Origin of the sequence: Phenylobacterium sp. (assembly GCF_046463815.1) — a bacterium.
Classification (GTDB): Bacteria; Pseudomonadota; Alphaproteobacteria; order Caulobacterales; family Caulobacteraceae; genus Phenylobacterium.
The window spans coordinates 1-51,855 of the sequence record NZ_JBKBRO010000027.1; the positions used below are offsets into that span (position 1 = coordinate 1).

Sequence of the window (51,855 nt, forward strand, 5' to 3'; positions counted from 1 at the left end):
ACTGGCCGGCGTCGTGCGGGCATTCCTATGCAGGTTCATCCGGTCCCCTGAGATCAGCTGAGTCTTCGCAACACCAGCCTTCCCGGTCCGGACCGGATGGACAACCTATTGGCACCTCACAGCTAGGTAGTGGCCGGCTTCGTCGGTCATAAGGCGGGCCTCCCGATGCAGGTTGTCCAGCACGATGGGGGCGATGGTGGCAGGGCGAATGTTGTCCACGACCATGCTCCGGGCGCGACCGCTGTTGCGGTCCACCAGGGTCAGCACCTTCATCTTGTGGTGGAAGGCGCGCTTCACCGGCTTGCCGGGCTCGCGGCCGATATAGGTCTCGTCTACTTCGACGGCGCCGCCGCCCACGCCAAAGGGCGCGAGGTCCCCGGAACGCATCGCCTCGCGGATGCGATGGGCCATGAACCACGCCGTCTTGAGCGTCACGCCTAGGGTCCGGTGAAGCTGGTTCGCGCTGATGCCCTTCTTGCTGGAGCACAGCAGGAACATCGCCTGAAGCCACAGGTGCATCTTGACGTTGCTGGCCTCGAAGATCGTTCCCACCTTCACCGTGAACGGCTTGCGGCAGTCGTAGCACTTGCGAACGCCGAGGCGGGTGCTCTTGCCCTTCAGTTCGCCGATCCGCTCGAAGCCGCCGCAGTGCGGGCACACGGGACCGTCCGGCCACACGTGCGCTTCCACGAACCGGTAGGCGGCTCGCTCGTCGTGGAAGTGCTTTGCGGACAGGACGGACACGGGGTTGCTCCTTCTGATGGGCAGAATCCCATAAGAGTCAGCGCCTTGTCAAGCTTTTGGGTACGGATTGTATAATAACGCCAAAATAAACGGGCCCCCCCCGGGGGCGCCCCTCCGCTTTACGCGAAATCGCGTGGAGAAGCTTAGTGCTTCTCGGCCGGGGCAGCGGCCGGAGCGGCCGGAGCAGCGGCGTCGGCGGCCGGAGCAGCGGCGGCGCCTTCGGCGGCGGCGGCGGCGTCGGTGGCGGCGGCGTCGGTCGCGGCGGCGGCGTCGGCGGCCGGGGCGGCCGGAGCTTCAGCAGCGGCTTCCGGAGCGGCTTCGGTCTTCTCTTCCGGCTTCGAGCAGGCGGCGACGCTCATGGCGGCGACGGCGGCGCCGGCGACGAGCAGCTTGCGGAGCATTTCGTTGGTCATGTCCCTAGTCCTCTTTGGAGTGTCACACCGGCAGCGACTGCCAAGGCAGCCCGCGGCGCAGCCGAGGAATACGCCCGCCCGGGCACGCTCGGCAAGGCGAAAAATCACGGACTCGTGATCCGTTTATTCACTTTTGAGGGGGCTCGCCCGAGAGGCCGATCAGGCCTCGGCGGGAATGTTCTGAAGGGCCTCTTCCAGCTCGAGGAAGCTGGGCTGAGCGCCCGAGGGCACGTTGCCGCGGCCGATCTCCACCGAGATCTGGGCGGCGTTGCCATGGAGGTGCGCGACCAGGACCGACTGGATGATCCGGTAGAAGGCGCCTTCCTCGTCGACGATCTCCTTCAGGCGCGTGGCCATGGGACCGACCAGGCCATAGGCCAGGAACACGCCCAGGAAGGTGCCGACGAGGGCCGAACCGATCATCTCGCCCAGCACTTCGGGCGGCTCGGTGATCGAGCCCATGGTCTTGATCACCCCCAGCACGGCGGCCACGATGCCGAGCGCCGGGAGCGCGTCGGCCAGGCTCTGCAGGGCGTGGCTGGGCGCCAGCGCCTCGTGATGGTGCTTTTCGAGCTGCTTCTCCATCGCGTCCTCGACCTGGTGAGGGTCCTCCAGGTTCATGGTCATCATCCGCAGGGTGTCGCAGATGAAGTCGGTGGCGAAGTGATCCTTCATGATCTTCGGGAAGCGGTTGAAGATCGTGCTCTCGTGCGGGTTCTCGATGTGGCTTTCCAGGGCGATGACGCCCTTGGACTTCATCGTCTTGGTCAGCAGGAAGAGCAGGGCGAGCAGGTCGCGGTAGTCGGCGGCCTTCCACTTCGGACCCGCGAACACCTTGGCGAGACCCCCGCCGGTGCCCTTGATGACCGGCATGGAGTTGGCGATCAGGAAGCTGGCCACGCCCGCGCCGCCGATGGCCATCATCTCGTGGGGCAGGGCGTGCAGGATGACGCCCATGTTCCCGCCCGAGATGATGAAGCTGCCGAACACGAGGCCGAACAGCAGCACGATACCGACGATCTGAAACATGGAGTCCCCCGAACGCGCCGGAGAGGATGGCCGTTAATGTTTAATGGGCCGTGAGCGGCTTTCGGTTTGCGCTGTCGCGGCGGCACGGCTTAAGCGAAGGCTGTCATGCCCAGCACCGCGCCCGCAGAGGGGGGCCTGTCCCGGCGTCCCTTCGTCATCATCTTCTGCGTCTCGCTGGCGACGGCGCTCGGCAACACCGGCCTGATCTCGGTCCTGCCGGCCATCGGCCGCTCGATCGGCATCCCCGATCCCATGGTGGCGGCGATCTTCTCGCTGTCGGCCGTGCTCTGGGCGGTGTCCTCGCCCTGGTGGGCCCGGGCCTCGGACCGTTACGGGCGCAAGCCGCTGATGATGGTGGGCCTCTCGGGCTTCATGATCTCGATGATCATGTGCGGCCTGGTGGTCAGCGCGGGCCTGCGCCAGATGGCCCCGCCGCTGATGATCTTCGCCTTCTTCCTGCTGGCCCGGGCGCTGTTCGGCCTGTTCGGAGCGGCCTCGAACCCGGCGACCCAGGCCTATGTGGCCGAGCGCACCTCGCCCGAGAACCGCACCCAGGCCATGGCCAGCCTGGCCGGAGCCTTCGGCCTGGGCACCGTGATCGGCCCGTTCCTGGCGCCGCTGTTCATCTATCCCGTGCTGGGACTGGCCGGGCCGCTGTTCACCTTCGCCCTGATTGCGGCGGCCATGCTGTTCGTCGTCTGGCGCTACCTGCCCGAGACGCCCTTGCCGGAGGAGGCCCGCCGCCCGCGCAGGCCGGTCGTGGCCGGCGCGCCGAAGGCGCGGCCCATGTGGCGCGATCCGCGGATCACGCCCTTCCTGCTCTACGGTTTCGTCGTCGCGAGTTGCCAGACGGCCCAGGCCCAGACCCTGGGCTTCCTGATCATCGACAAGCTCGCCATGTCGCCGGCCCAGGCCCAGTACTTCATCGCCATCGCCATGATGTTCGGCGCGGTGGCGGGCCTGCTCGCCCAGTGGGGCATCATCCGCATGTTCGAGATGACCCCGCGCCAGCTCCTGCGCTGGGGCGTGGCGGTGGCGGCGCTGGGCAATCTGATCGTGGCCCTGGCGCCCGACTATTATGTGGTGGTGGCGGGCTATGCGATCTCCAGCCTGGGCTTCGGCTTCGCCCGGCCGGGGTTCACCGCCGGCTCCTCGATCGCCGTGGGCATGGACGAGCAGGCCCGGGTGGCCGGCGCGATCGCGGCGGTGAACGGCATCAACGTGGTCCTCGCGCCGCTCTTCGTCTGGCTCTACGAGCACTTCGGGCCCGCGCCCTTCCTGCTGAACGCCAGCCTGATGGCGGGGCTGCTCGTCTACGCGTTCCGCAACGCCCAGCTCCGCAACGCCGACCCCGAGCCCGCCACTCGCGAGGCCGCGACGGCGGCCACGCTGGAGAAGAGCGACGAGGGCGGCGGCCCTTAAGAAACCACGGAAAACACTGAAAACACTGAAGTCCGGAACGTTTGTTCCCGACTTGTTCTGGATGTGCGTTCGGCGTAGGCTGATCGCATGGATGATGGCGACGCCTATCTTTACAGCGGCGAGACCTTCCGCATCCGCGGGGCGGCGTTCGACGTCTATCGAACGATGGGTCCGGGATTTCTCGAGGGCGTCTATCAGGAATGCTTGGCGATTGAGTTCGAACGGCGCGGCATTGCCTTTGAGGCGTTCAAGCCCCTTCGGTTGAGCTATGCGGGCCGACCCCTGCGAGACACCTACGTCGCCGACTTCGTCTGCTTCGGAAGCATCATCCTTGAGCTGAAGGCGGCCCGCGGCCTTGCGCCCGAGCATCGGGCCCAAACCATCAACTATCTCCGCGCATCCGGCATGAAGCCCGGCCTGCTGCTTAATTTCGGCGCGACGCCGCGCATGGAGATCGAGCGCTTCGCGCTCTGAGCTTCTGTGTTTTCAGTGACTTCAGTGGTTCTCTAACTCGCGCCTGCCTCGGCTTTCAGGCGCCGGACCATGTCGGGCGAGAGGTAGCCGTCGGCGGTGAGGCCGCGGGCCTTCTGCCAGGCGCGCAGCGCGGTGCGCGTGTTCATGCCCACCACCCCGTCCGGGGCGCCCGGATCGAAGCCCAGGGCCGCCAGCGCGCGCTGGGCGGTCATGCGGTCGACCAGGGACAGCGGCTGCTCCTGCGGCCAGGGCCGCGTCAGCCCGCCGGCGCCCGAGAAGCTGTCAGCCAGCAGGCCCACGCCCAGCGCATAGGCCAGGCTGTTGTTGTACTTGCGGATCGCGAAGTGGTTCGGGAACAGCAGGAAGAGCGGCCCGGCCGCGCCGGCGGGGGCCGAGAGCTGAGCCTGGGCCGTGCGGTCGGCTTCGGTCCAGGGCAGGCCGTCGGCGCGCACGACGCCCATCTGCGCCCATTGGTCGGGCGTCAGCTTCGGCCCCTCGGTGAGGCTGAAGTCGAAGCCGGCGGGGACGGTGACCTCGCGGGCCCAGCTCTGGCCCCGCACCCAGCCGCCCTTGGCCAGCAGGTTGGCGGCCGAGGCGAGCGCATCGGCCCGGTTGCGCCAGATGTCGCGGCGGCCGTCGCCGTCGTGGTCCACGGCGGTCGAGAGGAAGGTGGACGGGATGAACTGGGTCTGGCCCATGGCCCCGGCCCATGAGCCGCGAAGCTGCGCGCGCGGATGCTCGCCGGACTGGATGATCTTGAGCGCGGCGATCAGCTCGCCCTCGGCCCAGTCCCGGCGCCGCCCCTGGGCGGACAGCGTCGCCAGCGAGCGGATCACGTCATAGTCGCCCTGGATGGCGCCGAAGCCGCTCTCCAGCGCCCAGACCCCCATCAGGATCTCGCGCGGCACGCCGTAGCGGGCCTCGATGGCGTCGAACTCGGCCATGTCGCGGCGGCTCGTGGCCAGGGCGGCGCGGTCGGGGGTCACCACGCCCTTGATGTAGGCGCTGACGGGCCTGGAGAATTCCGGCTGGCGGCTGTCCAGCGCGGCGATCTTGGAATCGGGCGTCAGGCCCGCCATCTCGCGCTCCAGCACGTCGGGCCGGATGCCCGCGGCGAGCGCCCGGCCCTGGAACTCGGCGGCCCAGGCGTCGAAGATCATGTCGCCCGAGGCCGTGGGCGGTTTCACCGACACGACCGGCGGCGGCGCCGGCGCGGTGGCGGCGGGCGGCGGGACGTGGCTCACGGGCGGCGCGGGCCTGGGCGGGCTGGCGCAACCGGCCAGGACATAGAGGAGAAGAAGGTGGCGACGGCGCATCATGGGATATCTAGTCCGCGTCGTGGTCGGCCCCAATCACAACGCCGTCAGGTTGACGAAAGGCGCCTGTCCCCGTATATGCGCCCGCTCTTGTTGAAACCCCGGCCGCACCCCGGCCCTCAGATGTTACGGTCATGAAGGTCAGAAGCTCGCTCAAGTCGCTCAAGACGCGTCACCGCGACTGCAAGCTCGTGCGCCGCAAGGGCCGGGTCTACATCATCAACAAGACCGACCCGCGCTTTAAGGCCAAGCAGGGCTAAGAGCCCGCCCGCGCGATGCCGAAGGCTCTCCTCTGGGACTTCGGCAACGTCATCGTGCGCTGGGACCCGCGCACGCTCTACGCCAAGATCTTTCCCGATCCGGTCGAACGGGACCGGTTCCTGTCCGAGGTGTGCACCATGGCGTGGCACCTCGAGACGGACCGCGGCCTCTCCTTCGCCGAGAACTGCGCCCGGCTGGCCGCCGTCCATCCCCACCATCACGACGCGATCCACGCCTGGCGTGAGCGCTGGGACGAGATGTTCTCGGGCCCCATCGCCGAGACAGAGGCCGTCATCGAGGACCTGCACGCGCGCGACGTGCCCCAGTACGGCCTCTCGAACATCTCCCACGAGACCCTCGACTCGACGCTCGCCATGAGCCCGGCGTTCGGCCGCCTGGCCGGCGTCGTCGCCTCGGGCCTCGAGGGCGTGATCAAGCCGCAGCCCGAGATCTTCCATCTGGTCTGCGACCGGTTCGGCCTGGCGCCAGGGGACTTCCTGTTCGTGGACGACAGCGCCAGGAACATCGAGGCGGCGCAGGGCCTGGGCTTCGACGTCCACCACTTCACCGATCCGGCGGCGCTCAGGCCCGCCCTGGAGGCGCGGGGGCTGCTCTGACGGTCACCCGCCGTTACGCACCAGCTCGAAGAACTCGGTCCGCGTGCGCGGGTCGTCGCGGACTTCGCCCAGAAGGTGGCTGGTGGTGAGCCGGGAGCCTGGCGTGTTCACGCCGCGCATGGTCATGCACGAGTGCTCGGAGACGATCACCACGCCCACGCCCTTGGGCTGGAGGATGTCCTGTATGGCCTCGGCGATCTCGGCCGTCAGCTTCTCCTGGATCTGCAGGCGCCGGGCGAAGCCGTGCACCACCCGGGCCAGCTTGGAGATGCCCACCACCCGGTTCGACGGCAGGTAGCCCACGTGCGCCTTGCCCAGGAAGGGCAGCATGTGGTGCTCGCAGAAGCTGACCACCCGGATGTCCTTCAGGATGACCAGCTCGTCGTAGCCGCCGACCTCCTCGAAGGTCCGCTTCAGGTACTCGCGCGGGTCGCTTTCGTAGCCGGCGAAGAGCTCGCGGTAGGCCTTGATGACCCGGCGGGGCGTGTCCAGCAGGCCCTCGCGGTCGGGGTCGTCCCCGGCCCATTCGATCAGGGTCCGGACCGCCGCCAGGGCTTCGGCCTCGGTGGGGCGCTGCTTCTCGTCCGACATCCGGGACCCTCCGCGTCGTTGCGTCTCAACGTCGGGTTCTAGTCGAGGTTCATGGTCCGATGACAGCCCCGTCGCGGGCGGCTAAGACGCACGGCTTCACGATCATCCCCGAACCCGGTAGAGCTTTTCCCATGGCCGACGACGCTTCCGCCCACTCCGACGTGCTGAACGCCACCGCCCAGGGGCAGCTCAAGAGCATCATCGAGCGCGTCGAACGCCTCGAGCAGGAGAAGGCCGAGATCGCCGAGCAGATCAAGGAGGTCTTCGCCGAGGCCAAGGGCAACGGCTTCGACGTGAAGGTGCTTCGCAAGGTCATCCGCATCCGCAAGCAGGACCGCGCCAAGCGGCAGGAGGAAGAGGCCATCCTCGACCTCTACCTCTCGGCGATCGGAGAGATTTGAGGCGCAAGCCGCCCGTCTCGCCCTTCGAGGCCCGCAAGGCGGCAGCCAAGCGCGCCGCCCTCAACGCCCTGAAACGCGCCCGCCGCGCCGCCGACAAGGCCGGCGTGCCCCTCTCCGAGTGGGAGGGCGAGTTCCTGGGCAGCGTCGCCGACCGCGTGAAGACCTACGGCCGCGCCTTCGGCGACCCCGAGAAGGGCGCGCCGGGCGAGGCGCTGTCGGTCATGCAGACCGTCAAGCTCAAGGAGATCGCCGCCAAGGCGGCCAAGGGGACTGACGGCGGGAAGAAGGATCTGAAGCGGAAGCCGTTCAGGCGCCGCGGAAAACCCTCTCCCCCAGGCGAAGCCTAGAGGGGAGAGGAGATCTAAGCCGCCGCCTCTTCGGCCTCGCCGCCCTTCACCAGGCCTTCCAGCCCGTTCTCGCGGACCTTGCGGTAGAGGGTCGAGCGGCCGATGCCCAGCCGGCGGGCCACCTCGCTCATGTGACCGGAATAGACCTCGATGGCGTGCTGGATGAGGTCGCGCTCGATCTCCTCCAGCGGCCGGATGTGACCCTTGTGGTCGAGGATGCGCACGGGGCTCTCCGGCATGGGCAGGGCGGCGGCGAGTTCCGCGGCCGACGGCACCGGCATCGGCGTGCTCAGCGCCTCGGGGGGCGGGGCGGCGACGCCCGAGATGGCCGGGAAGTCGTGCGGCTGCAGGTAGGGGGCGTCGGCGAGCACGATGGCGCGGTAGACCGCGTTTTCGAGCTGTCGGACGTTGCCGGGCCAGTCGAAGGCGGTCAGGCAGGCCAGGGTCTCGGGGGCGGCGCCCACCACGGCCTTGCCCTCCTCGACATTGAAGCGCCGGATGAAGGCGTCGACCAGGGCCGGGATGTCCTCCTTGCGCTCGCGCAGGGCGGGGGCCTCGATCGGGAAGACGTTCAGCCGGTAGTAGAGGTCCTCGCGGAAGCGGCCCTCGGCCACGGCGTTCGACAGGTCGCGGTTGGTGGCCGAGACGATGCGCACGTCGACCTTGATCGAGCGCTTGGAGCCGATCGGGTCGATCTCGCTCTCCTGCAGGGCGCGCAGCAGCTTGACCTGCATGTCGAGGGGAAGCTCGCCCACCTCGTCCAGGAACAGGGTGCCGCCGTTGGCTTCCTGGAACTTGCCCAGATGCTTGTCGGTGGCGCCGGTGAAGCTGCCCTTCTCGTGGCCGAACAGGATCGACTCCACGAGGTTCTCGGGGATGGCGCCGCAGTTGACGGCCACGAACGGCTTGCCGGCGCGGTCGGACGAGCCGTGGACGGCGCGCGCGATCACCTCCTTGCCGACCCCGCTCTCGCCGGTGATCAGGATGGGGATGCCCGACTTGGCGGCGCGCTCGCCCAGGCGCTTGACCATGACCATGGCCGGCGAGGCGCCGATCAGGTCGTCGAAGGTGGTCCGGCCGCTGGCGTGCTTCTTGAGCCGGTCCACCTCGCCCTTCAGGGCGCCCATGGAGAGCGCGTTGCGGATCGAGACGATGATCCGCTCGGGCGCCGCCGGCTTGACGAAGAAGTCCATGGCGCCGGCCTGCATGGCCTGGACCACGGTGTCGATGCCGCCGGTGGCGGTGACCACGATGACCGGTTGGTTGAAGCCGCGCGCGCGCATCTCGACCAGGGTGTCCTGACCCGAGATCCCGGGCATCACGAGGTCGAGAAGCACCACGTCGACGGCGGCGCCGGACGACAGGCGCTTGATCGCCTCGTCGCCGGATTCGGCATGGACGACGGCGAAGCCCTCGCGCTCCAGGACCGCCTGGCTCAACCTGCGTTGCGTCGGGTCGTCGTCGACGACCAGGACCGTTTTGGCCATGTGAATACACCCACCGATATCGGGCGCCCGCCCGCTCGACGGAGCCTCTTGTTTGTCCCCCTTTGGTACAGGGGCCGGGTAAAGGCGGGGTTTCGGAGACCTGAGTCGGAGGTTAACGCGGGCCGGGGGCGGCCAGGCCTATTCCGCCGGGACGGCGACCGCCTCGCCGGCGGGTTCGCGGATCGTGAACAGCGGCAGGAAGACCTGCACCAGCGGCCCGATGGCCAGCGCATAGGCCACGGTGCCCAGGCCCACCGTGCCGCCCAGCAGCCATCCAGAGGCCAGCACGACCAGCTCGATGCCGGTGCGCACCCGGCGGATGGGCCAGCCGGTGCGCCGGACGAGCCCGGTCATCAGGCCGTCGCGCGGGCCGGGGCCGAGCCCTGCGCCGATGTAGAGGCCGCCCGCGATCCCGTTCAGGACGATGCTGGCGGCCAGCATGACGCCCCGGAGCGGCAGGCCCTGGAAATCGGGCAGGAGGGCGAGGCTGGCGTCCGCCGCCAGGCCGATGACCACGACATTGGCCACCGTGCCGATCCCGGGCCGCTGGCGCAGCGGGACCCAGAGCAGCAGCACCGCGGCGCCCACGGCGCAGACGATCAGGCCGAACGACAGCGGCGTGCGGTGCGACAGGCCCTGGTGGAACACGTCCCAGGGATCGAGGCCCAGGTCGGCGCGGATCATCAGGGCCATGGAGAAGCCGTAAAGGCCGAGGCCGACGAAGAGCTGGGTGAGGCGGCGGATCATCATGCCCGAAAGGGTGCGTGCAACTGGCCTTGAAAAAAATGGCCAGTCTTCGTAGCGTGGCCGCATGACGCCGCGCCGCATAAGGGCCGCTTCCCTGACACGCCTCCTGGGCGCGTGGCGGGGCGAGCAGGCCGGTCCCGCCTACCGCCAGCTCGCCGACGGCCTGCGGCTGCTGATCCTGGACGGCCGCCTGCCGCTGGACGTGGTGCTGCCGGGCGAGCGCGAACTGGCCCACGCCCTGGAGGTCAGCCGCACGACGGTTACCGCCGCCTTCGGGCGGCTTCGCGAACAGGGCTTCCTGCACAGCCGCCAGGGCGCCGGCGCGCGCACGCGCCTGCCGGCCGGGCCGGGCCAGCGGGGCTTCTCGCCGCTGCTGCCCGCCGACCAGCCCGGCCTGATCGACCTGATCGCCGCGGCCATGCCGGCCGGCGAGTTCGTGCACCAGGCCTACGCCGCGGCCCTCTCGGCGCTGCCGGCGCACCTGCCGCACCACGGCTACGAGCCTGTGGGCCTCACGGTCCTGCGCGAGGCGATCGCCGCCCGCTACACGCGCCGGGGCCTGCCCACCACGCCCGACCAGGTGATGGTGACCCACGGCGCCCAGCACGCCTGGGCCCTGATGCTGCGGCTCTGCGCGGGGCCGGGCGACCGGGTGGTGATCGACCATCCGACCTATCCGAACGCCATCGACGCGATCCTTCGGGCCTCGTGTCGGCCGGTGCCGGTCAGCCTGCCGGCCGAAGGCTGGGACGTGGAGGGCTACTGCGCCGCCTTCCAGCAGAGCGGCCCGAAGCTCGCCCACATCATCGCCGACTACCACAACCCCACGGGCCGCTGGATGGATTTCGCCGCCCGCGAGGCGATCGCCGCCGCCGGCGCGCGCACCCGCACCCTGGTGGTCTTCGACGAGACGATGCTGGACCTGTGGCTGGACGAGCCGCGCGCCTCCTACGGCTTCGAGGAGCCGCCGGGCGCCGTCGTGCGCCTGGGCTCGGCCGGCAAGAGCTTCTGGGGGGGCTTGAGGATCGGCTGGATCCGCGCCGAGGCGGACCTGATCTCGGCGCTCGGGACCATGCGCGCCTCCATCGACCTGGGGACGCCGGTCCTGGAACAGCTCGCGGCCGCCGCCCTGCTGTCGGACGACGAAGCGGCGCTGGAGGCCCGCCGCGCGGTCCTGCGCGAACGGCGCGCCCGGCTCCTGGCCCTCGCCGCCGAGCGCCTGCCCGACTGGCGGCTGGAGGCCCCGCCCGGCGGCCTGTCGGTCTGGGCCGAGTTGCCCGCGCCGGTGTCCAGCGCGCTCGCCGCCACCAGCGAGCGGTTTGGCGTCCGGGTCGCCGCGGGGCCGCGCTTCGGCCTGGATGGAGCCTTCGACCGTTTCCTGCGCCTGCCCTTCACCCTGCCGCCCGAACAGATGGGCGAGGCCATGGACCGCCTGGCCATGGCCTATGCCCGCCTCCGCCCCACCGCCGCGGCGGGGGCGCGGGCGTCCGCCGGCGCGGTGGTGTGACCAGCCGCCAGGGTGACGCCGGGGCACGCTTGCCCGGGGCGCGATCGCGCGCATAGTGCCGCCCAAGGCCGCGCGTCCAGAAGCGGCCATCGGGAGGGCGACGATGAAGATCATCCGGTTGGGCATGGCCCTGGCGCTGGTCCTGGGCGTGGCGGCTTGCCAGAAGCCCGGCGCGGGCCAGGTGGACGGCAAGCGCATCGCCGCCGCCGACTCCAACGCCGAGTGGCTCTCCTACGGCAAGGGCTATTCCGAGCAGCGCTTCTCGCCCCTCGACAAGATCAACGCCGGCAATGTGGGCCAGCTCGGCCTCGCCTGGTTCGCCGAGTTCGACACCGACCGGGGCCAGGAGGCGACGCCGCTCGTGGTGGACGGCGTGCTCTACACCTCGACCGCCTGGTCCAAGGTCTTCGCCTTCGACGCCAGGACTGGCAAGCAGCTCTGGAAGTTCGATCCGAGGGTCGAGGGCTCCAAGGGCTTCAACGCCTGCTGCGACGTGGTCAACCGGGGGGTGGCCGTCTGGAAGGGCCGCGTCTACGTCGGGACCATCGACGGGCGGCTGATCGCGCTCGACGCCAAGACCGGCCAGCCGGTCTGGTCGGTGCAGACCACCGACCCCTCCAAGCCCTACACCATCACCGGCGCGCCCCGCGTGGTGAAGGACAAGGTGCTGATCGGCAACGGCGGCGCCGAATACGGCGTGCGCGGCTACATCACCGCCTACGACGCGGCCACCGGCAAGCAGGCCTGGCGCTTCTACACGGTGCCCAACCCGACCGGCGCGCCCGACGGCGCCGCCTCCGACAAGGTGATGGCCGAGAAGGCGGGCGCCACCTGGTCCGACGGCGAATGGAAGAAGACCGGCGGCGGCGGCACCGCCTGGGATTCCATCGCCTACGACCCCAAGCTCGACCTCGTCTATTTCGGCATCGGCAACGGCACGCCCTGGAACCACAAGCTCCGCTCGGGCGGAAAGGGCGACAACCTCTTCCTCTCGTCGATCCTCGCGCTGAGGCCCGATACCGGCGAGTACGTCTGGCACTATCAGACCACGCCTGCCGAGAGCTGGGACTATACCGCCACCCAGCACATCATGCTGGCCGACCTGACCATCGGGGGGCAGCCCCGCAAGGTGCTGATGCAGGCGCCGAAGAACGGCTTCTTCTACGTGATCGACCGCGCCAACGGTCAGCTCATCTCGGCCAGGAACTACACCAACATCACCTGGGCCACGGGCGTCGACCCCAAGACCGGCCGGCCGATCGAGAACCCGCAGGCCCGTTACAAGGACGCCGCCTTCCTGCAGATCCCCGGACCGCTCGGGGCGCATAACTGGCAGCCCATGGCCTTCAACCCGAAGACCGGCCTCGTCTACATCCCGACCAACGTGACCCCCTTCGCCTACACCGACGACAAGGGCTTCTCGTACAAGGCCGGCGCCTGGAACGTCGGCGTGGACTTCCTGGTCAATGCACTGCCCACCGACGCCGCGACGCTGAAGGCCATCACCGCCATGGTGAAGGGCCAGCTCGTGGCCTGGGATCCGGTGCGGCAGAAGGCGGTCTGGACCGTCGACCATCCCTACTTCTGGAACGCGGGCGTGCTGTCGACCGGCGGCGGCCTGGTTTTCCAGGGCGCGGCCCAGGGGGAGTTCGCGGCCTATGACGCGGCGGCCGGCAGGAAGCTGTGGTCCTACGACACCGGCAACGGCGTGATCGCCGCGCCGATGACCTACGAACTGGACGGCGAGCAGTACCTGGCGGTGATGGTCGGCGTCGGCGGCGGCGGCCAGATCTCGGCGCCGGGCTCGATGCCCCAGCGGCCCCGGCTGCCCGGCCGGCTGCTGGTCTTCAAGGTCGGCGGCAAGGCCCAGGCGCCGGCCTTCCCCAAGCCGGCCCAGCCCGCCATCGACCTGGCGGCGATCCAGCCCTCGAAGGGCGACGCCCAGCACGGCTTCGCGGTCTTTCACCAGAACTGCCAGGTCTGCCACGGGCCGAACGCCTCGGGCGCCTGGCTGCCCGACCTGAAGGCTTCGCCCATGCTGCAGACGGCGGATAACTGGAAGGGCGTGGTGATCGACGGCGCCAGCGCCCCGCGCGGCATGGCGAGCTTCGCCCGCTTCCTCACGCCGAAGGACGCCGAGGACGCGCGGGCCTATGTGATCGAGGAGGCGAAGAAGGCCGCCGGCGGCCAGGCCGCCGCCCCCATGCCGATCGGCTAGGTCGGCAACACCGCCGCGAACTGCTCGGCGATCCAGTCGGACTGGGCCTCGGTCAGGATCAGCGGCGGGGCGATGCGGATGGTGTGCTCGTGGGTCTCCTTGGCCAGGAGGCCGCGCGCCTGAAGGGCCTCGCAGACCCTCCGCGCGCCGCCGGCCTCGGGATGGAGCTCGACGGCGATCATCAGGCCGCGGCCCCGGACTTCCTTCACCCCGCCGGCCCTGATCCCGGCGAGGTCGCCCTTGAGCCGTTCGCCCACCCGGGCGGCGTTCTCGACCATGCCTTCGTCGACCAGCACCTTCAGCGCCGCGCGGGCGACGGCGCAGGCCAGCGGGTTGCCGCCGAAGGTGGAGCCGTGCTCGCCGGGATGCAGCACGCCCATGACCTCGGAGTTCGAGAGCACCGCCGAGACCGGATAGAAGCCGCCGGACAGCGCCTTGCCGATCAGGGTGAGGTCGGCCTCGATCCCCTCGTGCTCCTCGGCCAGCAGCTTGCCGGTGCGGCCGAGGCCGGTCTGGATCTCGTCCAGGATCAGGATGACGTTCTTGCGCGTGCAGAGCTCGCGGGCGGTCTTCAGGTAGCCGGCCGGCGGGATGATGACGCCCGCCTCGCCCTGGATGGGCTCCAGCAGCACGGCCACGGTGTTCGGCCCGACGGCGGCCTCCAGGGCCTTGGCGTCGCCGTAGGGAACCACCTTGAAGCCCGGCGCGAAGGGACCGAAGCCGCCACGCGACTGCGGGTCGGTGGAGAAGCCCACGATGCTGATCGTCCGGCCATGGAAGTTGTCGGCGGCGACGACGATCTCGGCCTGGCCATCGGGCACGCCCTTGACCTCGTAGCCCCACTTGCGGGCGACCTTGAGGGCGCTCTCCACCGCCTCGGCGCCCGAGTTCATCGGCAGCACCTTGTGGGAGTTGGTCAGCGCGCAGAGCTCCTCATAGAAGGGCGCGAGCTGGTCGTTGCGGAAGGCCCGCGAAGTCAGCGTCAGGCGCTTCGCCTGCTCGACCATGGCCTCCAGGATCTTCGGGTGGCAGTGGCCCTGGTTCACCGCCGAATAGGCCGAGAGGCAGTCGAGGTAGCGGCGGCCCTCCACATCCCAGACGTGGACGCCCTCGCCGCGGGTGAGCACCACGTCCAGGGGCTTGTAGTTCTTGGCCCCGTAGAGGGCTTCGACGGCGATGTAGCTCTGGGTGAGCGAGGTCTGCAGGGCGATGTCGTTCATCGCGGGTCCCCTATTCGGCGGCAAGGATGGCGGGCGCCGGCGCGCTGGTCCGGTCGAGCCTGAGCGTCATGCAGTAGGCGGCTCCGCCCGAGCGGATGAACGGATCGAGGGCCACCTCGACGAGCTCGTAGCCGCGCTCGCCGAGCTTGCGGCGCAGGCTGTCGGGCGCGCGGGCCATGATCACCTTGGAGCCGATGTTGACGGCGTTCACGCACAGGGCGTCGGCCTCCTCGGCGTCGGCCTCGATCCGCTGGGCTTCTGGAACCCGCTCGCGGATGGCGGTGAGGGCCTGGGGCGTGAAGGCGTCGGGGTAGTAGAGCACCTGACCGCCGGCCAGCGGGCAGAAGCAGGTGTCCAGATGGTAGAACGCCTCGGTGGCGAGCTCGAGCGGCACGACCTCGTGGCCGAAGGTTCGGCGGATGACCGAAAGCGCGCCGCGGCTCGAACGCGGCCCGAAGCCGCCCCAGAATAAGCCGCGCTCCACGTCCCAGATCGCGTCGCCCGCGCCCTCATGGAACAGGCCGTCCGAGAGGTCGACGATCTCCCGGACGAGGCCCCGGGCCTTCAGTCTCTGGAACACCGACCGGAACACGGCCTCCTCGCCCTGGCGTTCGGGATGACGGAAGCGGGCCAGCAGCACCTTGCCGTCGAGCACCACCGCGGCGTTGGCCGGAAACACGAGGTCGGGCAGCCCCTTCACGGCGCCGATCACCTCGACGTGGGCGCCGGCCGCCTCCAGCGCCTGGCGCAGGGCCGCCGAGCCGGCGCAGGCGCGGGCCGCCTGTTCCGGCGTCCAGGCGTCCGGGTCCATCCACGGATTGATGCGGTAGCTGACCTCGAAGCAGCCCGGGTCGGTCATCACGAAGAACGGCCGGCCATCCATGCGGGACCTCCTTGGCGTTGCACGATGAGCCAAGGGTGGCGTGTGGTCGCGCTAGCGAAAAGCGGGCAAGGTGCTACACTTAGCGATATAAAGTGGCGTTTCGTCAGAACGGGCTGGCGCTTCGATGGACGATCTCGACCGACGGCTTGTCGCCCTGTTGCGGGCCGATTCGCGGACGCCGGCGGCGGCGCTCGCCAAGACGCTCAGGGTCTCGCGCGGGACGGTTCAAAACCGCATCGACCGCCTCCTGGCCCGGGGCGTGATCCAGGGCTTCACCATCCGCACCAAACCCGAGATCGAGGCCAGCCGCGTGCGGGCCATCATGTGCATCGCCGTCGAGGGCGAGCGCGCGGGCGCGGTGGTGAAGGCGCTGCGCGGCTTCCCCGAGGTGGACAAGGTCTTCACCACCAATGGGCGCTGGGACCTGGTGGCCGAACTGGACGTCGAGAATCTCTCGGAGTTCAGCCGCACCCTGGACGAGGTTCGCCAGATCGAGGGGATCGCCTCGACCGAGACCTCGATCCTGCTGGCCACCCAGAAGATCTAGTTCAGAATCGTTTCAGGCGGCGACCGCCGCGTGGGCCTTGAAGGTCAGGGTCCGATGATGGGGTTCGTCGGCGAGGCCAAGGATGCGCTTCACCGCCCGCACCAGCATGGGGTCGCCGTGCAGGCTGACGGCGCTGGCCTGGCTCGCCTCCGCGAGGCCGGCATAGCCCATCCACACCCGGATCAAGGCTTCCAGATCCGCCGCGATGACCACGTCCACCTCGCAGTCAGGCGCCTTGAAGCAGACCTCCACGTCGTTGGGCCGCAGGATGATCCACCAGTACCGCCGGGCCGCATGGGCCTTGGGCAGCCCCCGGAACTCCAGCCGAAGCACGATATCCCGGTCGGGAAGCTGGCAGGGGTCGATCTGCCGCTTCATGCTCCACACCAGCATGGTGGGGTCCATGTCGGCCGGGCCCAGCCGGCCCTGGCCGTAGCGCTGCCCCCAGGAGGACATCAGCACGATGATGTCGCGCAGGGACTCGCCCGCCGGGGTGAGCCGGTAGAGTTTGCCCTGGCCCATGGGTTCGGTGGCGATCACGCCGGCCTCCTCCAGTTCGGCGAGACGCTGGACCAGCAGGGCCCGCGACATCGAGGGCACGCCCGAGTGCAACTCGGTGAAGCGCAGGGGGCCGAAGCACAGCTCGCGCACGAGCAGGGGCGTCCAGCGCTGGGCGAAGACCTCGGCGGTCTTCGCCACGGGGCAGAATTGTCCATAGCCTTTCATGTCGTAAATCGTTGCTGTGCGAACGGCGTTCGACAAGTTCATTCTTCGAACTGGAGCGGATCGGGCCGTCCGGGCGATGACGCCGCCCGACGCCCGGCGGGGAAACACCCACCCCTCCGGCGCAAGGCTGAGGACCGACGACATGACCATCATCACCAAGACGCCCGCCAAGACTCCGGTGGCCGCCACACGGCTCGACTGGGAGCGGCTCGCTCACGAGGTCGGCCCCGAACTCGCCGCCCGGGCGGCCCAGGCGGACGAAACCGACGCCTTCGTGGCCGAGAACCTGGCGATGCTGAAGGACCGGGGCTTCCACATGGCCGGCGTTCCGGCCGCGCTGGGCGGGGCGGGCGCGACCTACGCCGAGCTCTCGGCCATGCTGCGCACCCTGGCCCGCTACTGCGGATCGACGGCGCTGGCGCTCTCGATGCACACCCACCAGGTCGCCCTGCCGGCCTGGCGCTGGCGCCGCACGCCCGAGGCCGTCGAGGGCCTGCTCAAGCGGGTGCTGGAGCAGAAGCTCACCCTGGTCTCCAGCGGCGGGTCGGACTGGCTGGACGGCTCGTGCAAGGCCGTGCCCGTCGAAGGCGGCTTCAAGGTCAGCGGCCGCAAGGTCTTCGCCAGCGGCTCGCCGGCCGGCGACCTCTTGATGACCATGGCGGTGATGGACGCGCCCGAGGGGCCCACGGTCCTGCACATGGCGATCCCCATGCGCTCGGAAGGCCTGCGGGTGCTCGACACCTGGCGGACGCTGGGCATGCGGGGCACGGGGTCGCAGGACCTGGAGCTGGACGGCGTGTTCGTGCCCGAGGCCGCGGTGACCGTCCGCCGGCCGGCGGGGAAGTGGCATCCGATCATGCACATGGTCACGCTGATCGCCTTCCCGCTGATCTACAGCGTCTACGTCGGCCTGGCCGAGGCCGCCTGCGACCGAGCCCTGGACCTGGCGTCGGCGCGCAAGCCCTCGCCGGACGTGGAGCTGGTCATCGGCGAGATGGAGACCGAACTGGCGCTCGCCCGCCTGGCGCTGGCCGACATGCTGGCGGCGGTGGAGACCGACGAGCCTGGGCCTGCGGCCACCAACCGGATCATGACCGGCCGCACCCTCGTGGGCCGCGCGGCGATCCGCACGGTCGAGAAGGCCATGGAGGCGGCTGGCGGCGCGGGCTTCTACCGCAAGACCGGGCTGGAGCGGATGTTCCGCGACGTCCAGGCCGCCCGCTACCACCCGCTGCAGGAGAAGGCGCAAGGCCGGCTCGCCGCGCGCGTGGCCCTGGGCCTGCCCATCGACGGCTGAGGGGTGAACGCTTCGGCGGCGGTGGGGACGCCGTCGCCGTGGCCCGCGGGACCGGCGCCCCGATCCGGTCCCGCGGGCGTACCGCGGCTTCGAGGGCGCTTGCCATTTTTCAAACGGCCGTTAGACCCGGGTGGGCATGGCCAACGACTCCTCCGAGACGCCCCAGGCGGGCGAAACCTACGACGACCGGCCGGTCCATTCCGAGGGCCTGCCGCCCGAGGTGCAGGCCCCCCTGGCGGCCTTCAAGGGCGCCGAGCCGCCCGCGCCGCAATGGTTCAGGGACGCCATCGCCCGGGCGCCCGAGCGGAGCTTCGTGGAGTCGCTCGGCACGAAGATCGAGCTCCTGACCTGGGGCGAGGTCGGCAAGCCGGGCCTGCTGCTGGTCCACGGCAACAGCGCCCACGCCGACTGGTGGAGCTTCATCGCGCCCTTCCTGGCCGAAGAGCACCGGGTGGCCTCCATGTCGCTGGCCGGCATGGGCGCCTCGGAATGGCGCGAGCGGTACAAGTTCTCGGACTTCGCCCACGACGCCGAGGCCTGCGCCCGGGCGGCGGGGCTCTACGCGGGCGGGCGCAAGCCCATCTACATCGGCCACTCGTTCGGCGGCGCCCAGGTGTTCTACGCCGCCGCCCGCCATCCCGAGCACATGGCCGCCGCGGTGCTGGTGGACACCGGCTTCGGCGGCCCGCCGCCCGAGGTGGAGGCCGAGCGCGCCAGGCGCCGCGAGCAGATCCGCAACATCCCCACCGCCGATCGGCCCAGCCGGGTCTATGCGAGCCTGGAGCAGGCGCTGGCGCGCTTCCGGCTCATGCCGCCACAGCCGGCCGGCAACGCCTTCGTCGCCGACTTCATCGCCCGCCGCTCGCTGAAGCGCGCGCCGTTGCCGGACGGTTCGGGCGAGGGCTGGACCTGGAAGTTCGACCCGAACATGTGGGACCGCCTGGACCGCTCCAGCATGGCGTCCATGGCCGGGGCCCAGGCCCCCAAGGTCGCCGTGCCCATGGTCCACATCTACGGCGAGAACAGCAGCATCATGCGAAGGCGCCGGGCCGCCGAGGCGCGCTTCCTGGGCCCCGACGTCCGCGAGATCGAGATCCCCGATTCCGAGCATCACGTTATGATCGACCAGCCGCTCGCATTGGTCGCAGCCCTTCGGACCCTGCTGGCCGTCTGGCCGGCTTGAGCCCGGCGGGCGCTTCGTGTAGCACCCCACCCGACATTTCCCTGGAGAGCGTCTTCGCTATGGCCGGACCGGCTTCCGACTACCACCGCGGCGAGATGGACATCGCCGAGCAGCAGTCCACCTTCCAGCTCATGATGTTCATGACCAAGTGGGGTTCGCTCTACACGGCCGCGCTGGTCCTGCTGCTGACCATGTGGTTCTGCACGTCCGCCGGCTTCCTGGGCGGCGCGTTCGCGGCCATCGCGATGGTCGTGATCGGCACGCTGGTCCTGCGCGAGAAGAAGACCGCCGCGGCGCACTGAGGCCCGCGGGCGCCTTCGGCGCCAGCCTCTCATCGGCCTTCCGGCCCGTCGGGACCGCCCGTCCCGGCGGGCTTTCGGCCGTCCGCTTGCCCGTCCGTCCGTTCGCGGCCTGCGGCCGAATAGCTCAGCTTAAAACGACCGTTTGAAAACTGCGGGTCTCCTGCTGGACAAGCCGGGGAGCGCGCCCCTATGGTCGCGCGCAATCAACAAGGGGGGACATCGCGGCATGGCCGTCATAGCCGTCACCAAGGAACGCCGCGCTGGCGAGACCCGTGTCGCCGCGACGCCCGAGACGGTGAAGAAGCTGGCCGCAGCCGGGTTCTCGGTGACCGTCGAGGCTGGCGCCGGCCTTTCTGCCTCGTTCCCCGACGCCGACTACGCGGCCGCGGGCGCCACGGTGGCCAAGACCGCCAAGGACGCGCTCGCCAAGGCCGACATCGTCTTCAAGGTCCGCGCCCCCGAGGCCGACGAGATCAAGGCGCTGAAGAAGGGCGCCCTGGTCGTGGCCCTGCTCAATCCCTTCCAGGAAAAGGCGACGGTCGAGGCGCTCGCCAAGCAGGGCGCGACGGCCTTCGCCATGGAATTCGTGCCGCGGATCACCCGGGCCCAGGTGATGGACGCCCTGTCGTCCCAGGCGAACCTCGCCGGCTACCGCGCCGTGATCGAGGCGGCCGAGGCCTACGGCCGCGCCATGCCGATGATGATGACCGCCGCCGGCACCGTCGCGCCGGCCAAGGTGTTCGTGATGGGCGTGGGCGTCGCCGGGCTGCAAGCCATTGCGACGGCGCGGCGCCTGGGCGCGGTGGTCACCGCCACCGACGTGCGCCCCGCCACCAAGGAACAGGTCGAGAGCCTGGGCGGCAAGTTCATCGCCGTCGAGGACGAGGAATTCCAGAACGCCCAGACGGCCGGCGGCTACGCCAAGGAGATGAGCAAGGAGTACCAGGCCAAGCAGGCCGCGCTCACCTCCAGCCACATCGCCAAGCAGGACATCGTCATCACCACGGCCCTGATCCCGGGCCGCCCGGCGCCCAGGCTGGTCAGCGCCGAACAGGTGGCCTCGATGCGCCCCGGCTCGGTGATCGTCGACCTGGCCGTGGAGCAGGGCGGCAACGTCGAGGGCTCCAAGGCCGGCGAGGTCGTCGAGACCAAGAACGGCGTGAAGATCGTCGGCTTCGCCAACCTGCCGGGCCGCATCGCGGCGGACGCCTCCGCCCTCTACGCCCGCAACCTCGTCGCCTTCTCGGAGCTGCTCCGGGACAAGGAAGGCCAGCTCGCGCCTGACTACGAGGACGAGATCCTCAAGGCCGCCCTGGTCGCCAAGGATGGCGCCGTCGTCCACCCCTCGCTCAAGGGCTGATCCATGGAAGCCGTCGATCCGACCGTCTTTCGCCTGGCGATCTTCGTGCTCGCCATCTTCGTGGGCTATTATGTGGTCTGGAGCGTCACGCCGGCGCTGCACACCCCGCTGATGGCCGTGACCAACGCCATCTCCTCGGTGATCATCGTGGGCGCCCTCCTGGCGGCCGCGGCCTCGGGGCACGGCGGAGAGCTCACCACCAACGTCATGATCTCGAAGGGCGCCGGCGCCGTCGCCGCGGCCTTCGCCGCCGTGAACATCTTCGGCGGCTTCCTCGTCACCCAGCGCATGCTGGCCATGTACAAGAAGAAGCAGAAGTAGGGGCGACCGGGGCAACATGAACGCAGCGTCTCTCGCCGCCCTGGCCTATCTGGCCTCCGGCGTCCTCTTCATCCTGGCCCTGAGGGGCCTGTCGTCGCCGACCACCAGCCAGGCGGGCAACCGCAACGGCATGATCGGCATGGCCATCGCCGTCGGCACGACCCTCATCACCCTGTTCCTGCAGGGCGCGCTCGACGGCCTGACCCTGGCCCTGATCGTGGCCGGCGTGGCGGTCGGCGGCGGGATCGGGGCGGTCATCGCCCGGCGGGTCGCCATGACCTCGATGCCGCAGCTCGTGGCCGCCTTCCACAGCCTGGTCGGCATGGCCGCCTGCCTGGTGGCGGTCGCCGCCATCCACACGCCCGAGGCCTACGGTATCGCCGGCCCCGACGGCATCCACCTCAACTCGCTGATCGAGCTGTCGCTGGGCCTGGCCATCGGCGCCATCACCTTCACCGGCTCGGTGATCGCCTTCGCCAAGCTGAACGGCAACATGAGCGGCGCGCCGATCCTGCTGCCGGCCCGCCACCTGCTGAACATCGTCATCGCGCTCGCCATCATGGCGCTGGTCGTGGTGCTGGTGATGAGCGGGGGCCAGGCGCTCTGGGCCTTCTGGGCGATCTTCGCGCTCTCCCTGCTGATCGGCGTGACCCTGATCATCCCGATCGGCGGGGCCGACATGCCCGTCGTCGTGTCGATGCTGAACAGCTATTCGGGCTGGGCGGCGGCGGCCCTGGGCTTCACGCTCGAGAACACCACCCTGATCATCACCGGCGCCCTGGTGGGCAGCTCGGGCGCCATCCTCAGCTACATCATGTGCAAGGGGATGAACCGCAGCTTCGTCTCGGTGATCCTGGGCGGCTTCGGCGCCGACGACAGCGCGGCCGCGGCCGGCGGCAAGGTCGAGACCCGGCCCGTGAAGCAGGGCTCCGCCGACGACGCCGCCTTCATCATGAAGAACGCGTCCAAGGTCATCATCGTCCCCGGCTACGGCATGGCGGTTTCCCAGGCGCAGCACGCGCTCCGCGAAATGGCCGACAAGCTGAAGGAGGAGGGCGTCGAGGTGAAGTACGCCATCCACCCCGTCGCCGGCCGGATGCCCGGGCACATGAACGTGCTGCTGGCCGAGGCCAATGTGCCCTACGACGAGGTCTTCGAGCTGGAGGACATCAACTCCGAGTTCTCGACCAGCGACGTGGCCTTCGTCATCGGCGCCAACGATGTCACCAACCCGGCCGCCAAGACCGACCCCGCCAGCCCGATCTTCGGCATGCCGATCCTGGACGTGGAGAAGGCCCGCACCGTGCTCTTCGTGAAGCGCGGCATGTCCTCGGGCTACGCGGGCGTCGAGAACGAACTCTTCTTCCGCGACAACACCATGATGCTGTTCGGCGACGCCAAGAAGATGGTCGAGGGTATCCTGAAGGCCCTCTAGGCCTTCAGGGCCTTCAGGGCCTTCAGGTTCAGATCCCGAAGGCGCCGGCCTCGGCCGACGAGCCCTGGCCGGTCACCACGATCGGCTGGTTCTCCCCGGCCTGCGTCGGCCCGCCCAGCAGCACGTAGCCGTCGATCCGGCCGTCGCCGTCGAGATCCAGCTCGACCTTGCGGGCAGGGCCCAGGGTGGTCAGGCCGAACTCGTTACCCCCGCCGCCCGAGGATGGCGGAGAGTTGGGGGCGCCGCCGCCGCCGCCCGAACCAGACGGTTCGCCCGGCTTCTCCGGAAGCTGGATCACCTGGCCGTTCCAGACCAGGGTGTCGCCCTGGGCGAAGCTGAAGTCCGTGACGACGCCCAGCAGGGTGTTCGCATCGCCCATGACGGCCGGAGCCTGGATCACGAAGGCGTCGGCGCCTTCGCCGCCGGTGGCGGTGACCTGGGCGCCCAGGTCGATCCGGTCGTCGCCCGCCCCGCCCAGCAGCACGTCGCGCCCGCCGCCGCCGCCGCTCAACGTATCGTTCCCGTCGCCGCCCTCGACCCGGTCGTCGCCCGCCGTGCCGACGAGCACATCGTCGCCCGCCGTGCCCCGGATGACGTGGGTCGGACCCTCGGCCACGGTCAGGATGAGTTCGGGCGCGGCTTGCGGCGCGGCCTCGGCTTTCGCCAGTTCCACCGGGGCGGCGTCGTTCGTCTCGACCGGCGTCGCGGCGGCGCGGACCGGTTCTGGCGTCTCGGCTTCGGCGGCGGTCGTCGGCTGGGTGCTCGGCGCGGCGTCGGGATGCGCGTCGGCGATGGCCGCGCCCTGAACCGCCAGCTCCCGCTCCTGCGTCGGCGTCTCGATGTCGGGCGGCGGCGGGGGCGGGTCGTAGTGCTCGAGCGTCTCGGGCCGCGACTCGACCACGTCCAGCGGTCCCGCCGTTCCGGCGGTCTCGTAGAAGAACGCCGAGGCGATCACGAGGGCCAGGAAGCTCTGCGCCTGGCGGCCCGCCAGGCTGAACGGCACGACGACGCCGCCCTCCTCGTCGGACCCGTAAGCCATCACCTGCTCGCGGAGCGCCGAGGGCAGGTCGGTGCTCTCGGTCAGCGAGTCGTCGATGGCCGAATGGATCACGAACTTACCGCCGATCCGGGCCACGTGGATCAGGACGTCGCCGTTCTCGTCGGTGACCACGCACCAGGGATCGCCGTCGTCGGTGGCGCCGAACACGGCTTCCACGCGCGCGCCGCCGGCGGAGAGCCGCTGGGCCAGCTCCTCCAGGCGTGCGCGCTCGGCGGCGTTCCAGTCGCCGCTGGAGCGGACCTTGGCGATGAAGGGAACGACGTCACCCATGGGTGGCGACAAATCTCCTGGCGGGCGCCTCAGGCCGTCGCGCGGCCCTGGGCGTCATCGGCTTCAAAGAGGAGCCTGTAGAGCTCGGGTTCATAATAGCGCAGCAGGGTCTTGGCGAACTCGCTGGGGTCCAGCCCCAATGCCATGGCCCATGACGCCTGGGTCTCGATGGGCAGGCGGCCGAGGCCGCTCTCCACCTGTGAGACGAAGGTGTAGTAGCGCAAGCCCACCTGCTCCGCCAGTTCGGCCTGGGTGAGCCCGGCCTTCTCGCGCGCCGACTTCAGCCAGCGTCCCGCCTGCTGACGCAGGAGCTTGATCTGGGCGGCCTTCGCGGGGTCGGTCGCGGGTCTCGGCATCTGGCGTCCCTTCTGGGGCCTCACGCCCCTTGCCCGGGACGTGATAGCGAACTACTACAGTTTTTACGAAACAAGTGGTTATACGATACGTAGCCGCTCGTCACCGGCTATCACAGTGTTCGGAAACGGAAAAGCCATGAAGCGCCTGTTCGTCTCGGCGGCCCTGCTGCCGCTCGCCCACGCGGCCGCCGCGCACGCCGAGACCAAGATCTCCACCGCCACGACCGCGCCGGTGCGCACCTCGACCGTGGCGGGCGGCCAGCCGGACAGCCTGCTGATCGAGGCCAACGGGAGCATCAAGCCCACGGCCGCGGGCGCCGCGGTGACCATGGACTCCGCCCATGACGTGAAGAACTCGGGCTCCATCGCCTTCACGGGCGTGAGCAACGCCACGGGCGCCCTGCTGGTGGGCGGCAAGTCGGGCAATCTGACCAACGCCGGCTCGATCACGCTCGACGAGGATTACACGGGCGAGGACGCGGACAAGGACGGCGACGTCGACGGACCCTTCGCGCAAGGGGCGGGCCGCTATGGCATCCGCGCCACGGGACCGGGGGCCTTCACGGGCAATGTCGTCAACAACGGCGGGATCACCATCGAGGGGAACGACTCGGCGGGCGTCTCGCTCGAGACGCGGCTTCAGGGCTCGCTGACCAGCACGGCGGCGGTGTCCGTGCTGGGCGACCGCTCCACGGGCGTCGCGGCCACGTCCGTCTCGGGCGACGTGCGGATCACGGGTTCGGTCGCCGTGCGGGGCGAGGGGTCGATGGGCGTATCGCTGGGCGACGTCGACGGCGCGGTGGTGCTGCAGAACGCGATCACGGCCACCGGCTACCGCTCGACCACGCGGCTGGCCGACGACGCCCGTGCGAAGCTTGACGCCGACGACCTGAAGCAGGGCGGCGCGGCCGTGCGGATCACCGGCAACGTGGGGAAGGGGGTCCTGCTCGACCGCCCGCCGGCCGACAAGGACACGAACGACAAGGACGAGGACAAGGACGGGGTCGAAGACGCGCTGGAGTCGACCGCCCAGCTCGTGTCGTCGGGCGGAGCTCCGGCTCTCGACATCGGCGGGAGCCAGGCGACCACGCTGGGCGCGGTGGGAACGGGCGGGTTCGCCTATGGCGTCGTGAACCGCGGCCAGATCGGGGCCGACGGCGTCAACGACGGGATCGCGGCGATCGGCGTCCGGATCGGCCAGGCCGGAGGCGGGACCACGACGGTGCAGGGCGGCCTGCACAACGACGGCGGCTCGATCGCCGCCAAGGCCTACGGCGCCCAGGCCACGGCCTTGCTGCTCAACGCCTCGGCGGACGTGCCCAACCTCGTGAACTCCGGAACCATCGAGGCGGCCCAGGCGGGCGGCAAGCAGGATGGCCGCGCGGTGGCGGACCTGTCCGGCCGCCTGACCTTCGTCGACAACTTCGGGACCATCCGGGCCACCGTCGCGCCCAAGACCGGCGAGACGGCCACCGGCCGCGCCGTGGCGCTGGACCTGTCGGCCAACACGACGGGCGTGCTCGTACGCCAGTCCAAGCTCGCCTCGGACAGCAAGCCGCTGATCCAGGGCGACATCCTGTTCGGCTCGGGCGACGACCGGCTGGAACTGCTGGGCGGGATGCTCGCGGGCGACCTCAGCTTCGGCGCCGGCGATGACGTTTTCGTCGTCAACGGCGCGGCCCAGGCCACGGGCCGGATCACCGACGCCGACGGCCGCCTCGCCGTCAACGTGATCGAAGGCCGGCTGCAGGTGACCAACACCGCCCCGGTGGCGCTGAGCGCGCTTTCCGTCGGGGCCAAGGGGGTTCTCGCCGTGACCGTCGACGGCGCCGCCAACACGGCGACCCGCTTCGACGTCTCGGGCGTGGCCGACCTGGCGTCGGGCGCCCAGGTGGATGTGGCGCTGACGTCCCTGGTGCGTGGGACGAAGAGCTTCGAGGTGCTGCGCGCCCAGACCCTGCAGGTCGGCCAGGCCGGCGCCTCGCTGGTCGGCGCGCCCTATCTCTACCAGGCGGCGCTGCGCGCCGATCAGGCCGCGGGCGCGCTGTTCGTGGACATTCGGGCCAAGACAGCGGCCGAGATCGGCCTCAACCGGTCCGGGACCCAGGCCTTTGCGGCGGTGTTCGACACCCTCGACAAGAACGACGCCATCGAACAGGCCTTCCTCGCCCAGACCACGCGCGAGGGCTTCCTGGGCCTCTACGACCAGATGCTGCCCGACCACTCCGGCGGCGCGATCATGTCGGTGGCGGCCATCTCCAGCGCCATCTCCTCGGCGACGGCCCAGCCGATGGCCATCGACGAGACCTCGGGCATGGGCGTGTGGCTCCAGGAGATCCAGTTCGACATTCGCCGCGATCGTGAGAACGCGGCGGGGTTCAAGTCTCAGGGCTTCGGCCTGGCCGGCGGCGTGGACCTGCTGGGCGAGGCCAATGCCTTCGGCCTGACCACGGCCTTCGTCTCCACCGAGTACCGCGACCGCGGCGCGGCGGCGGGCGAAGAGATCGCCATGAATGTCCTGAACGGTGGCGTCTACTGGCGCTTCAACGCCGGCGGCCTGCAGGCCAATGCGCGCGCTGGCCTGGGCTATGCCTGGTTCGACGGCGACCGCCGCCTGACCGGGGCCGGGCTCGACCTGCGGAGCGAAGCGGACTGGAACGGCTGGATCGCCGACGCCCACGCGGCGGTGTCCTACGAGGTGGGCCTGGGCTCCCTCTACGCCCGGCCGGAGCTCGCCATCGACTACCTGCGGCTCAGCGAGGACGGCTACACCGAGACGGGCGGCGGCGCGGGCTTCGACCTCACCGTCGACAACCGCAAGGGCGACCTGCTCACCGGCCAGGCGGCGCTGGCCGTGGACTGGCGATTCGGCGGCGAGTTCTACTGGGCCCCGGAAGTGAAGGTCGGCTGGCGCCAGAGGCTGGCCGGCGACCCCGGCGAGACCACGGCCCGGTTCGGAACGGGCAATCCCTTCGTGCTCGACGCCGAGGACGTGTTCGACGGCGGCCTCGTGGCCCGGGTCGGCATCCGCGGCGGCGGGCCCAAGGTGCTCTACGCCATCGACGGCGGCGGGACCTTCGAGGACGCCTACAAGGAATACGATATCCGGGCCACCGTCCGGTTCCAGTTCTGAACCAGACCGAGCCGGACCTCGACGGCGGATTGACGGTCCGGTTCCAGAGTTCCGAAGATTAAGAGGCGCTCCGCGTAACAACGATCCGTGGAGCGCACATTTTTTGCAGCGCACATTTTTTGCCTAGAAGCCCCGCGAGCTAACCGCCCCCTCTGGGTTGGGTTCTGCCGAAGCTTGGCTGTCCGTGTCGTGGACGGCGCCCGAAAAGCTCGACGATCCCTCCCGACAAGCGGTCGCTGACGAAGGCCAGGCTGGAGCGGCGGGCGCAGGACAGGGCGGGGGCGCTGGCCGACGCCGCCGCCTCCGTCGGCGGCCCGGCCGCGGCGCGCGCATCGACGGGCTGAACGTGCTGGAATTCGGGCCTGAAGGGCGCCCCCGAGCCCAGCTCGGCCTGTAGCTCTCGACGGCGTTACGTCCCGCGTCCATAGAGCGCCGGTGAGAGGTGAACTGATCGATATCGGCGGGCGGAGGCTGCGCGTGGTTCGCGCCGCTCCCCGGACGGACGGCCCCCTGGTGGTGTGCGAGCACGGCGCGTTCGGCTGCGCCGCCGACTGGGCGATCGTCCAGGAGAAGCTCGCGGCCCTGGGCGTGCGCAGCCTGGCCTACGATCGCGCGGGCATGGGCCATTCCGAACCCGGGCCGGGATCGCGCGACGGCCGGGCCGCCAACGCCGACCTCGCCGCCCTGCTCCACGCGGTGGGCGAACACGGCCCGGTGGTGCTGGCCGGACATTCCATGGGCGGCCTTACCACCCGCCTCTTCGCGCTGACTTGGCCCGAACGCGTCCGGGGCCTGGTGCTGGTGGACGCCATGACGCCCGACGTCATCGGCCTGCCGGGCGCGCCCCACGCCATCGGCGGCTTCGGCCAGGTGCTGCGGCTGGCGGCCTTCGGGGCGCGCTTCGGGGCCATGGTCCCGGTCAGCTTCGTGTCGGGCAACCTGATCGGCCTGACCGGCGAGGCCCAGGTCGAGAAGCGGCGAATCCACGCCTCGGCGCGCCACGCCCATTGGGCGGCGGCGGAAGTCCTGGAATGGCCGGTCACATCGCGCCAGGCCGGCGCTGCGGACCTCGACCCGGCCCTGCCGGTGGCCGTGGTCACGGCGGGCGCCATGCCCCAGCGGCGGCGACTGAAGGTGCTGCAGGAAGTCCCGGCCCGGCGCTCGACCTCTGGCTATATCCAGCACGTGGCCGGCGCCACCCACGCCAATCTGCTCGGCCCCCGCCACGCCCATGAGGTCGTGCGCGGCGTTATGCACGTCCTGGGAACCGTCGAAGGTTAGTCCGGCTCGCGGTCGATCAGGCCGGCGGCCGCGCGCAGCCGCTTGCGCACCAGGGTCTTGGCCTTCACGCCGTCGGTCTTGCCGAGCTGGGGACAGCTCACGGCGCCGTCGGCCGTCAGCACAACCGGCAGGGCGCCGCGCACGGCGGCGGGCAGTCCGGCCAGGCGGCGCGCCTCCTTCGGCGGCAGTCGGCGCGCCAGGCCGGCGAGCTTGCGCACTTGGAGCCCCGGTTCCGAGGCCTTCAACTGAAACCGCCCGTCCCAGACCATGGCCTGGCCCGCGGGCAGATCGAGCTCGCGCAGGCCGCCGCGCGCCGCCTCTCCCGGTTCGCGGCAGATCAGCAGGTCGTCGTCCACGAGCTGCACCCGGGCGCCGGCCAGCGTGGCGGCGAAAGGGTCTCCGGCCCGCAGGCGCCGGGCCAGCCGGCGGACCCGTTCGGCGGCCGGCGGGCGGGCGCCGCCGCCCGCGCAGACGCACGCGATGGCCAGGACCCGCTCCGCCTCCGCGGGTTCGGCGGCTCTGAAATCGGCCATCGGCAGGCGGAGCGCGCCCGCCATCTCCTCGATCTTCCCGGCCAGGGCGAGGCGGGCCGCCTGCCGCGGCGCGGGCGCCTCGGCGATCCCGCCGGCCGTCGCCCGGGCGCGGACGCGGGCGAAGCGCGGGTCGAGGTTGGCCGGATCGTCGATCCAGGCGAGGCCCCGGCGGCCGAGCCAGGCGCGGATCGCCGCCCGCCGCTGGCTCAGCAGGGGCCGCAGGAGGAAGAGGCCGCGCCCTTGCGGCCAAGCGGGCGAGGGGGCCCATTCGCAGGGCTCGGGCGCGGAGCTTCCGGCCTCGCGCATCAGCCGCGCCTCCAGGGCGTCGTCGGCGGTGTGGCCCATCAGGATCACCCGGGCTCCGTGCGCGCGGGCGGCGTCGGCCAGCAGCCGGTGGCGGGCGGCCCGGGCGGCGGCCGGCAGGCCGGCCTTCGGCTTCTCGCCGTCCCAGGCCAGGGCCTCGAAGCCGACCCCCAGCCGCCGGGCCGTGGCCTCGCAGGCGGCGGTCCAGTCGCCGCTCTTGGGATTGAGCCGGTGGTCGACGGTGAGCGCCACGAGCGGGCGGCCGGCCCGGTTCGCCCACACCTGGGCGATCAGCAGCAGGGCCAGCGAATCCCCGCCGCCCGAGAACGCCACCGCGACCGGCCGGCGCGCGTCCGGCCGCAGCCGCCGGTCCATGACGTCGCGGGCTTCGTCGGCGAGGTCCCGAAGCCCGGGGATGATCGTGGAAGGCGTCGGCGCTAGGCGCACTTCGCCTGGGTGCGGGTCGCGGTCGCCCGGCTGGTCACGTTGGCCGGCGCCTTGGGATAGCGCTTGGGCAGCTCGGCGAGCGTGCGGCAGGCGTCCTGCGGCTTCTTGAGCGCCACCATCGAGCGGGCGAGCTCGACCACGGCGTCGGGGGCCCAGCTCGTCTGGGGCCAGCCGCGGATGGCGCCCAGGTAGGCGCTGGCGGCCTCGGCATGGGCGCCCCGCACCGACAGGGTCTTGCCCCACCAGTAGCGGGCCTCGGGGCTCTTGGGGCCGTCGGGCCAGGTCTGGACGAAGCCGGCGAAGGCCGCCTCGGCGCCGTCGTAGTCGCCGGCCAGCATGAGCTGGCGGGCCTTGGCGAAGGCCTCGGTCGGGTTGCCCTCGGAGCCGGGCGCCGCCGCCTGCTCCTCGCCAGCCGCCGGCGTTGCCTGGGCCGCGGCCTGTTCGACCGCGGCGAGGCGGTCGGCCAGGCCCTGGATCTGGGTCTTCAGCGCGGCGTTGTCGCGCTTGGCCTGCTCCAGCTCGAAGGTGGCGGTCTCCAGGCTGCCGTTCAGGCGGCGCAGGGTCTGCTCCAGGTCGCCGATGCGGTCGGAGAGCTCCTGCATCCGGGCGTCGGTGTCCGCCGGCTGCACGACCACGGGCTTCCCCGTGTCGCGCAACTGGAAGACGATGGCGCGCAGTTCCCGGACCACCTTCTCCATCCGCTCGACCCTTCGGGCGTCGCGGGCGTCCAGGGGATCCTCCGCCGGCGTGGCGGGAAGGGGCGTCTGGGCCGCCGAGGGGACCGCCGTCGCGAGGACGGCGATCGCCAGGGCGGGCAGGACGAGGCGGCTGCGCGTCATCTTGGGCTCAGGCGCCGACTACCGGGCGCCGCTCACGATGGCCGTGCGGGCGTTCCGGTTCTTCTGGTAGGCCTCCTCGGTCGTGCCCGGATCGATGGGCTGCTCCTTGCCGAACGAGATGGTCGAGATGCGGTCGCTGGTGACCCCGGCGTTGACCAGATAGTCGCGCACCGCGTTGGCGCGGCGGGCGCCGAGCGCCAGGTTGTACTCACGGGTGCCGCGTTCGTCGGCGTTGCCCTCGATGCGCACGCGCACCGACGGATAGCGCCGCAGCCAGGCGGACTGGGCGTCCAGGATCGGACGGGCGTCGGCGCGGACGTCATGGCTGTCGAGGTCGAAATAGACCCGCTCGCCCACGTTGATGATGAAGTCCTGGGCCGAGCCGGGGATCGGCGCGAGCGGGCCGCCGGAGACCGGCGGCGGCGTCTCGGACGGCTGCGTGGCCGGCGGCGGCGTGGTGGGCGGCGCGGTCTCGGGCTGGGGCTTTGGCCGGGAGGCGCAGGCCGCCAGCGACAGGGCGGCGGCGCCCACCAGGGCCAGTCGCAGGGCCGCGCTCGTGTTCACGCTACGAACCATCTGGGTCTCCTCGTGTGTCGAGTTGCAAGTCATTGTCAGGGTCTATCGGGCGGGATTTTGGCGCAAGCCTAGTTCAGCAATGGTGACCAGGCCGGGTCGGAACCTGATCCCGGATAGGGCATCGGCTGGAGAACGCGACCCGTGACGTCCACGCTCCACAGCCGGGGCGCGCCGCCAGCCGTCTCGCGCGAGAACATCAGCACGCGCCCGTTGGGCGCCCAGGTCGGGCCCTCGTCCAGGTAGCTGGAGGTCAGGATCCGCTCGTCCGAGCCGTCGGGACGCATGACGCCGATATGGAACTGGCCGCCTTCCTGTTTGGTGAACGCGATGAACTCCCCCGTCGGACTCCAGACGGGGGTGGTGTAGCGCCCGGATCCGTAGGAAATGCGACGGGGCGCCGAGCCGTCCGCGCCCATGACGTAGATCTGGGGCGTGCCCGAGCGGTCCGAGTTGAACACGATCCGCGAGCCGTCGGGCGAGAACGAGGGCGAGGTGTCGATCGAGGGGTCCGAGGTCAGCCGCGTGCTGGTCCGGCTCGACAGGCTCATCACATAGATGTCGCTGTTGCCGCCGCGCTCGACCGAGAACGCCACCTTGCCGCCGTCGGGCGAGAAGCGGGGCGCGAACACCATGCCCTGGAAATTGCCGAGGCTCTCGCGCCGGCCGGTCTCCAGGTTGAACAGGTAGATCGCCGAGCCCTCGGGCCGCAGCGACATGTAGGTGATCTCCTGGCTGTTCGAGGAGAACCTCGGCGTCATGACGATGTACGAGCCGTCGGTCAGGTAGCTGGGATTGGCGCCGTCCTGGTCCATGATCGCCAGGCGCCTGATGCGCTTGGCCCGCGTTCCGCTCTCGGCCACGAACACCACGCGGGTGTCGAAATAGCCCTTCTCGCCGGTCAACCGCTGATAGACGGCGTCCGAGATCTTGTGCGCCACGCGCCGCCAGTTCTCGGGGCTGGAGGTGAATTGCAGGCCCAGGAGCTGCTGCTCGGCATAGACGTCCCACAGGCGGAAGTCGACGCGCAGCCGGCCGCCCTCGACGGTCACCTGGCCGTTGACCAGGGCCTGGGCGTTGATCTGCTTCCAGTCGCCGAAGCGCGGCTGGACGCCGATGTTGATGTTCCGCTCGATGAAGCTCGCCGGATCCAGCGGCCGGAACAGGCCGGAGCGTTCGAGATTGGCGCTGATCACCTGGGCGATGTCGGCGCCCTGCTGGCCGCCGAAGGCCGGCACGGCGATGGGCAGGGGCTGGACGTCGCCGCGGTTGACGTTGACCTCGATCTCGGCCCGGGCGGGCCGGGCCGCCACGCCGGTCATGACGAGGCAGGCGATCGCGAGCATCAGGGGCTTCAGCCGCATGGCAAGGCTCCGGAAGGTTTGGGTCATCGTGCGCAGGCTTCTCGGGCGTTGAAGTTAACCGCCACCCGCTCGCCGTAGAAATCCCGCGGCAGCGTGCGGAAGGGGGAGGCGGCGTAGACCGCGCGTTCGGCCCGCTCGGCGGCGGCCTGGCCCACGGCGTCGCGGGGCCCCCGGGTGATCTCGGACTTCACGGCGCCCACCACCTGGCCGCCCGCGCCGATGTTGAAGGTCACCCGGACCAGCACGTCGCGACCGCCCTCGACATCGCAGTTGGGGTTCCAGCGGCGCTGCAGCTCGTCGGCCAGGCCGGCCAGCGCCGATCCGGCGGCGAGGCCGGTTCCGGCGGTGTCGCGGGGCGTGGGCGAGGTGGCCGGACGCGAGGGCCCCTTGGGCGCCGGCGAGGGCCGCCCGCCCTTGGGCTGGGTGCTGGAGATCGACTGTTCGAGGCTGGCGAAGAAGTCCTGGCTCGTTTCCTTGGCCTTGGGCGCCGGGGGCGCCGGCTTGGGAGCGGGCGTCGGTTTCGGGGCGGGCGCCGGCGGGACCGGCGCGGGTTTCGGCTGGGGCGGCGCGGGCTTCGGCTGCGGCGTCGGAGGAGCCGGCGGCGCGGGCGTGGGCTGGGGCGCGGGCGACTCGGGCGTGAGCGGCGCCTCGGGCACCGGCGTCTCGGCCAGGGCCTCCTGCTCCTGCGGTCCTTCGACCGCCGGGCGCGTGTCTAGGTCCGGCGCGTTCGAGACGATCGTCACCGGCACGACGGAGCCCACCTTCAGGTCGCGGCTGCCCCACGAGATCATCAGCGCCGCGGCGATCGCCGCGTGCAGCGCGATGGAGCCCAGGGCGGCCGGCGAAACCTCTGCGCGCCTCACGGGCCGGCCGGCTCCTCACCCGTCGACGGGGCGGCGCCCGAGGACGGCCCACCGGTGTCGGTGATCAGGTTGATCGAGGTGAAGCCCGAGGTCGAGAGCGAGGCCATGACCTGGGCCACGGTCTCGAAACGGGCCTGCTTGTCGGCGCGGACATAGACGGGGCGCGGCTCGTCGCCGGCCATGGCCTTCATGCGCGGGGCCAGGTTGGCGAACGGGACGGCGTCCTCGCCCAGATAGATCGAGCCGTTGGCGCGGATCGAGACGGTCAGCGGTTCGGGCTGGTCCTGGATGGCGCCGGCCTCGGTCTTGGGCAGCTCCAGCGGCACGCCGGCGGTCAGCAGGGGGGCCGAGATCATGAAGACGATCAGCAGCACCAGCATCACGTCCACCAGCGGCGTGACGTTGATCTCCGACAGCGCGCCCCGGCGGCCGCGGCCGTAGCGGCGGCGGCTGCGGCGCCCGCCGCCCGCAGCAAAGGCGTCGTTGGCCGAGAGCGCCATGTCAGGCCCGCTCCGCCAGGCGGCGCTGGATGGCCGTGGACAGGTCGTCGGCGAAGCCTTCCAGCCGGGCCGCGTACTTCCCCGCAGCCGTCGAGAAGGCGTTGAAGGCGATGTAGGCCGGGATCGCGGCCACCAGGCCGATGGCCGTGGCGAACAGGGCCTCGGCGATGGCCGGCGCCACGACCGCGAGGGAGGTGTTCTTCTGGATGGCGATGGCCTGGAAGGAGTTCATGATCCCCCAGACCGTGCCGAACAGGCCGATGAACGGCGAGGCGGTGGCGACGATGGCGAGCGCGCCCAGGCCGCTCTCCACCCGCGCGCTCTCGCGGGCGATGGTGGCGTCCAGGTGGCGGTCGATGCGCTGGATCAGGAAGGCGACCTGGCCCTCGCTGGCCTGGCCCTTCTGCCGCGCCTCGCGCCATTCCTTCAGCGCGCCCTGCAGCATCCGCGGCAGGGCGTGGGCGGGGCGTTCGCCGGCTTCGGCGGCCACGTCCTCCAGGCTGCGGCCCGAGGCCACCTTGTCCTCGAAGCGGCTGGCCTCGCGGTTCAGGGCGGCGAAGCGGAACAGCTTGTCGAGGATGATGGTCCACGACCACAGGGAGGCGAGCGCGAGGCCCAGCATCACCAGCTTCACCACCCAGTCGGCCTGGAGGAAGAGGTGGACGACGTTGAAGCTTTCGGGCGTGACGGCGGCCGGGTCCATCTAGATCCTTCTCGTCTTCTTTGCGGCGTGCTTGGCGGGGTTCGGTGGCGATCTTATGGCGTCAGCCGAACAGCGGCTGGATGGCGTCCACCAGCCCTGGCGGGGGCCTGCGCGGGCGGCCGTCCATGCCGATGCAGGCGGCCTCGACCTTGGCCTCGGCGATCAGGTCCTCGCCGCGGAGGATGCGCTGGCTGATGAACAGGCGCGGGCCCTTCATGGCGTCGTAGGTGGTGCGCACCAGCAGCGCGTCGTCGATCCGCGCGGCGCGTTTGAAGTCCACGGCGATGTGGGTGACCGTGAAGGCGGCGGGGTCGGGCAGTTGCAGCAGGCCGTTGTGGCTCACGCCCGCCAGCCGCAGGAAGTCGCTCCGCCCGCGTTCGAAGTAGCGCAGGTAGTTGGCGTGATAGACCACGCCCGTGAAGTCGGTGTCCTCGTAGTAGATGCGGACCGGAAGGACGTGCTCGCGGCCTTCCAGCCAGCCGGCGCTGGGCTCGGTCATTTGTCGAACAGGTCCGATGACGGCGGGGCGACGGTGCGGGGGGCGGAAAGCCCCAGGTGCTCGTAGGCCCGGGCGGTGGCCATGCGGCCGCGCGGCGTGCGCTGGATGAAGCCCTGTTGCAGCAGGAAGGGCTCGATGACGTCCTCGACGGCGTCGCGGGCCTCGGCGATGGCGTAGGCCAGGGTCTCCACCCCGGCCGGGCCGCCGGCGTAGTTCTCGATCAGGGCGCGCAGGTAGCGGCGGTCGAGCGCGTCCAGGCCCTGCTCGTCCACGTCGAGGCGGGCCAGCGCGGCGGCGGCGGCCCTGCGGTCGATCACGGCCGCGCCCTCGGCCCCGGCGAAGTCCCGCACGCGGCGCAGCAGCCGGCCGGCGACGCGCGGCGTGCCCCGGGCCCGGCGGGCGATCTCCTCGGCGCCGGAGGCGTCGAGCGGCGCGCCCATCTTGGCCGCGGCGCCCAGCAGCACCTTCGAAAGCTCGTCGTGGGTGTAGAACTCCAGCCGAAGCGGAATGCCGAAGCGGTCGCGCAGCGGCGTGGCCAGCAGGCCCGCGCGCGTCGTCGCCGCCACCAGGGTGAAGGGCGCGAGGTCGATGCGCACCGACCGCGCCGAGGGCCCCTCGCCGATGACGAGGTCCAGCACGTGGTCCTCCATCGCCGGATAGAGGATTTCCTCCACGTTGGCCGCGAGGCGGTGGATCTCGTCGATGAAGAGGACGTCGCGGGGCTCGAGGTTGGTCAGGATGGCCGCCAGGTCTCCGGCCTTGGCCAGCACCGGCCCGGAGGTGGCGCGGAAGTTCACCCCGAGCTCGCGGGCCACGATCTGGGCCAGTGTCGTCTTGCCCAGCCCCGGCGGGCCGAACAGCAGCACGTGGTCCAGGGCCTCGCCGCGCCCGCGCGCGGCCTCGATGAACACCGACAGATTGGCCTTGGCCTGCTGCTGGCCGACGAACTCGGCGAGCGTCTGGGGCCGGAGCGCGCGGTCGGCGGGTTCGAAGGGCTGGGATTCTCCCGAGACGATCCGGGTCACCGTCCCAGCTCCTGCAGGGCGGCCTTGATGAGGGCGGGCGGCTCGGCCTCCTCGCCCAGCCGCAGGGCGGCGCTCTCGACGACGCGGCGGGCCTGGGGCTCGGCGATGCCCAGGCCCATCAGCGCGGCCACGGCCTCGCCGGACGCCGACGCCTTGATCGGCTGGGGCGTCGTGACCTGGGCGTGGAAGGCGGCGACCGGGCCGTCCGAGATCGGCTTATCCTTCAGCTCCACCACGATCCGCTGGGCGAGCTTGGGGCCGACCCCGTTGGCGCGGGCGACGGCGGCCTTGTCCTCGCGGGCCACGGCGGCGGCGAGTTCGGCGGGCGGCAGCACGTCCAGCACGGCCAGGGCCGCCTTGGGCCCCACGCCCTGGATGGTCCGCAGGATCACGAACGCGCGGCGTTCGTCGCGGCCGCCGAAGCCGTAGAGGGTCACGCCCGTCTGCTCGCCGAACACGCTCTCGACGTGGACGACGGTCTCCTCGCCCACCGGGGGCAGGCGCGACAGGGTGCGCGAGCCACAGCGCACGACATAGCCCACGCCCATGACGTCGATCAGGGCGTCCTCTTCGCCGACCTCGGCGACGATCCCGCGCAGGCGCCCGATCACCGGCTGTTCTCCGGCGCGCGCTCCAGGGGGCTATGGGGGCGAATCACGTTCGGCATGCGTTCCCGCAGAGGTAACGCGGGCGCGCGCGAGGGGGAACCTCGGAAGCGGAAATCCGGAACTGGCGTTCTCAGGCCACCCGCCACGCCCTTTGTGCGGCCGTGCGGGCGTGGGCGTGGGCGATGGCGACGGCCAGCGCGTCGGCGGCGTCGGCGGTGGTCTTGCCGGCGGTCGGCAGCAGGCGGGCGATCATCCAGCCGACCTGGGCCTTGTCGGCGCCGCCGGTGCCCACCACGGCCTTCTTGACCACGGTGGCGGCGTACTCGGCGACCGGCAGGCCCGCGCGGGCCGGCGCCACCAGCGCTATGGCGCGCGCGTGGCCCAGCTTGAGCGCCGAGCGGGCGTTGTCGTTGACGAAGGTCTCCTCGACCGCGGCCTCGTCGGGCGCGTGCTCGGCGATCACCGCCTCGATCCCGGAGAGCAGGACCAGCAGGCGCTCGGCGAACGGCAGCTTGTCGGAGGGTGCGATGACGCCGTGGGCCACGTGAATCAGCCGCGCGCCCTCGCACGCCACCACGCCCCAGCCGGTGCGGCGAAGGCCGGGGTCGAGCCCCAGGATGCGGACGGGTCGAATCGCGTTCATCGTCTGTTCCAGCATGGCCCAGGTAAGCGGAGAAGGCTTGCCGAAAGATGACCGGCGGCTAGCGCCAGAACTGGAAGGCGTCGAAGCCCCGCACGATCGCCTTTCGCGGCACGCCCAGGGCCGTGGCGAGCTCGGCGGCCAGGCCGAACAGCAGGCCCCCGAAACCCGGCAGCAGGAAGAGCGCCGCCAGCAGGATGAGCAGGCCCAGGCCCTCGGCCTTGCGCAGGGCGGGGCCCCAGCGCTTTGGCAGGAACGGCCGGATGGCGTTGAAGCCGTCCAGGCCCGGGATCGGCAGCAGGTTGAGGATCAGGGCGGTCGCCTGGAGGAAGGCCAGCAGGGCGACGGCGTCGAACAGCGGGCCGGGCAGGGCGGCCCGGCTCCACAGCGACAGCGCGAACGCCAGGACGAGCAGGACGACCAGCGTGCTGGCCGGTCCCGCCAGCGAGGCCGCCGCCCGCCACGCGGGCGAGCGCATCAGGTCGTGCCGCAGCCACACCGCTCCGCCGGGGAAGCCGATGCCGCCCAGGGCGAGCGCGATCAGCGGCAGAACGAGGGACGTGCCGAGGTCGCCGTAGCGACGCGGATCGAACGACAGATAGCCCTTCTCGCGCACCGTGTGGTCGCCGGCCAGGTAGGCCACGGCGGCGTGGCCGAACTCGTGCGCCATGACCGCCAGGATCCAGCCCAGGAAGACGAAGCCGAAGGTGAGCGGCCCCACGGTCTGCGTCGTCGCGGCGGTGGCGAGCGCCACGCCCAGGCCCGCGACGGCGGCCAGGATGGCGAGGCCTACCAGGTTGTTCGGCGGGGGCGGGGCGGCGGCCTCGGTCGGGGTCGTCATGGCCGCAGCCTACAGCGCGGCGATCTCGATGTCCTGGGCGGGCGGTTCATGGGCGAAGGAGCCCCGGGCCGGCAGGGCCGCGAGGCAGGCGATCAGCCAGATCGTCCCCAGGCTGAGCGCGAGGGCCTTCACGGCGCGGGACGTGACGGGAGCGAAGGTCATGCGCCCTTTCTGGCACGGCCATGGGAAAGGGCTCGTGAAGGGGCAGGGTTAATCCGCGAGGCTTCGGTTGACGCTGCGCAAGGCGCTCGCCCGTGGCCCATGGCGGGATGGCCGCGCGTTGCCGGAGACCTCCCCATGACCCAATCGCTGCACGACGAGATCGCCGCCATCCTGAAGGACGGCCAGGACATGACCATCGCCACCGTCCGCCCCGACGGCTGGCCCCAGGCCACGACGGTCAGCTACGCCGCCGACGGGACGGACATCCTGTTCGGCTGCGGCCCGGAGTCCCAGAAGGCCAGGAACCTGGCCCACGACGACCGGGTCTCGATCACCGTCAACCTGCCCTACAAGGACTGGAGCCAGATCCGGGGCGTGTCTCTATCGGGCCGGGCGCGGCGGATCACCGATCCGGACGAGCTGTGGCGGGCCGGAGAGCTGTTCCTGGCCAAGTTCCCCGAAGTCGCCCAGTACACGGGCTCGGCCGACCAACCCTGCCTGTTCCGGGTGGTCCCGGAAACGGTGTCGGTGCTGAACTACGCCAAGGGCTTCGGCCACACCGACCTGGTGAAACTGAGCGCGGTGGCCGCCGCCTGACGGCGCCTACTTGGGCTGGAACTGGCCGCTGACCACCCCGCCCAGGATCATGCCGACCAGGCGGCTTTCCTCGTCGCAGCCCGCCGCTATGGCCTCGGCTTCCGCGCGGCTGGCGGCCAGGTCGCGATCCACGAACATCAGCCGCCGGAAGGCGTCGGAGATCAGGTCGGCGGCGTTCCCGCCGGGCTGGATCTGGGAGGCGCCGCTCAACGCGGTGACGGACGTCAGGAACGGAAAGGTCAGGCAGGCCCTCAGGCGCCCGGCGTGGACGAGCTGGCGGAGCGCGATGTCATAGGGAAGGTCCAGGCGTTCGAACGCGTCGAGCGCCTCCAGCACCCGGGCCTTCGAGCGGCCGTTCACCACGTAGGCCGCCGCCGAGGCGAAGCGGGCATGCGCGAGGTCGATGATCCGGACGCGGTCCTGGGCGATCAGCGCCGGACGGCCCTTGGCGAGCCCGATCCACAGGCCGGGGTCGGCGAGCGTCGCGTCTGTGAACAGGAGGTCCCAGTCCTCGCCCGGCGGCAGGCGGTCGGCGGTGAACGCGCGCGCCGAGAGCACGACGTCGTCCTCCAGCACCAGCAGCGGGCTCTCCCCGTCGTGGCAGGTGGCGATGGCCTCCCGGTGGCTGCGGAAACAGGCCTTCTCGGCCGGCCGGATCGCGCCGGGCAGGGCCGCGGCCGCGGCGGCCTCCACGGCCTCGAAGCGCGCGAGGCTCACGCCGGGCGGCGCGACCCTCGCCAAATGGCTCTCCATCTAGGCGCGGCGGTCCCGGGCCCCGGCCAGGTTGATGTAGACGCAGCGCACGGCGCCGCTCAGCGGAAGATCCAGATGCCGCCGGTGATCCCGCTGGGCGCCTCGGCCAGGCCGCGGATCTCGAGCCGGGCGCGGCGGGCGCCGCACAGGCAGCGCAGCCGGTCCTCCAGCTCATCCACATTCTGCCGTCCCAGGCCCTGGGCGAGCCAGGGGCGGGGATCGACCGGGGCTTCCCGGCCGCAGCCGCATCGCGCCCACAGGCTGCGCCGCGCCGCCGTGGCGCGGGCCAGCCGGGGCTCCCCGAAGGCCGCATCCAGGGCCTGCAACATCCCGTCCGCCATGTCCGCCTCCGCCTGCCGAGCGTGAACAAAAGCAGAACTTCTGATCGGGCGCGACTCTCCGGAACGTGTGGTCATGGAACCTCTCAACCGCGCGTGGCGTGGACGCGCGGATCGCGCCATCTGGCCCGCGATTCCGCAGGCCCGGTCAACGCATGCGAGGTTGCGGCCTTAGACCTTCTCGCTGATCTTGATGGCCGCGCGGCAACCGGCGCGGATCACGGCGGAGAGGGCCGCGTAGCCAGGGGCTTCGCGGGCGCCTTCCTCCACGGCGAGGTCGCGGTGGGCGAGCTCCTCGTCGCGGAACTTGGTGAGCTCGGCGGCCAGCTCCGGGTCGCGGTCGGCCAGTTCGGCGATCTGGCCGGCGTAGTGCTCCTCGATGACGCTCTCCACCGCCTCGGTGCAGGCGTGCGCCGCCTTCTCGCCCATCAGCGCCGTCCCGGCCCCCAGCGCGAAGCCCGCCAGCCGCCAGATCGGCGTCATGGCGGTCGGGCGCACTCGGTGCTCGGTAAGCAGCCGGTCGAAGCGGGCGAGGTGCACGGCCTCATGGCCCTCCATCTCGGCGAGCTGGCCGGCGATGCGTTCCTTGCCAGGCGCCTGGCCCAGCACCGCCCGCTGGCCGCGGTAGATGTGGACCGCGCCCAGTTCGCCCGCGTGGTCGACCCGCAGGATTTCGGCGAGGCGCGCGGCCGTGGCGCCGCGACCTGGGCGCGGCGGGATCGGCTTGCCGGTCATCGTTTGGACCTCTCCCGAAGGGCGGCCAGGACGCTGAAGGCCGCAAGCCCGAACGAGATCACTGCGTTCCATCCGGCCATCGACAGGCCGGCGAACACCCACGGCGCCTCGTCGCAGGCCGGCGGGCGGATCTTGGCGCCGGCCAGGAAATCGCTGAGCGCGCCGGCGTCCACGCCGGTCCCGGCCGAGGCGCAGGCGGCGGGGCCCGGCCAGAATTTCCACTCGGCGCCCGCATGATAGACCGCGACCGCGGCGCCCGCGAGGAAGGCCAGGCCCAGGACCCAGCAGGTCGCCTCCCGCCAGCGCGGGCCGCCGGGCAGCCGCACCAGGACCATGAAGGCCGCCCCCAGCGCCAGGATCGTCCAGTAGACCTCGCGCTGGCGCAGGCAGAGGGTGCAGGGCGCATAGCCGCCGAAGGTCTCGAAGGCGTGCGCGGTGGCCAGCATGGCCGCGGAGACCACGACGGCGACGAGGCGCCAGCGGTCCAGGAAAGGGCGGAGAACGGTCATCGGGCGCGGATATGAGCCCAAAAGGGCCGTCACATGAAGACCTTGATCGCCACGAACCCGCCGATGATCAGCGCCAGCAGGATGATGGAGTAGAGGTTCAGGCGCCGCTCGAACTCCTCCAGCATCGCCGGGCCCAGGTACTTCAGCACCGCCGCCACGGCGAAGAAGCGCAAGCCGCGGGTGAGGATCGAGGCCCAGACGAAGGTGAAGAGGTCGAAGCGGGCGAAGCCGGCGGTGATGGTCACCAGCTTGTAGGGGATGGGCGTCGCGCCCTTGATGAGGATGACCCACAGGCCCCACTGCTCGAACCAGCGGTGGAACTCGGCCTGGCCCTCGGGGTGGCCGAAGATTTTGAGGATGAACAGGCCCACTGGCTGGAGGTAGACGCCGATGGCGTAGCCCAGGAGGCCGCCCAGCACCGAGGCCGCCGTGCAGATGGCCGCGTAGACGAACGCCTTGTCGCGCCGGGCCAGCACCATCGGCCCCAGCATCACGTCCGGCGGGATCGGGAAGAACGAGCTCTCGGCGAAGGAGACCGCCGCGAGCGCGGCGGGCGCGCGGCGGGAGCGGGCGAGCGCCATCACCCAGTCGTACAGTTTGCGAAACATGCGTGGTCCGAGGCGGAGGTTCGAGCGTTCTGGCTAGCAGGCGCGCAGGGCGTTGTCGCGGACTTGCTTGGGCCCTCTTGCCAATTCGTTTCATATGATACCATCTCCCGGCCGACAGGAGACTTCAGCCATGAACATCCAGACGCCGTCCCAGAGCCGCGACCTGTTCGAGAACCCCCTCGGCACCGACGGGTTCGAGTTCGTCGAGTTCACCTCGCCCGAGCCCGAGCGGCTGAAGCATCTGTTCGAGCTGATGGGCTTCACGGCGGTCTCGAAGCACCGCTCCAAGAACGTGCTGCGCTTCCGCCAGGGCGACATCAACTTCATCCTGAACATGGAGCCGACCGGCCAGGCCGCCGAGTTCCGGGAGGCGCACGGTCCTTCCGCCAACGCCATGGCCTTCCGCGTGCGCGACGCCGCCAAGGCCTTCCAGATGGCGCTTGAGCGGGGCGCGACGCCGGTGCAGGGGCCGGTCGGCCCGATGGAGCTGAACATCCCGGCCATCGAGGGCATCGGCGGCTCGAACCTCTACCTCGTCGACCGCTACGGCGCGCAGGAGATCTACGACGTCGACTTCGTGCCGATCCCCGGCGCCGAGGAGGCGATGGCCCGGAACAGCGTGGGCCTGACCTACCTCGACCACCTGACCCACAACGTCCACCGCGGCCAGATGGCCAGGTGGGCCGACTTCTACGAGCGCATCTTCAATTTCCGCGAGATCCGCTACTTCGACATCGAGGGCAAGCAGACCGCGCTGGTTTCCAAGGCCATGACCAGCCCCTGCGGCAAGATCCGCATCCCGCTCAACGAGAGCCAGGACGAGCACTCGCAGATCGAGGAGTTCCTGAAGGACTACAAGGGCGAGGGCATCCAGCACGTGGCGCTGGGGACCGACGACATCTACCACGCCGTCGAGACCATGCGGGACCGGGGCGTCCGCTTCCAGGACACCATCGACACCTACTTCGAGGGCATCGACGCGCGCATCCCCGGCCACGGCGAGGACGTCCAGCGCTTGCAGGCCGACAAGATCCTCATCGACGGCGCGCCCACCGAGGGCCAGGGCCTGCTGCTGCAGATCTTCACCGAGAACATGATCGGCCCGATCTTCTTCGAGCTCATCCAGCGCAAGGGCAACGAGGGCTTCGGCGAAGGCAACTTCAAGGCCTTGTTCGAAAGCATCGAACTCGATCAGATCAGGAGAGGAGTCCTCCCGGCTAAGGAAGCGTGATGCGTGTCGTCCTCGGTGTTCTGGCGGTCTTGTTGATGTCTGTAGCGGGTACGGCCGAGGCGCGGCCGAAATGGGCGCTGGTGGTGCACGGGGGCGCCGGCGTCATCGAGCGCGCGGACCTGACGCCGGAGCAGGACAAGGCCTATCGCGAGGCCATGGCCAAGGTGGCGACCGTGGGCGCCGAGGTCCTGAAGCGGGGCGGCTCGGCGCTGGACGCGATCGAGGCGGCCATCCGCATCCTCGAGGATGACCCGCTGTTCAACTCGGGCCGCGGCGCGGTCTTCACCGCCGAGGGGCGCAACGAGCTGGACAGTTCGGTGATGGACGGGGCGACCCTGAAGGCCGGGGCGGTGGCCGGCGTCACCACCACCCGCCACCCGATCTCGCTCGCCCGCGCGGTGATGGAGAAGTCGCCGCACGTCATGCTGATGGGCGCCGGCGCCGATGCGTTCGCCCGGACCCAGGGGCTGGAGCAGGTGGACCCGTCCTATTTCTTCACCCAGCGCCGCTGGGACGCGCTGGAGAAGGCGCTGAAGGAGCAGGGCCTGCCGATCCCCGCCAAGCCGGCGGGCGTTCCCGAGAAGGCCGACCAGCGCGCCGAACTGCAGTTCGACGAGGGCGGCCACCGCGCCAACCTGGCCCAGGTCGAGAAGAAGTACGGCACGGTGGGCGTCGTCGCCCTGGACAGCCAGGGGAACGTGGCGGCCGGGACCTCCACGGGCGGGACCACGGCCAAGCGCTGGGGCCGGGTGGGCGATTCCCCGATCATCGGGGCCGGCACCTACGCGTCGAACAAGTCCTGCGCCGTCTCGGCCACGGGCACCGGCGAGTACTTCATCCGCCTGACGGTGGCGCGCGAGATCTGCGCCCTGGTGGAATACAGGGGCCTCTCCCTCCAGGCCGCCGCGGATCAGGTGATCCAGAAGGAGTTGACGGCCCTGGGCGGCGACGGCGGGATCATCGCCGTGGCGCCCGACGGCCAGATGGCCTGGAGCTTCAACACCTCGGGCATGTACCGGGCCCGAATCGCCGACGGCCAGCCGCTGACGGTCGGCATCTACAAGGACGATCCGTGATGGCGAAGGGCGACTGGATCCCGGTCCGCGCGGCCGAGGGCGTCCACTCGAAGCAGGCGCACGCCGACCTGCCGGAAGGCACCTACGAGCGGGAAATCTCCAAGGAGGGCTTCTTCGGCCCGGCCGCCTTCCTGCATCATCGCCATCCGCCCACCGGCTGGGTGAAGTTCGAGGGGCCCCTGCGGCCCCGCGCCTTCGACCTGGCCCGGCTGAACGCCGCCGAGTCCTCGCCGTGGGCCGCGCGCACCGTTCTCCACAACGCCGCGACCGAGGTCCGCTTCTGGAAGCTGGATCGGGCCATGCCGGCGCTGGCCCGCAACGCCGACGGCGACCAGCTCCTGTTCGTCCACGCGGGCGAGGGCGAGCTGTTCTGCGACTACGGCCGCCTGCGCTACCGGGCCGGCGACTACCTCTACCTGCCGCGCGGGACCATGTGGCGGCTGACGCCCGGCTCGCCGACGGCCATCCTCATGGTCGAGGCGACGAACACCCATTTCCGCCTGCCCGACAAGGGCCTGATGGGCGGCCACGCGCTGTTCGATCCCGCGATCCTCGAGACTCCCGCCATGGACGAGGCCTTCAAGGCCCACCAGGCGGAGACGGGCGAGTTCCGGGTCGAGATCAAGAAGCGCGGCGAGGTCTCGGTGGTGACCTATCCGTGGAACCCGCTGGATGCTGTGGGCTGGCACGGCGACCTCGCCCCCGTTCGCCTGAACGTGCGCGACATCCGGCCGGTGATGAGCCACCGCTACCACCTGCCGCCGTCGGTCCACTCGACCTTCGTGTCGGACCGCTTCGTGGTCTGCACCTTCGCCCCGCGGCCGTTCGAGAGCGACCCGGGGGCGTTGAAGGTCCCCTTCTTCCACAACAACGACGACTACGACGAGGTGTTGTTCTACCACGCCGGCGACTTCTTCAGCCGCGACCATATCGAGGCCGGCATGATGACCTTCCACCCGTCGGGCTTCACCCACGGCCCGCACCCGAAGGCGCTGAAGAACATGCTGGTCCAGCCCAAGCCGGCCACCGACGAGTACGCCGTGATGATCGACACCCGCGACCCGCTGGAGGTCGGCGAGGCCGCCTCTTCGGTCGAGAACCCCGCCTACGTCGACAGTTGGAAGGGCGCATGAGCCTGGACGCCGACCTCGGCGCGGCGGCGCAGGACGAGCTGGAGCGGGCCTGCACGCTCGCCTGGCGCGAACTCGCCGACCACACGCCGTGGGGCGACACCTTCGAGGGTTTCACGCCGGCCGGCCGCGAGGTCTGCATCGAACGCACCTACCTCTGGGACGGCCCGCCGGGCAGCGACATCCGCGTCGAGGTCACCGTCTATGAGCCCGAGGCCTACGAGGCGGGCGTGAAGCTGACCGGCGCGATCCCGCGCGAACCTTCCGACATCCGGAGTCACTGAATGAAGCTCGCCTCGCTGAAGGGCGGCCGCGACGGCCGTCTGGTCGTGGTCTCCAACGACCTGGCCTGGTACTCGCCGGCCGACCGGATCGCCCTGACCCTGCAGGACGCGCTCGACGACTGGGACCGCTGCGAGCCGGACCTGCGCGGCCTGGCCGAGAGCCTGGAGCACGGCTCGGTCCCCAAGGCGCGCTTCCACGAGCACGAGGCCGAAAGCCCCCTGCCGCGGGCCTACCAATGGGCGGACGGCTCGGCCTATGTGAACCACGTCGCCCTGGTCCGTCAGGCCCGCGGCGCCGAGATGCCCGAAAGCTTCTGGACCGATCCGCTCATGTACCAGGGCGGCTCTGACGGCTTCCTGGCGCCCCGCGATCCGATCCCGCTGAAGGACGAGGCCTGGGGCTGCGACCTGGAGGCCGAGGTGGCGGTGATCACCGGCGACGTGCCGATGGGCGCGAGCCGCGAGGAGGCGCTGGCCGCCATCCGCCTCGTCATGCTGTGCAACGACGTGTCGCTGCGCAACCTGATCCCGGGCGAACTCGCCAAGGGTTTCGGCTTCTTCCAGTCCAAGCCCGCTTCGGCCTTTTCGCCGGTGGCGGTGACGCCCGATTCCCTGCCCAACTGGAAGGATGGGAAGCTGCATGGGGCGCTGGAGGTGGAGTTGAACGGCAAGCCGCTGGGCTGCGCCGACGCCGGCGTGGACATGACCTTCGACTTCGGGACGCTGGTGGCGCACGCGGCGAAGACGCGCGCGCTGGGGGCTGGAACGATCATCGGCTCGGGCACCGTCTCCAACCGGGGTGTGGACGGCGGCCCCGGCAAGCCGATCGCCGATGGCGGCGTGGGCTACTCGTGCCTGGCCGAGGTCCGGACCATCGAGACGATCCGGGACGGCAAGCCCTCGACGCCGTTCCTCAAGGCCGGCGACACCGTGCGGATCGAGATGGTCGACGCCCGGCGCCACACCGTCTTCGGCGCCATCGAACAGGAGGTCGTCCGCGCATGAGCCTGGTGCGGCCCGAGCGCGAAGAGGAGGGGCTGAGGCTCGACGCCTACCTGCCCTACCGGCTGTCGGTGGCTTCGAACGCCGTTTCGGGCCTGATCGCGCGCGCCTACCAGGACCGCTTCGGGCTGACGATCCCGCAGTGGCGGCTGATCTGCGTGCTGGCCGAGGACGGCGCCCTTACTCAGGGACAGATCGTGGCGCGCACGGTGATGGACAAGGTGACGGTGAGCCGCGCCACCCAGGGGCTCGTGAAGCGCCATCTGGTGGCCCGCTCGGAACACCATGCCGACGCGCGCAGCCATGTGCTGGCGCTGACCACCGAGGGGCGGCGGCTGTACGCCGAGATCGCGCCGCTGGCGCTGGCCTACGAGGCGGCGCTTATCGCGGGACTGGCGCCCGAGGAGGTGACCCTCCTGAAACGCCTGCTCGCGCGGCTCCAGGCCGCGGCCGGGCAGCTCAACGGGGAAGACCCGCCGAACGTCAGCCTGCGCTGAGCGCCGGGGCGTTCAGTGGAGGTAGGCGGGTTCGACCCGGACGCCCCAGCGGTGCGACCCCTCGCCGAAAGGCAGGTGGAAGCCGAAGGCGGCGCGCTTGCGCTCGTCGCGCCAGTACTCCTCGAAGGAGACGATGAGCGCGCTCTGCAGCTCTTCCGGGATCTGACGGACATCGTGGCCAAGGCTCCTGGCCACTTGCTCGATCACCAGCGTCCGGTGCGCTTCGCCGCCGAACGACAGGAGGACCTCACGGACACGTTTCGCCAGGGAATCCTTCCGGGCGACCGGCTTTTTGCCGGGGAGCGCGTCGTGGGCGATATCAGGCGTCTTCTGCATGACGCCGCCACCTTGCCGCCCACTCGTTTATCGGCCGGTTAAACGGCACGGCGAACGGATGGTTAATTTCGCGCCCTGGTTTAGTTCCGTTCAGCCGCCACCCAGAACGACCGCCAGGTGATAGACGACGAACGAGGCGAGATAGGCCAGCGTGAGCATGTAGGCGAACATCACGCCCATCCAGCCCCACGAGTTGGTCTCGCGCTTCACGACGCCCAGCGTCGCCACGCACTGGGGTGCGAAGACGTACCAGGCGAGGAACGACAGGCCGGTGGCCAGCGACCAGTGCTCGGCCAGCCGCGCGCCCAGGGCGCCGACGTTGGCCTCGGCGTCGCCGACGGCGTAGACCGTGCCCAGCGCCGCCACCGCCACCTCGCGGGCCGCGAAGCCGGGGATCAGGGCCACGACCATCTGCCAGTTGAAGCCGATCGGGGCGAAGAGCGGCTGGATCGCGTGGCCGAGCATGCCGGCGATGCTGTAGTCGATGGCCGGCGCCGTCGCGTCCGGCGGCGGGGCCGGGAAGGTCGAAAGGAACCAGACCACGATCATCAGCGGCAGGATGATCCGGCCGGCCCGCCCGAGGAAGACCTGGGCCCGGAGCAGCAGGTTGCGAGCCACGTTCTCGGCCGAGGGGACCTTGTAGGTGGGCAGCTCCATCAGGAACGGCTCGACGGCGCCCCGCCAGAAGACCCGGCGGATCACGAACGAGACGAGGAGCGCGCTGGCGATCCCCGCGGCGTAGAGGCCGAACATCACGAGGCCCTGAAGATTCAGGCCGAGCCCCACCGTCCGGTTCGGGATGAAGGCGCCGATGATCAGGGTGTAGACGGGAATCCGCGCCGAGCAGGTCATCAAGGGCGCCACCAGGATGGTGGTCATCCGGTCGCGCTTCTGGTCGATCACCCGGGCGGCCATGATGCCGGGGATGGCGCAGGCGAAGCTGGAGAGCAGCGGGATGAAGGCGCGGCCGTGCAGGCCGGCGCCGCCCATGATCCGGTCCATCAGGAAGGCGGCCCGGGCCATGTAGCCGAAGTCCTCCAGCAGGATGATGAACAGGAACAGGATCAGGATCTGGGGCAGGAAGACGATCACGCTGCCCACCCCGGCGATCAGGCCGTCGGCGATGAAGCTGCGCAGCAGGCCCTCGGGCAGGGTCTGGCCGATGGCGGCCCCCAGCCAGGCGAAGCCGCCGTCGATGCCGTCCATCAGCGGCGCGGCCCAGGCGAACACCGCCTGGAACATCAGGAAGAGGATGGCGAGCAGGATGGCCAGGCCCGCCACGGGATGGAGCAGCACCGCGTCGATCCTGCCGGTCAGGGTGTCCGGGTGTTCGGGCGGGCGGACATAGGTCTTGAGGATCCGCTGGGCCTCGCGGTGGGCGGCGCGGATCTCGCCGGCGTCCGGCTCGCGCCAGACGTTGGCGTGCGGAACCGCGCCCTCCTCGATCAGGGCCTCGGCCTGGGCCACCAGGTCGTCGATCCCGCGCTTGCGCGTGGCCACCGTGGTCACGATGGGGCAGCCCAGCTCGCGGCGCAGGCCGTCGAGGTCGATGCGCAGGCCTTGGCGCTGGGCGATGTCGTACATGTTGAGGGCCAGCACCATCGGCCGGCCCACGGCCTTCAGCTCCAGGATCAGGCGCAGCACGAGGCGCAGGTTGGTGGCGTCGGCCACGGCCACCACAACGTCGGGCGGCGTCTCGCCGGCCAGCTTGCCGAGCACGGCGTCGCGGGTGACCGCCTCGTCCGGGCTGCGGGCGCGCAGCGAATAGGTGCCGGGCAGGTCGAGGATCGACAGCGCACGGCCGTGGGCGGTGGTGACGAAGCCCTCCTTCCGCTCGACGGTGACGCCGGCGTAGTTGGCCACCTTCTGGCGGCTGCCGGTCAGGGCGTTGAAGAGGGCGGTCTTGCCGGTGTTGGGGTTGCCGACCAGGGCGATGCGCGCCGGCCGGAGAACGGCGTCGCTCATGCGCGGGACTTGTCCAGCAGCACCCACACATCCTCGGCGTCGCGGCGGCGCAGCGCCACGCGCATGTCGTCGAGCTTCACGGCGATGGGGTCATGGCGGATGGCGCCCTCGTGCAGGACCTCCAGCCTCGCGCCCTCGACGAAGCCGAATTCCAGCAGGCGGCGCTGGAGCTCCTCCACGTCGACGCCGTGGTCGGCGGGATGGCTCTCGGCGCGGACGTCCACGATCACCCCGGCCTCGCCCGGCCGCGCCGTGGAGAGGCGCACCAGGCGTCCGTCGGCCGCGCCCTCCGGGGGCGTGGCGTTCACCGGATCAGCGACCGTGTCGAACATGTACAGACGTCCCGACATCCGCAGAAAATGCGAACGATTATCAATTAGAGCCAACCCGGCCCGACCGCAAGGCTTCGCGTTGACGCAGGCGGTCCGGGACCTGATGGGGCGCAGCGCCTCCTTGGCGAACGCCATCTGGGAGGGTAGTTAGACCAACGCTGCGGGCGTGGCGAAATGGTAGACGCGGCGGACTCAAAAGCCAGGAACGCCTACCTTTCGCTGTAAAATCAGCGGCTTGAGAAGGCTTCCGACTTACACATGTCTTGCACACCTGCTCAGCAGGAGCCCAAGACATGGCGGCGGAACGCTACACCCTCCTCGACGGTCGAGTTCACGTCTATCGGCGCGAGAACAGCCGCTTCTGGCAATGCGCCATCTACCTGAGCGGTCGGAACCACCGCTCGTCCACGCATCAGGACCGGCTCGACGCGGCGCTGACGGTTGCTCGCGAATGGGCGCTCGACCGCATCGCCGAGGACCGGCTGGGCGCCCGAAGCCTATCGCTGAACGAGGCGGTGGCTACGGACACACCGCTCACCCCCACCACGGCGGCAGCCAAAACCTTCAGGCAGGCCGCGGAAGCCTTCATGACCGAGTACCGTGTGCTCACGGCCGGCGAGCGGAACGCGCGCTATGTCGAGAACAAGGAAAGGCACCTGAAGCTCTATCTGCTGCCGTTCTTCGGCACTCGGCCCGTGAGCGAGGTCACGGCTGGGCTGATCCAGCAGTACCGTGTCGCTCGGCTCAACAATGCGAGCGGCAGGCGGCCTGCCCGGAGCACCCTGCACCAGGAGATGGTGACCCTGCGCCAAGTGCTCAAATCGGCGAACCGCCACGGCTGGATCGCTGCCGTTCCAGACATGTCGGCGCCCTACAAGACATCCGGCAAAATTGCCCACCGCGCGTGGTTCTCACCTGAGGAGTACGTGCGGCTGCGCGCCGCGACCGCCGAGCGCGCCCGCAACCCGAAGCGCGACCGTTGGCGCGCCGAGTGCGAGCTCTTCCACGACTTCGTGGAGATCATGGCGAACACAGGCCTTCGCCCCGATGAAGCCCAGCGCCTCGAGATGCGAGACGTAAAGGTCGTGACGGACACCGCCACTCAGCAACGCATCCTGGAGATTGAAGTACGCGGCAAGCGCGGTGTCGGCTTCTGCAAGAGCACCCCTGACGCGGTCGCGCCGTTCGAGCGGCTGCTGAAGCGGCGAGGCGTGTCCCAGCCGACCGATCTCGTGTTCGGAAAGATCCAGCGGCAGCTCTTAAACGCCGTGCTCGACGAGCTTGGCCTCAAGGAGGATCGCGACGGCAATCCGCGCACCGCGTACAGCCTACGTCACACCTACATCTGCCTGCGCCTACTGGAAGGCGCCGACATCTACCAGGTGGCCAAGAACTGCCGCACCAGCGTCGAGATGATCGAGAAGTTCTACGCATCTCACATCAAGACGCGTCTCGATGCAGCGGCCCTCAACGGCCGTGGTCAATCGCGGAAGGAACCTTCCGCGTCAAAGGCGCTGGCGAACGCCTAGCGCCTCCTTGGCGAACGCCTCCTCGCCAGCTAGATAGTTCTCTGCCGCGGGCGTGGCGAAACTGGTAGACGCACGGCACTCAAAA

General features: G+C 70.6%; 57 protein-coding genes and 1 pseudogene. 25 read left to right on the forward strand and 33 right to left on the reverse strand.

The genetic code is table 11. The features are described 5' to 3' along the window. Positions 1 to 123: 123 nt before the first annotated feature. The 3 genes and pseudogenes from ACK4TT_RS16260 to motA all read right to left on the reverse strand — a co-directional run. Positions 124 to 744: pseudogene (locus ACK4TT_RS16260) on the reverse strand (IS1595 family transposase); the annotation flags it as partial. A 143-nt stretch (positions 745 to 887) separates the two neighbouring features. Further along, positions 888 to 1,157 carry a hypothetical protein gene (locus ACK4TT_RS16265; RefSeq protein ID WP_409642245.1) on the reverse strand — a complete coding sequence of 90 codons (270 nt, stop codon included), beginning with the start codon at positions 1,155 to 1,157 and terminating at the stop codon, positions 888 to 890. 159 nt (positions 1,158 to 1,316) lie between these two features. After that, entirely contained in the window at positions 1,317 to 2,186 is an 870-nt protein-coding gene (gene motA, locus ACK4TT_RS16270; protein WP_409642242.1) for a flagellar motor stator protein MotA, read from the reverse strand. A gap of 105 nt (positions 2,187 to 2,291) precedes the next feature. Between motA and ACK4TT_RS16275 the strand changes: the two genes are divergently transcribed. Together ACK4TT_RS16275 and ACK4TT_RS16280 are read left to right on the forward strand one after the other, a co-directional pair. Continuing rightward, on the forward strand, positions 2,292 to 3,608 hold the full coding sequence (locus ACK4TT_RS16275; protein ID WP_409642239.1) for an MFS transporter: 1,317 nt from the start codon (positions 2,292 to 2,294) through the stop codon (positions 3,606 to 3,608). A gap of 87 nt (positions 3,609 to 3,695) precedes the next feature. Further along, positions 3,696 to 4,082 (forward strand): GxxExxY protein, encoded by a 387-nt coding sequence (locus ACK4TT_RS16280; RefSeq protein ID WP_410213420.1) that lies wholly within the window; start codon positions 3,696 to 3,698, stop codon positions 4,080 to 4,082. Positions 4,083 to 4,114: 32 nt separating this feature from the next. Here the strand turns inward: ACK4TT_RS16280 and ACK4TT_RS16285 are convergent, their stop codons facing one another. Further along, complete coding sequence (locus tag ACK4TT_RS16285) at positions 4,115 to 5,401, reverse strand: lytic murein transglycosylase (RefSeq protein ID WP_410213421.1); 1,287 nt, start codon at positions 5,399 to 5,401, stop codon at positions 4,115 to 4,117. Positions 5,402 to 5,532: 131 nt separating this feature from the next. On the opposite strand from ACK4TT_RS16285, the gene ykgO reads away from it, so the two are divergent. Together ykgO and ACK4TT_RS16295 are read left to right on the forward strand one after the other, a co-directional pair. Then, on the forward strand, positions 5,533 to 5,658 hold the full coding sequence (gene ykgO, locus ACK4TT_RS16290; protein ID WP_111513452.1) for a type B 50S ribosomal protein L36: 126 nt from the start codon (positions 5,533 to 5,535) through the stop codon (positions 5,656 to 5,658). 15 nt (positions 5,659 to 5,673) lie between these two features. Next, complete coding sequence (locus ACK4TT_RS16295; protein WP_409642230.1) at positions 5,674 to 6,276, forward strand: HAD family hydrolase; 603 nt, start codon at positions 5,674 to 5,676, stop codon at positions 6,274 to 6,276. A 3-nt stretch (positions 6,277 to 6,279) separates the two neighbouring features. On the opposite strand, the gene folE is transcribed toward ACK4TT_RS16295, so the two are convergent. Further along, positions 6,280 to 6,867, reverse strand: a complete 588-nt coding sequence (gene folE / locus ACK4TT_RS16300) for a GTP cyclohydrolase I FolE (protein WP_409642228.1) — start codon at positions 6,865 to 6,867, stop codon at positions 6,280 to 6,282. A gap of 131 nt (positions 6,868 to 6,998) precedes the next feature. Between folE and ACK4TT_RS16305 the strand changes: the two genes are divergently transcribed. Beyond that, the gene (locus tag ACK4TT_RS16305; protein WP_293480974.1) at positions 6,999 to 7,268 is read left to right on the forward strand and encodes a DUF2312 domain-containing protein; all 270 of its coding nucleotides are present in this window, start codon (positions 6,999 to 7,001) and stop codon (positions 7,266 to 7,268) included. After that, complete coding sequence (locus ACK4TT_RS16310; protein WP_410213422.1) at positions 7,265 to 7,615, forward strand: hypothetical protein; 351 nt, start codon at positions 7,265 to 7,267, stop codon at positions 7,613 to 7,615. The genes ACK4TT_RS16305 and ACK4TT_RS16310 overlap by 4 nt, the downstream gene beginning before the upstream one ends. A 14-nt stretch (positions 7,616 to 7,629) precedes the next feature. Here the strand turns inward: ACK4TT_RS16310 and ACK4TT_RS16315 are convergent, their stop codons facing one another. Continuing rightward, a complete protein-coding gene (locus ACK4TT_RS16315) occupies positions 7,630 to 9,102 on the reverse strand; it encodes a sigma-54-dependent transcriptional regulator (RefSeq protein WP_410213423.1) in 1,473 nt (490 codons plus the stop codon). 138 nt (positions 9,103 to 9,240) lie between these two features. Next, positions 9,241 to 9,849 carry a YczE/YyaS/YitT family protein gene (locus tag ACK4TT_RS16320; protein WP_409642219.1) on the reverse strand — a complete coding sequence of 203 codons (609 nt, stop codon included), beginning with the start codon at positions 9,847 to 9,849 and terminating at the stop codon, positions 9,241 to 9,243. A 64-nt stretch (positions 9,850 to 9,913) separates the two neighbouring features. On the opposite strand from ACK4TT_RS16320, the gene ACK4TT_RS16325 reads away from it, so the two are divergent. Beyond that, positions 9,914 to 11,356: a PLP-dependent aminotransferase family protein gene (locus ACK4TT_RS16325; RefSeq protein ID WP_410213424.1), complete on the forward strand. Its 1,443-nt coding sequence runs from the start codon at positions 9,914 to 9,916 to the stop codon at positions 11,354 to 11,356. A 103-nt stretch (positions 11,357 to 11,459) separates the two neighbouring features. After that, positions 11,460 to 13,574 (forward strand): PQQ-dependent dehydrogenase, methanol/ethanol family, encoded by a 2,115-nt coding sequence (locus ACK4TT_RS16330; RefSeq protein WP_409642213.1) that lies wholly within the window; start codon positions 11,460 to 11,462, stop codon positions 13,572 to 13,574. On the opposite strand, the gene rocD is transcribed toward ACK4TT_RS16330, so the two are convergent. Further along, a complete protein-coding gene (gene rocD / locus ACK4TT_RS16335) occupies positions 13,571 to 14,794 on the reverse strand; it encodes an ornithine--oxo-acid transaminase (RefSeq protein ID WP_410213425.1) in 1,224 nt (407 codons plus the stop codon). The genes ACK4TT_RS16330 and rocD overlap by 4 nt on opposite strands. Positions 14,795 to 14,804: 10 nt before the next feature. Next, the gene (locus tag ACK4TT_RS16340; RefSeq protein ID WP_409642207.1) at positions 14,805 to 15,677 is read right to left on the reverse strand and encodes a dimethylarginine dimethylaminohydrolase family protein; all 873 of its coding nucleotides are present in this window, start codon (positions 15,675 to 15,677) and stop codon (positions 14,805 to 14,807) included. 124 nt (positions 15,678 to 15,801) lie between these two features. Between ACK4TT_RS16340 and ACK4TT_RS16345 the strand changes: the two genes are divergently transcribed. After that, on the forward strand, positions 15,802 to 16,224 hold the full coding sequence (locus ACK4TT_RS16345) for an Lrp/AsnC family transcriptional regulator (RefSeq protein ID WP_409642204.1): 423 nt from the start codon (positions 15,802 to 15,804) through the stop codon (positions 16,222 to 16,224). 12 nt (positions 16,225 to 16,236) lie between these two features. Here the strand turns inward: ACK4TT_RS16345 and ACK4TT_RS16350 are convergent, their stop codons facing one another. Then, positions 16,237 to 16,923: a winged helix-turn-helix transcriptional regulator gene (locus ACK4TT_RS16350; RefSeq protein WP_410213426.1), complete on the reverse strand. Its 687-nt coding sequence runs from the start codon at positions 16,921 to 16,923 to the stop codon at positions 16,237 to 16,239. 169 nt (positions 16,924 to 17,092) lie between these two features. On the opposite strand from ACK4TT_RS16350, the gene ACK4TT_RS16355 reads away from it, so the two are divergent. The 6 genes from ACK4TT_RS16355 (at position 17,093) to ACK4TT_RS16380 (ending at position 22,848) form a co-directional block, all read left to right on the forward strand. After that, complete coding sequence (locus tag ACK4TT_RS16355) at positions 17,093 to 18,247, forward strand: acyl-CoA dehydrogenase family protein (RefSeq protein ID WP_409642198.1); 1,155 nt, start codon at positions 17,093 to 17,095, stop codon at positions 18,245 to 18,247. 136 nt (positions 18,248 to 18,383) lie between these two features. Then, positions 18,384 to 19,430 carry an alpha/beta fold hydrolase gene (locus tag ACK4TT_RS16360; protein ID WP_409642196.1) on the forward strand — a complete coding sequence of 349 codons (1,047 nt, stop codon included), beginning with the start codon at positions 18,384 to 18,386 and terminating at the stop codon, positions 19,428 to 19,430. A 59-nt stretch (positions 19,431 to 19,489) separates the two neighbouring features. Next, positions 19,490 to 19,732, forward strand: a complete 243-nt coding sequence (locus ACK4TT_RS16365) for an aa3-type cytochrome c oxidase subunit IV (protein WP_409642193.1) — start codon at positions 19,490 to 19,492, stop codon at positions 19,730 to 19,732. 226 nt (positions 19,733 to 19,958) lie between these two features. Next, on the forward strand, positions 19,959 to 21,092 hold the full coding sequence (locus ACK4TT_RS16370; protein ID WP_409642190.1) for a Re/Si-specific NAD(P)(+) transhydrogenase subunit alpha: 1,134 nt from the start codon (positions 19,959 to 19,961) through the stop codon (positions 21,090 to 21,092). 3 nt (positions 21,093 to 21,095) lie between these two features. After that, complete coding sequence (locus ACK4TT_RS16375; protein ID WP_409642187.1) at positions 21,096 to 21,413, forward strand: proton-translocating transhydrogenase family protein; 318 nt, start codon at positions 21,096 to 21,098, stop codon at positions 21,411 to 21,413. Positions 21,414 to 21,429: 16 nt separating this feature from the next. After that, complete coding sequence (locus ACK4TT_RS16380; protein ID WP_410213427.1) at positions 21,430 to 22,848, forward strand: NAD(P)(+) transhydrogenase (Re/Si-specific) subunit beta; 1,419 nt, start codon at positions 21,430 to 21,432, stop codon at positions 22,846 to 22,848. 28 nt (positions 22,849 to 22,876) lie between these two features. Here ACK4TT_RS16380 and ACK4TT_RS16385 read toward each other — a convergent pair whose 3' ends face one another. Beyond that, positions 22,877 to 24,178 (reverse strand): calcium-binding protein, encoded by a 1,302-nt coding sequence (locus tag ACK4TT_RS16385; protein WP_410213428.1) that lies wholly within the window; start codon positions 24,176 to 24,178, stop codon positions 22,877 to 22,879. Positions 24,179 to 24,207: 29 nt separating this feature from the next. Further along, positions 24,208 to 24,534 (reverse strand): helix-turn-helix domain-containing protein, encoded by a 327-nt coding sequence (locus ACK4TT_RS16390; protein WP_410213429.1) that lies wholly within the window; start codon positions 24,532 to 24,534, stop codon positions 24,208 to 24,210. A 136-nt stretch (positions 24,535 to 24,670) separates the two neighbouring features. Between ACK4TT_RS16390 and ACK4TT_RS16395 the strand changes: the two genes are divergently transcribed. Together ACK4TT_RS16395 and ACK4TT_RS16400 are read left to right on the forward strand one after the other, a co-directional pair. After that, positions 24,671 to 27,667 (forward strand): autotransporter domain-containing protein, encoded by a 2,997-nt coding sequence (locus tag ACK4TT_RS16395; RefSeq protein ID WP_410213430.1) that lies wholly within the window; start codon positions 24,671 to 24,673, stop codon positions 27,665 to 27,667. Positions 27,668 to 28,144: 477 nt separating this feature from the next. After that, the gene (locus ACK4TT_RS16400) at positions 28,145 to 28,948 is read left to right on the forward strand and encodes an alpha/beta fold hydrolase (RefSeq protein ID WP_409641944.1); all 804 of its coding nucleotides are present in this window, start codon (positions 28,145 to 28,147) and stop codon (positions 28,946 to 28,948) included. Here ACK4TT_RS16400 and tilS read toward each other — a convergent pair. The 13 genes from tilS to ACK4TT_RS16465 all read right to left on the reverse strand — a co-directional run bounded on the left by tilS (position 28,945) and on the right by ACK4TT_RS16465 (position 38,848). Beyond that, entirely contained in the window at positions 28,945 to 30,159 is a 1,215-nt protein-coding gene (gene tilS / locus ACK4TT_RS16405) for a tRNA lysidine(34) synthetase TilS (protein WP_409642031.1), read from the reverse strand. The genes ACK4TT_RS16400 and tilS overlap by 4 nt on opposite strands. 62 nt (positions 30,160 to 30,221) lie before the next feature. Beyond that, positions 30,222 to 31,070: a tol-pal system protein YbgF gene (gene ybgF / locus ACK4TT_RS16410; RefSeq protein WP_409641947.1), complete on the reverse strand. Its 849-nt coding sequence runs from the start codon at positions 31,068 to 31,070 to the stop codon at positions 30,222 to 30,224. Positions 31,071 to 31,088: 18 nt separating this feature from the next. After that, positions 31,089 to 31,646, reverse strand: a complete 558-nt coding sequence (gene pal / locus ACK4TT_RS16415) for a peptidoglycan-associated lipoprotein Pal (RefSeq protein WP_410213431.1) — start codon at positions 31,644 to 31,646, stop codon at positions 31,089 to 31,091. A 68-nt stretch (positions 31,647 to 31,714) separates the two neighbouring features. Continuing rightward, entirely contained in the window at positions 31,715 to 33,007 is a 1,293-nt protein-coding gene (tolB, locus tag ACK4TT_RS16420) for a Tol-Pal system beta propeller repeat protein TolB (RefSeq protein WP_409641953.1), read from the reverse strand. Positions 33,008 to 33,030: 23 nt separating this feature from the next. Beyond that, the gene (locus ACK4TT_RS16425) at positions 33,031 to 33,870 is read right to left on the reverse strand and encodes an energy transducer TonB (protein ID WP_409641956.1); all 840 of its coding nucleotides are present in this window, start codon (positions 33,868 to 33,870) and stop codon (positions 33,031 to 33,033) included. Next, positions 33,867 to 34,370, reverse strand: coding sequence for an ExbD/TolR family protein (locus tag ACK4TT_RS16430; RefSeq protein WP_409641959.1), 504 nt, complete (start codon positions 34,368 to 34,370; stop codon positions 33,867 to 33,869). Before ACK4TT_RS16430 ends, ACK4TT_RS16425 begins: the two co-directional genes overlap by 4 nt. Position 34,371: 1 nt before the next feature. Further along, on the reverse strand, positions 34,372 to 35,073 hold the full coding sequence (gene tolQ / locus ACK4TT_RS16435) for a protein TolQ (RefSeq protein WP_409641962.1): 702 nt from the start codon (positions 35,071 to 35,073) through the stop codon (positions 34,372 to 34,374). A gap of 61 nt (positions 35,074 to 35,134) precedes the next feature. Then, on the reverse strand, positions 35,135 to 35,572 hold the full coding sequence (locus tag ACK4TT_RS16440; protein ID WP_410213432.1) for a YbgC/FadM family acyl-CoA thioesterase: 438 nt from the start codon (positions 35,570 to 35,572) through the stop codon (positions 35,135 to 35,137). After that, positions 35,569 to 36,597 (reverse strand): Holliday junction branch migration DNA helicase RuvB, encoded by a 1,029-nt coding sequence (ruvB, locus tag ACK4TT_RS16445; RefSeq protein ID WP_409641969.1) that lies wholly within the window; start codon positions 36,595 to 36,597, stop codon positions 35,569 to 35,571. The genes ACK4TT_RS16440 and ruvB overlap by 4 nt, the downstream gene beginning before the upstream one ends. Continuing rightward, complete coding sequence (gene ruvA / locus ACK4TT_RS16450) at positions 36,594 to 37,208, reverse strand: Holliday junction branch migration protein RuvA (protein ID WP_409641973.1); 615 nt, start codon at positions 37,206 to 37,208, stop codon at positions 36,594 to 36,596. The genes ruvB and ruvA overlap by 4 nt, the downstream gene beginning before the upstream one ends. Before the next feature lie 127 nt (positions 37,209 to 37,335). Further along, positions 37,336 to 37,848, reverse strand: a complete 513-nt coding sequence (gene ruvC / locus ACK4TT_RS16455; RefSeq protein ID WP_409641976.1) for a crossover junction endodeoxyribonuclease RuvC — start codon at positions 37,846 to 37,848, stop codon at positions 37,336 to 37,338. Positions 37,849 to 37,906: 58 nt separating this feature from the next. Then, positions 37,907 to 38,686: a site-2 protease family protein gene (locus ACK4TT_RS16460; RefSeq protein ID WP_410213433.1), complete on the reverse strand. Its 780-nt coding sequence runs from the start codon at positions 38,684 to 38,686 to the stop codon at positions 37,907 to 37,909. A 9-nt stretch (positions 38,687 to 38,695) separates the two neighbouring features. After that, a complete protein-coding gene (locus ACK4TT_RS16465; protein WP_409641982.1) occupies positions 38,696 to 38,848 on the reverse strand; it encodes a hypothetical protein in 153 nt (50 codons plus the stop codon). A 135-nt stretch (positions 38,849 to 38,983) separates the two neighbouring features. Between ACK4TT_RS16465 and ACK4TT_RS16470 the strand changes: the two genes are divergently transcribed. After that, positions 38,984 to 39,445 carry a pyridoxamine 5'-phosphate oxidase family protein gene (locus tag ACK4TT_RS16470; protein WP_410213434.1) on the forward strand — a complete coding sequence of 154 codons (462 nt, stop codon included), beginning with the start codon at positions 38,984 to 38,986 and terminating at the stop codon, positions 39,443 to 39,445. Between the two features lie 6 nt (positions 39,446 to 39,451). On the opposite strand, the gene ACK4TT_RS16475 is transcribed toward ACK4TT_RS16470, so the two are convergent. From ACK4TT_RS16475 to ACK4TT_RS16495, 5 genes are all read right to left on the reverse strand, one after another. Beyond that, a complete protein-coding gene (locus ACK4TT_RS16475; RefSeq protein ID WP_410213435.1) occupies positions 39,452 to 40,186 on the reverse strand; it encodes a hypothetical protein in 735 nt (244 codons plus the stop codon). Between the two features lie 71 nt (positions 40,187 to 40,257). Continuing rightward, entirely contained in the window at positions 40,258 to 40,539 is a 282-nt protein-coding gene (locus ACK4TT_RS16480) for a hypothetical protein (protein ID WP_409641990.1), read from the reverse strand. Positions 40,540 to 40,707: 168 nt separating this feature from the next. Further along, positions 40,708 to 41,271 (reverse strand): demethoxyubiquinone hydroxylase family protein, encoded by a 564-nt coding sequence (locus ACK4TT_RS16485; RefSeq protein WP_409641993.1) that lies wholly within the window; start codon positions 41,269 to 41,271, stop codon positions 40,708 to 40,710. Then, the gene (locus ACK4TT_RS16490) at positions 41,268 to 41,780 is read right to left on the reverse strand and encodes a disulfide bond formation protein B (RefSeq protein ID WP_409641996.1); all 513 of its coding nucleotides are present in this window, start codon (positions 41,778 to 41,780) and stop codon (positions 41,268 to 41,270) included. The genes ACK4TT_RS16485 and ACK4TT_RS16490 overlap by 4 nt, the downstream gene beginning before the upstream one ends. 29 nt (positions 41,781 to 41,809) lie before the next feature. After that, positions 41,810 to 42,388 (reverse strand): YqaA family protein, encoded by a 579-nt coding sequence (locus tag ACK4TT_RS16495; protein ID WP_409641999.1) that lies wholly within the window; start codon positions 42,386 to 42,388, stop codon positions 41,810 to 41,812. 130 nt (positions 42,389 to 42,518) lie between these two features. On the opposite strand from ACK4TT_RS16495, the gene hppD reads away from it, so the two are divergent. From hppD to ACK4TT_RS16525, 6 genes are read left to right on the forward strand one after another with little or no spacing between them, the layout of a single operon-like run. Then, a complete protein-coding gene (gene hppD / locus ACK4TT_RS16500) occupies positions 42,519 to 43,619 on the forward strand; it encodes a 4-hydroxyphenylpyruvate dioxygenase (RefSeq protein ID WP_409642002.1) in 1,101 nt (366 codons plus the stop codon). A 35-nt stretch (positions 43,620 to 43,654) separates the two neighbouring features. Then, positions 43,655 to 44,695 carry an isoaspartyl peptidase/L-asparaginase family protein gene (locus ACK4TT_RS16505; protein ID WP_409642005.1) on the forward strand — a complete coding sequence of 347 codons (1,041 nt, stop codon included), beginning with the start codon at positions 43,655 to 43,657 and terminating at the stop codon, positions 44,693 to 44,695. Continuing rightward, positions 44,695 to 45,828: a homogentisate 1,2-dioxygenase gene (locus ACK4TT_RS16510; protein WP_409642007.1), complete on the forward strand. Its 1,134-nt coding sequence runs from the start codon at positions 44,695 to 44,697 to the stop codon at positions 45,826 to 45,828. Before ACK4TT_RS16505 ends, ACK4TT_RS16510 begins: the two co-directional genes overlap by 1 nt. Further along, complete coding sequence (locus tag ACK4TT_RS16515; protein ID WP_409642010.1) at positions 45,825 to 46,109, forward strand: hypothetical protein; 285 nt, start codon at positions 45,825 to 45,827, stop codon at positions 46,107 to 46,109. The genes ACK4TT_RS16510 and ACK4TT_RS16515 overlap by 4 nt, the downstream gene beginning before the upstream one ends. Beyond that, positions 46,110 to 47,114: a fumarylacetoacetate hydrolase family protein gene (locus ACK4TT_RS16520; protein WP_409642013.1), complete on the forward strand. Its 1,005-nt coding sequence runs from the start codon at positions 46,110 to 46,112 to the stop codon at positions 47,112 to 47,114. Then, positions 47,111 to 47,608, forward strand: coding sequence for a MarR family winged helix-turn-helix transcriptional regulator (locus tag ACK4TT_RS16525; protein WP_409642016.1), 498 nt, complete (start codon positions 47,111 to 47,113; stop codon positions 47,606 to 47,608). Before ACK4TT_RS16520 ends, ACK4TT_RS16525 begins: the two co-directional genes overlap by 4 nt. A gap of 12 nt (positions 47,609 to 47,620) precedes the next feature. On the opposite strand, the gene ACK4TT_RS16530 is transcribed toward ACK4TT_RS16525, so the two are convergent. The 3 genes from ACK4TT_RS16530 to ACK4TT_RS16540 all read right to left on the reverse strand — a co-directional run bounded on the left by ACK4TT_RS16530 (position 47,621) and on the right by ACK4TT_RS16540 (position 50,241). After that, entirely contained in the window at positions 47,621 to 47,944 is a 324-nt protein-coding gene (locus ACK4TT_RS16530) for a hypothetical protein (protein WP_409642019.1), read from the reverse strand. Between the two features lie 90 nt (positions 47,945 to 48,034). After that, complete coding sequence (locus ACK4TT_RS16535) at positions 48,035 to 49,909, reverse strand: ferrous iron transporter B (RefSeq protein ID WP_409642022.1); 1,875 nt, start codon at positions 49,907 to 49,909, stop codon at positions 48,035 to 48,037. Continuing rightward, positions 49,906 to 50,241, reverse strand: a complete 336-nt coding sequence (locus ACK4TT_RS16540; protein ID WP_409642025.1) for a ferrous iron transport protein A — start codon at positions 50,239 to 50,241, stop codon at positions 49,906 to 49,908. The genes ACK4TT_RS16535 and ACK4TT_RS16540 overlap by 4 nt, the downstream gene beginning before the upstream one ends. A 293-nt stretch (positions 50,242 to 50,534) precedes the next feature. Here ACK4TT_RS16540 and ACK4TT_RS16545 point away from each other — a divergent pair, with 293 nt between their 5' ends. After that, positions 50,535 to 51,770: a tyrosine-type recombinase/integrase gene (locus tag ACK4TT_RS16545; protein ID WP_410213436.1), complete on the forward strand. Its 1,236-nt coding sequence runs from the start codon at positions 50,535 to 50,537 to the stop codon at positions 51,768 to 51,770. Positions 51,771 to 51,855 lie beyond the last annotated feature (85 nt).

Bases quoted from the DNA above. Each gene is read 5' to 3' on its own strand.
- ACK4TT_RS16315 (WP_410213423.1), bottom strand. From the start codon at position 9,102: ATGGCCAAAACGGTCCTGGTCGTCGACGACGACCCGACGCAACGCAGG.
- ACK4TT_RS16495 (WP_409641999.1), bottom strand. From the start codon at position 42,388: ATGTTTCGCAAACTGTACGACTGGGTGATGGCGCTCGCCCGCTCCCGC.
- ACK4TT_RS16355 (WP_409642198.1), top strand. From the start codon at position 17,093: ATGACCATCATCACCAAGACGCCCGCCAAGACTCCGGTGGCCGCCACA.
- ruvC (WP_409641976.1), bottom strand. From the start codon at position 37,848: ATGAACGCGATTCGACCCGTCCGCATCCTGGGGCTCGACCCCGGCCTT.
- ACK4TT_RS16525 (WP_409642016.1), top strand. From the start codon at position 47,111: ATGAGCCTGGTGCGGCCCGAGCGCGAAGAGGAGGGGCTGAGGCTCGAC.
- ACK4TT_RS16490 (WP_409641996.1), bottom strand. From the start codon at position 41,780: ATGACCGTTCTCCGCCCTTTCCTGGACCGCTGGCGCCTCGTCGCCGTC.
- tolQ (WP_409641962.1), bottom strand. From the start codon at position 35,073: ATGGACCCGGCCGCCGTCACGCCCGAAAGCTTCAACGTCGTCCACCTC.
- ACK4TT_RS16540 (WP_409642025.1), bottom strand. From the start codon at position 50,241: ATGTTCGACACGGTCGCTGATCCGGTGAACGCCACGCCCCCGGAGGGC.
- pal (WP_410213431.1), bottom strand. From the start codon at position 31,646: ATGGTTCGTAGCGTGAACACGAGCGCGGCCCTGCGACTGGCCCTGGTG.
- ACK4TT_RS16360 (WP_409642196.1), top strand. From the start codon at position 18,384: ATGGCCAACGACTCCTCCGAGACGCCCCAGGCGGGCGAAACCTACGAC.
- ACK4TT_RS16325 (WP_410213424.1), top strand. From the start codon at position 9,914: ATGACGCCGCGCCGCATAAGGGCCGCTTCCCTGACACGCCTCCTGGGC.
- ACK4TT_RS16375 (WP_409642187.1), top strand. From the start codon at position 21,096: ATGGAAGCCGTCGATCCGACCGTCTTTCGCCTGGCGATCTTCGTGCTC.
- ACK4TT_RS16285 (WP_410213421.1), bottom strand. From the start codon at position 5,401: ATGATGCGCCGTCGCCACCTTCTTCTCCTCTATGTCCTGGCCGGTTGC.
- ACK4TT_RS16390 (WP_410213429.1), bottom strand. From the start codon at position 24,534: ATGCCGAGACCCGCGACCGACCCCGCGAAGGCCGCCCAGATCAAGCTC.
- ACK4TT_RS16320 (WP_409642219.1), bottom strand. From the start codon at position 9,849: ATGATCCGCCGCCTCACCCAGCTCTTCGTCGGCCTCGGCCTTTACGGC.
- ACK4TT_RS16520 (WP_409642013.1), top strand. From the start codon at position 46,110: ATGAAGCTCGCCTCGCTGAAGGGCGGCCGCGACGGCCGTCTGGTCGTG.
- tilS (WP_409642031.1), bottom strand. From the start codon at position 30,159: ATGGACCGGCGGCTGCGGCCGGACGCGCGCCGGCCGGTCGCGGTGGCG.
- rocD (WP_410213425.1), bottom strand. From the start codon at position 14,794: ATGAACGACATCGCCCTGCAGACCTCGCTCACCCAGAGCTACATCGCC.
- ACK4TT_RS16265 (WP_409642245.1), bottom strand. From the start codon at position 1,157: ATGACCAACGAAATGCTCCGCAAGCTGCTCGTCGCCGGCGCCGCCGTC.
- ykgO (WP_111513452.1), top strand. From the start codon at position 5,533: ATGAAGGTCAGAAGCTCGCTCAAGTCGCTCAAGACGCGTCACCGCGAC.
- ACK4TT_RS16430 (WP_409641959.1), bottom strand. From the start codon at position 34,370: ATGGCGCTCTCGGCCAACGACGCCTTTGCTGCGGGCGGCGGGCGCCGC.
- ACK4TT_RS16510 (WP_409642007.1), top strand. From the start codon at position 44,695: ATGGCGAAGGGCGACTGGATCCCGGTCCGCGCGGCCGAGGGCGTCCAC.
- ACK4TT_RS16470 (WP_410213434.1), top strand. From the start codon at position 38,984: ATGACCCAATCGCTGCACGACGAGATCGCCGCCATCCTGAAGGACGGC.
- ACK4TT_RS16395 (WP_410213430.1), top strand. From the start codon at position 24,671: ATGAAGCGCCTGTTCGTCTCGGCGGCCCTGCTGCCGCTCGCCCACGCG.
- ACK4TT_RS16485 (WP_409641993.1), bottom strand. From the start codon at position 41,271: ATGACCGGCAAGCCGATCCCGCCGCGCCCAGGTCGCGGCGCCACGGCC.
- folE (WP_409642228.1), bottom strand. From the start codon at position 6,867: ATGTCGGACGAGAAGCAGCGCCCCACCGAGGCCGAAGCCCTGGCGGCG.
- ACK4TT_RS16460 (WP_410213433.1), bottom strand. From the start codon at position 38,686: ATGACGACCCCGACCGAGGCCGCCGCCCCGCCCCCGCCGAACAACCTG.
- ACK4TT_RS16465 (WP_409641982.1), bottom strand. From the start codon at position 38,848: ATGACCTTCGCTCCCGTCACGTCCCGCGCCGTGAAGGCCCTCGCGCTC.
- ACK4TT_RS16505 (WP_409642005.1), top strand. From the start codon at position 43,655: ATGTCTGTAGCGGGTACGGCCGAGGCGCGGCCGAAATGGGCGCTGGTG.
- ACK4TT_RS16385 (WP_410213428.1), bottom strand. From the start codon at position 24,178: ATGGGTGACGTCGTTCCCTTCATCGCCAAGGTCCGCTCCAGCGGCGAC.
- ACK4TT_RS16330 (WP_409642213.1), top strand. From the start codon at position 11,460: ATGAAGATCATCCGGTTGGGCATGGCCCTGGCGCTGGTCCTGGGCGTG.
- ACK4TT_RS16365 (WP_409642193.1), top strand. From the start codon at position 19,490: ATGGCCGGACCGGCTTCCGACTACCACCGCGGCGAGATGGACATCGCC.
- ACK4TT_RS16515 (WP_409642010.1), top strand. From the start codon at position 45,825: ATGAGCCTGGACGCCGACCTCGGCGCGGCGGCGCAGGACGAGCTGGAG.
- ACK4TT_RS16295 (WP_409642230.1), top strand. From the start codon at position 5,674: ATGCCGAAGGCTCTCCTCTGGGACTTCGGCAACGTCATCGTGCGCTGG.
- ACK4TT_RS16370 (WP_409642190.1), top strand. From the start codon at position 19,959: ATGGCCGTCATAGCCGTCACCAAGGAACGCCGCGCTGGCGAGACCCGT.
- motA (WP_409642242.1), bottom strand. From the start codon at position 2,186: ATGTTTCAGATCGTCGGTATCGTGCTGCTGTTCGGCCTCGTGTTCGGC.
- ACK4TT_RS16275 (WP_409642239.1), top strand. From the start codon at position 2,292: ATGCCCAGCACCGCGCCCGCAGAGGGGGGCCTGTCCCGGCGTCCCTTC.
- ACK4TT_RS16480 (WP_409641990.1), bottom strand. From the start codon at position 40,539: ATGGCGGACGGGATGTTGCAGGCCCTGGATGCGGCCTTCGGGGAGCCC.
- ACK4TT_RS16305 (WP_293480974.1), top strand. From the start codon at position 6,999: ATGGCCGACGACGCTTCCGCCCACTCCGACGTGCTGAACGCCACCGCC.
- ACK4TT_RS16380 (WP_410213427.1), top strand. From the start codon at position 21,430: ATGAACGCAGCGTCTCTCGCCGCCCTGGCCTATCTGGCCTCCGGCGTC.
- ACK4TT_RS16280 (WP_410213420.1), top strand. From the start codon at position 3,696: ATGGATGATGGCGACGCCTATCTTTACAGCGGCGAGACCTTCCGCATC.
- hppD (WP_409642002.1), top strand. From the start codon at position 42,519: ATGAACATCCAGACGCCGTCCCAGAGCCGCGACCTGTTCGAGAACCCC.
- ACK4TT_RS16440 (WP_410213432.1), bottom strand. From the start codon at position 35,572: ATGACCGAGCCCAGCGCCGGCTGGCTGGAAGGCCGCGAGCACGTCCTT.
- tolB (WP_409641953.1), bottom strand. From the start codon at position 33,007: ATGCGGCTGAAGCCCCTGATGCTCGCGATCGCCTGCCTCGTCATGACC.
- ACK4TT_RS16545 (WP_410213436.1), top strand. From the start codon at position 50,535: ATGGCGGCGGAACGCTACACCCTCCTCGACGGTCGAGTTCACGTCTAT.
- ACK4TT_RS16535 (WP_409642022.1), bottom strand. From the start codon at position 49,909: ATGAGCGACGCCGTTCTCCGGCCGGCGCGCATCGCCCTGGTCGGCAAC.
- ybgF (WP_409641947.1), bottom strand. From the start codon at position 31,070: ATGACGCGCAGCCGCCTCGTCCTGCCCGCCCTGGCGATCGCCGTCCTC.
- ACK4TT_RS16345 (WP_409642204.1), top strand. From the start codon at position 15,802: ATGGACGATCTCGACCGACGGCTTGTCGCCCTGTTGCGGGCCGATTCG.
- ACK4TT_RS16530 (WP_409642019.1), bottom strand. From the start codon at position 47,944: ATGCAGAAGACGCCTGATATCGCCCACGACGCGCTCCCCGGCAAAAAG.
- ACK4TT_RS16340 (WP_409642207.1), bottom strand. From the start codon at position 15,677: ATGGATGGCCGGCCGTTCTTCGTGATGACCGACCCGGGCTGCTTCGAG.